This window comes from Oxalobacter paraformigenes (genome assembly GCF_000158475.2).
In the GTDB taxonomy this organism is placed as follows: Bacteria; Pseudomonadota; Gammaproteobacteria; order Burkholderiales; family Burkholderiaceae_D; genus Oxalobacter; species Oxalobacter paraformigenes.
This window is the reverse complement of sequence record NZ_KI392030.1, coordinates 595,912-653,582: the sequence shown is the minus strand read 5'-3', so window position 1 is coordinate 653,582 and position 57,671 is coordinate 595,912. Positions and strand designations below refer to the sequence as shown.

The window sequence follows — 57,671 nt, the reverse complement described above, 5'->3', positions numbered from 1 at the left end:
TGCCATCGACACCTTGCGTTATTATGCAGGATGGACAGACAAGATCATCGGTCAGGTCATTCCCGCCAGAACCGACGCCCTGACCTATACCGTTCGCGAACCGGTCGGTGTCGTCGGTGCCATTGTGCCCTGGAACTTCCCGATCATGATCGGCATATGGAAAATCGCACCGGCCCTCGCCTGCGGGTGCACACTGATCGTCAAACCGGCTGAACTGACGCCCATGACCGCTATCCGTATCGGTGAACTGGCGCTCGAAGCCGGGGTGCCGCCTGGCGTACTGAACATTGTAACCGGCAAGGGCAGTGTTGTCGGGGATGCGATGGTCGCCCATCCCCAGGTCGATAAAATCACTTTTACCGGATCGCCAAAAGTCGGCAGGGGCATTATGCAGGGAGCCGCTGTCAACTTCAAGAAACTGACACTGGAACTTGGCGGCAAATCGGCCAACATCATTTTCGACGATGCCGATCTGGACAGCGCCATTCGTGGATCGGCGTCAGGCATTTTTTTCAATGCGGGACAGGTTTGCTCAGCCGGATCGCGTATTCTGGTTCATAAAAAAATCCATGACGAAGTGGTTGACCGGCTGATTGAACGTGCCCAAAAAATCAGGATTGGCGATACGGCATCTCCTGACACCATCATGGGGCCGCTGGTTTCCAAAAACCAGTTGAATACGGTCATGGACTACATTGATGTCGGCAGGAAAGAAGGCGCTTGCGTTGCCTATGGCGGCAATCGTGTCGGCGACAGGGGTTTTTACGTTGCGCCGACCATTTTTACCGACGTCAAACATGAAATGCGCATTTCCCAGGAAGAAATTTTCGGGCCGGTTGCCAGTGTGATCCCATTCGAGGATGAAGAAGATGCCATCCGGATCGCCAACGGCACCGCTTTCAGTCTGGCGGCCGGAGTCTGGAGCGCGGACGTCACACGCATTCACAAGGTTGCGCAGGAATTGAAAGCCGGCACGGTCTGGGTCAATACCTACGGCTATACCGATGTCCGTCTCCCGTGGGGCGGCACGGGTGAATCCGGTTTCGGGCGCGAACACGGCGAAGCCGCGCTGGAAAACTTTACCGAACCGAAAACCATCTGGCTGTCGCTGCTGAAACGCTAAAACCGCAAGCGTACCCCCCAAAAAAACCTCTCCCTTTTAAGGGAGAGGTTTTTTGCTGTCTGCCATAACCGCGTATCAGGCCGCTACCGCTTCGTCCACTGCTTTGGCCAGTTTCTGTTTCATCTGTTCATATTCATGAGCCAGATGTTGTTCCGCCCATTTCTGGTCGTCGATTTTATGAACGCGAACAGCGCTGTATTTATATTCCGGCGTCTTGGAATAAGGATCCAGATGCTCGACCGTCAATTCGTTACAGGCCCCGATCCACCATTGATACGTCATGTAAACGGCACCCCGATTCGTCCGTTCGCTGACTTGCGCGCGACTGATCACTTTTCCGCGACGGGATTCCACCCAGACCAGCTGTTGATCCCGGATGCCCAGTTCTTCAGCATCTTTCATATTCATCTGGACATAACCGGGTTCATCCGCCAGCGTCTGCAAGGCCGAACAATTGCCTGTCATGGAACGGCAGGAATAATGACCGACTTCACGAACGGTGGACAGAATCAGCGGGAATTCGCTGTCGATCTGATCCAGAGGCGGTTTCCAGTCCGCCGCGATCAACCTGGCTTTGCCGTTCGGGGTGTTGAATTTGTTCCCCTTGTACATCCATTGCGCGCCGGGATCGTCTTCCGTCAGACAAGGCCAGGGAACATAACCCAGCCCGGCCATCTTTTCGTAAGTGGCACCATAATACAGCGGACACAACTGGCGCATTTCATCCCAGATTTCCTGCGTATTGTTGTACTTCATCGGGTATCCCATGGCGGTCGCCATCAGACTGTGGATTTCCCAGTCGGGCTTGACATCGCCCTTCGGTTCGACAGCCTTGTAGAAACGCTGGAAACCACGGTCGGCTGCCGAATAGACTCCTTCATGTTCGCCCCAGGACGTTGCGGGGAAAATAACGTCCGCCTGCATGGCCGTCTTGGTCATGAAAATGTCCTGAACGATGACCAGATCGAGCTTTTCATACGCCTCGCGAACCGCCGACAGATCCGGTTCCGTCTGCAAGGGATCTTCTCCGAAAATATAAACCGCCTTCAGCTTTCCTTCCTGGACATTGTGTCCGACTTCGGTAATGGGAATCCCTTTTTTGGCCGGAAGCGATTCGACACCCCAGGCTTTCTCGAACTTGGCACGAATTTCCGGATCCTCGACAGACTGGTAACCCGGAAATTGTCCCGGTATTGCTCCCATGTCACAAGAACCCTGAACGTTGTTCTGCCCGCGAACCGGGCCGACACCAACGTTCGGCCGTCCCAAATTTCCGGTAATGACGGCAATATTCGACAACCCCATGCAGGTTTCGACACCTTGCCCCCATTGGGTCACACCCATTCCCCAAAGAATTGTCGCCGACGGGGAAGCGGCATACATGCGGACAGCTTCCCGAACCAATTGAGGATCCAGACCGGTGATTTCCGCCGTATTTTCCGGCGTGTATTGTGAAACGGTTTCCCACATCTTGTCGAAACCTTCGGAATAATTCTCGACATACTCCTTGTTGTAAAGGTTTTCCTCGATCAGAACATGCAGCATGGCGTTGACTAGCGCCATATTGGAACCGTTTTTCATTTGCAGATGAATATCGGCAATACGCGCGGATTCGATCACCCTCGGATCGCAAACAATGATTTTGGCGCCCTTTTGTTTGGCCTTCAGAATGCGACGCGCCACAATCGGATGGGAATCGGCCGCGTTATAGCCGAAAATCAGAAGACATTTCGTGTCTTCGATTTCAACAATTGAATTACTCATGGCACCGCTGCCTACCGTCTGTTCCAGCGCGGTCACCGACGGGCCATGACAGACACGGGCACAACAGTCGATATTGTTTGTGCCTACTGCTGCGCGCGCGAATTTCTGGGCAACATAATTGGCTTCATTGCCGGGGCCACGAGCGCAACCGCTGACGAAAATCGAATCCGGGCCGTACTTTGCCTTGATCTCCATGAGTTTCGAGCTGGCGAAACGGATCGCTTCGTCCCATGAAACGGGCGTGAAACTTTCGCCACGCTTGTAACGGACCATAGGCTGCGTCAACCGGGGAGTCAGCAAGCGGGTATCATTCAGGAATTCCCAGCCATAATAGCCTTTCAGACACAACTCGCCCTGATTGGTAACACCGTTGGCGCCTTCGGCCTTGACGATTTTATTGTTTTCCACCGTAAAGCTGATTTTGCAGCCCGAAGCGCAATAAGGACAAACGACTAGTGCTTTTTTCATAATTCCTCCCAAAACCCGAATCCGACAGCCGGATTGTTTCGCGTCAACAGAATGCATCCGGCGGCAGGCTGAACGCGGATTTTTCACGTTTTTCGTTAATTTTTTCTTCCAGCGTCCCGGTATCGACAATATGCAGCGCCTTTGTCGGACAAACCGAAACGCATTGCGGTCCTCCAGGGACATCAATGCAAAAATCGCATTTCTGTGCGACCCGAACTGTTTTCCGTACCGTCAAAGGCCCCAGTTCGACCTGTTTGACCGGCTTGCTCACGATCTGCATGGCGCCGAACGGACACGCCAGCACGCAAGTCTGGCACCCGATACAGCGTTCACGGATCAACTGGACAGTATTGTCGCGATAGACAAGCGCGTTCGTAGGACATACATTAACACAAGGCGCATTTTCGCACTGGCGACACTGAACGGGTGCAGTGAGTTTCAAACCTTTGACCAACCGCAGTCTCGGCCTGAAATTTTCAGGGGTAAGGTCATTTTCCGCACCGGTCGGGTGCGCCAAAACGCACGCCACTTCACAAGTACGGCATCCAATACATTTATCTGGTTCTGCAATTACAAACCGGTTCATTCTTCTGTCTCCTGCCTGTCCAGTCCATTCTGGAAAGATTCATAAATTAAGGGCGAACCCGTTTCCTGCCTGCTCCGCCAAAGAAAAAAAGAACATCCATGGGAACAATATATAGGAAATTCCGGATTTCTGCCGCCCGCTTGCATTTTGCCAGTTTGCAATTATATTCCATGCCCCTTCATTTCTGTGCGGAACCTTTCATATTTTGATGTTAATATCTATATCCTAACCGAAGTGTTCCCGCAAAAACGCCAGCGGTAAGGTGAGCGGGGCATGAGCAACCCCATATATCTGGCAGACTGACACAACCATGACAACGGAAAATAGTAAAGAAACAGCGAAAAAAACCTGTCCCATCACAGATATTCTTGAAAGCCTGCGCAAGCAACTCCACACGGAAGGCCAGTTACCGGCAAAAATCCGGCCTGCTGTCGCCCGTGTCGCACGCATTGTCACTGAAATAACGCTCGGCAGAGGCAGTGTCGCCAATCTGGAAGAGCTGTCGAAAGCGATTTCCGAACTTGGCGCGATTGCGCCATCCATAGCGAATCCTGTTGCCGCTTCCTTAAAGAAAGATCGTGAAGAATGGGAAAACCATATTGCCGGCAACCTCTGTTCCGCCGGCACCTGTTTTCTTCCCCGTTCCGCGCCATGCCAGGTAGCCTGCCCTGCACATATCGACATTCCCAGCATGATGGCGCGTGTCGGACATGGCGATTATTCGGAATCACTTTCCATTCTGGCGGCCGATACCCCTCTTCCGGATTCCTGTGGCCTTATCTGTCCTGCCCCTTGCGAAGACGAATGCGTGCAAAACGCCGTCAGCGGTGCCGCCGTTTTCATCCGTCCGATGAAACACGTCGCAGCCCGTTGTGCCGACATCAAACCCGATCTGGAAAAAGCCGAGCCAACCGGCAAAAAAATCGCCATTGTCGGTTGCGGCCCCGCCGGCCTTACCGCCGCTTATTATCTGGCGCAAAAAGGCCATGAAGTCGAAATATTCGATGAACGCGAACATGCCGGCGGCATCATGCGTTATGGCATTCCGAATTACCGCCTGCCCGAATATAAACTGAACGCTGAAATCGATGTGGTCAAACAACTGGGCGTCAAAATCCATCTCGGTTACACGGTACGGCAGGCAAGAGAATTTCTGGACAAGGGATACGATGCAACACTGCTGGCAATCGGTTTGCAGAATTCCAAGCGCCTTGGCGTTCCGGGCGACGATCAGGATTTCGTGATCGGTGGCATGGATTTCCTGTCGGCCGTCCGCTCCGGAAAAAATCCGCGAGTCGGGCCTCACGTGATCGTTATCGGTGGCGGCAATGCCGCTATCGACGTCGCCATGACGGCTTTCCGCCAGGGAGCGACCAAAGTCCAGATGTGGTACCGTCGCAACCGCAAACAGATGCCGGCCAATCCGCATGAAGTTGAACTGGCCCTGGCTGAAGGCGTCGAACTGGTCGAATTCTGGGCCCCTACCCGCATTCATCCGGACAAACAGATTGAATTTGAACGTTCCCGTTACGCTCCGGACGCCAAAACGACGCCGCCGGTTACTGTCCGGGCCGACCATATTTTTGCCGGTATCGGCCAGGAAGCTGATCTCAGCTGGCTGGAAGGCACGAAAATCGAAACGGAATGGGGCAATATCGTTTGCGATCCTGTCACGCTGCAAACAGGCGAGCCCGGCATTTTCGCCGGCGGCGACATTGCGCACGGCGCCAGTACGGTTGTTGCCGCAATCGGTTCCGGAAAACGGGCAGCAGAATCCATCCACTCATGGTTGATGGGCGTACCGGCCGATTATGAATCGCTGGAACCGAAACGCCGCGATGAAGTGCCTTTCCTGTCTTCCACACCGGAACACCGTACCTCGCCCAAGCGCGCGCATATCGAGGAAAACGATCCTTCAACCCGCAAATTTTCCCACGATTTCATGCAAAAAGACTGGGATGAGAAAGTGGCTGCGGTGGAAGCGGAACGCTGTTTGCGCTGCGATATCTGCATCGGTTGCGGGCTTTGCGAACTGGCGTGTATCGAAGTCGGGGCCGAGGCGCTGAAGATGGTCGAAACCAAAGGCGGCCGCATGGTTTTCAAGGATTTCACGACTCCTGCTGAAAAATGTATCGGTTGCGGCGCCTGTACGTCGGTCTGCCCGACCGGCGCGATCATTGTGGAAGACCGGGACGGTTATCGGGTAACCGAAATTACCGGAACCGTGGTGCGCAAACAGGCACTGGAAATCTGCTCCTGTTGCGGCGAAACATTCTCCGCTTCGGCAAAACAGTTGCAGCAAACGCGTGACGAACTGGGCAAAATGACCCGCGAGGGCATCCTGTGTCCGGCATGCGCCAGAGCGCGTTCAGCCGAATCCATGAAAGAAATGCAGTGGATGGCGCAACTTTTCTGACGATCTGAAAACGCCGTATCTTTTCAGGTGGCCTGGCGGTTCAATATCCAGTCAACCACCTGATTTTCCTTGTTCAGATCAAGCCACTGAACGGACGGGGGCAAGACTGGCGGCCGTTCCCCGTCTGATGCAACCGCTTCGATATGGCTATTTTCGGGATACATGGGGTCTTTCCCCAGCGACGGCCTGAAAACCTCGATCCGTGGAATAGCGGCATTCCGGAATCCTTCAACCAGTATCAGATCAGCCGGCATCATGCGCGATATGAGTTCCTCAAGCGTCGGTTCCCTCTCGTTTCTCAATTCATGAGCCAGCATGAAACGGTAAGGTGATGCCAACATCACTTCCGCCGCTCCTGCCCTCCGGATCCGGGCGCTGTCTTTCCCGGGCGGTTCCAGTTCGACATCGTGGTGACTGCTTTTAATCACATTCACCCGCAGTCCCATCAGATACAGCAGCGGCAGTACTTTTTCCAGCAAAGTGGTCTTTCCGCTGCCAGACCAGCCGGACAATCCTATCAGGGGATAACGTGGCCTGTAGTTTTCCATATGACAATCATTTATCGACAATCCGCTTTTAAAAAGTGAAATAAAAAATTTATCGGGCAATATCCAGATACTGCCAGTCCGACTGAAGAATGGGATGTTTCTTGAAACCCATTACCCAAGGCCGGACGAGCCAGTTCCGGGTACGCGACACATGAACCGACCAGGCCGTATCCGCTTCCATCTGGCGATTCATTTGTACATAAAGCCGGTTCCGTTCCTCGCCGGGAGGCAGTTTAACCGCCTGTCTGTACAGTTTGTCAAATGCCTTGGAACGGTAACAGGCATGATTGCCCTGCCCTGCGTTTGGACCATACAGCAATTGCATGAAATTTTCCCCTTCCGGATAATCGGCATGCCAGGCTCCGCCCCACATCATCAACCGGCAACCTGCCGCATCTTTCAGATTGTCGGCGAAATTGCCCACATCGAATTCGACCCTGATGCCGATCCGGTCCAGCCCCCGTTTCCAGATTTCGGAAACGACTCGCGAACTGGCGTTGGCCTCGGTTCTTATCCTCAAAACGAGAGGGCTGCCGTCCGGCATCGTCCGGTATCCGTCGGATTGCCGCCTGTAGCCGAAATGATCCAGAAGGCGTGAGGCCAGCTCCGGTTCATAGGCTATGCTGCTCCTGTAGGCAGGTTCGTGCCCGGCAACGCCCGGTGGAATCATCATTTGCGCCTTGCTTGCCTGCCCGTTTCGCAGCAACTCGATTTCCGCCTGCGTGTTGTACGACATGGCTATCGCTCTTCGCAAGGCGATTTTCTCGTTGCTGTAACCACCGGTCACCGGGTCTTTCAGGTTGAAAATGGTGTAAGTGATCTCCGGCTCAACCATGGTGTACTGCCGGATTCCCTGAGCAATGTATTCCTCTTTCAGCTTCCCGTTTTCCAGCGCGACGGGCGCAGCCAGTTGCGGCAGCTTGTCAAAATCGATTTTGCCCTCCTGAAAGGAAAGCCAGCGCGATTGCTCTTCCTCGATAATCGCAATTTCCACCCGGCCTATTTGGGGCATCTTCTTGCCTTTCATGTCGCGCACCAGTTGCTCGTCCCACGCCTCGCCATCCGCTTGGAAATCCCAGACGAATCCCCGGTAATACGGGTTGGCTTCGAGAACGATTTTGCTGCGTGGAACGTATTCCTTCAGCATGTACGGCCCCGTGCCGACAGGATGGAAAGTACTTTTGTTGCCGTAAGCGTCGATAGCTTCCCTGGATACCGCCGCCAGCGCCCCATAGGCCAGAATGTAAAGAAAATTCGAATCCGGCGCATTCAGCCTGATCCGCAGGGTATATCTGTCGATCGCCTGCAAGCCGGAAACCGTGGCGTCATAGTCGAACTGGCCCGTTTTTTTCGCCTTTTCAACCAGATCATCAAGGCCGGTAATTTTTCCCCTTACGAAACTGGCTGAGGGAGAACGGTTTGCCGGATCGACCAGACGCTTGATGGAATAAACGTAATCGGCTGCCGTCAGCTCCCTTTTTTCATGGCCGAAAACGGAATCAGGCGCGAAAAAGATGTTTTTCTTCAGATGAAAGGTATAAGTTCTTCCATCAGAACTGATTTCCGGCATGGATTCCGCGGTATTCGGAATCAGTCTGGCTGGACGCGCCAGATAATCGTATGTCAACAGCGTTTCGAATATCGCGTCTGCTACCCAGCCCGAATAGTAATTTTGTGTCCTCACCATGTCGAATCCGTCATCTGCTGCTTCGAAGACGCTGTGAATCACTTTATGCGGATCGGCGGCAAGCGAAACGCCGCATATGGGCAGGCACACTGACAAAACGAGCGCGCCCGTGAGTTTTCCAAAAATCCGCAACGACATGCGTTCCTTTTTCCGCTTTTGCATGGGTCTGGTTCTATTTTCAATGGTCGCAAGCCGCTTCACTCATGCGGCTTTTTAGACAAGGGCAACGAAACTGTCTGCGTATTTATTTTAAGCATTATAATTTTATGTTTACGCAATTTTTCAAAAAAATTCGATGAAGGTCTTTCGCGGATTCTTGTATGATCCTCCACATGGCCCATGTGCACTGACAATCGGCAATTTCGATGGCGTCCACAAGGGACACATGGTATTGCTTGCCAAACTGCGGGAAGCGGCAGACCGTCTTCATTTGCCGGCCGCCGTGCTGACATTCAATCCGCACCCAAGGCAGTATTTCGCCCTGAAAACCGGAACTTTATCAAGCGCTCCCGCCACCATTACCCCGTTGCGTGAAAAAGTCCAGGCACTGGCGCAATGTTGCGTCGATCAGGTTACGATTGCCCGGTTCAACAATACGGTTTCCAGCCTGTCTCCGGAAGAATTCATAGAAGAAATCCTTGTAAAGGCCTTGAACGTCAGATGGCTCATCATCGGCGAAAAATTCCGTTTCGGAAAAGGACGGACCGGCACGACTGATGAGCTGAAAGAAGCGGGCAAAAGATTCGGTTTTCATGTTGAAGTGTTGCCTGCCGTAATGGATGAAAACGGACGCATTTCCTCGTCCTGTATCCGGCAGGCGCTGGAACAGAGCGATTTTGAAAAAGTATCCGGCCTTCTGGGAAAACCCTATGCCATTTCCGGACATATCGTGCACGGCGATAAAATCGGACGCGATCTGGGTTTTCCGACAGCCAATCTGCCGATACGGCATTACAATCCGATCCTGTCGGGTGTTTTCATCACCCGGGTTCACGGTCTGGAGGAAAAACCGTTGCCGTCGGTCTCCATGATCGGAACACGTCCTACTATCGAAAGCGACCGTCATATCATGCTGGAAACGCACATACTCGATTTCGGCCGCACTTGTTACGGCTCCCTTGTTCAGGTCGAATTTTTGAAGAAATTGCGGGATAATCAAAAATTTCCCGATCTGAACGCATTGAAAAAGGCTATCCAAAACGACGTCGATACAGCCAGATCGTTTTTCGCGAAACAGAAAACATCCGCGTAAAAGTTAACTGAAATGCGAACGGAAACGGTAAAATCTGTCGTTTAATCCGTTGCAAACCTGAGTGTGATAAAAAATGTCTAACAAACCATCCGACCAGTCCGGTAAAAAACAGCAGGACAAAAACAAACCGGGCAAGGAATATCCGGTCAATATGCCCGATACCTCTTTTCCGATGCGCGGCAATCTTGCCAAACGGGAACCCGAATGGATCAAAGAGTGGCAGGACAAAAAGATTTATCAACGGATTCGCAAGGCGGCAAAAGGCCGCCCGCAATTCATTCTGCATGACGGCCCCCCTTATGCCAATGGCGATATTCACATTGGACACGCCGTCAATAAAATTCTGAAAGATATCGTTATCAAGTCGCGCGGTCTTGCCGGTTTCGATGCGCCGTATGTCCCCGGCTGGGATTGCCACGGCATGCCGATTGAAATCCAGATCGAAAAAATGTATGGAAAAAATTTGTCGGCAACCGAAGTCCAGGCAAAAGCCCGCGCCTACGCAAAAGAACAGGTCGAACGGCAGAAAAAGGATTTCATTCGTCTGGGCGTTCTGGGCGACTGGGACAACCCGTATCTGACGATGAATCATCAAAACGAAGCCAACGAGATCCGCGCGCTGGCCCGTCTGATTGAAAAAGGCTATGTGTTCCGTGGCTTAAAACCGGTCAACTGGTGTTTCGATTGTGGCTCGGCACTGGCTGAAGCGGAAGTGGAATATCAGGACCGGCGCGATCCGGAGATCGACGTCGGGTTCCCGTTTGCCGAACCCGAAAAAATCGCCGCCGCTTTTGGACTGGACAGCCTGCCACTCTCACAGGGCTATGCCGTCATCTGGACAACAACTCCCTGGACGATTCCGGGCAATCAGGCTTTGAACGTCCACCCCGAATTTGAATATGCGCTGGTTGAAACGGAAAAGGGCCTGTTGATCATTGCCGAAGAACGGGCAAAACTGCCCTCTTCCGAGACAGATCGTACTTTGCTCCAGAAACGGTACGGTCTTGAAACCTGGAAAATTCTGGCAACGACCCAGGGTGCAAAACTCGAAGGCATCCGGTTCAGGCATCCTCTTTACGACGCTCATGAGGGTTACCGCCGCTTCTCGCCGGTTTACTCGGAAGAATACGTTACGCTGGACACCGGCACCGGTATTGTCCATTCAGCTCCGGCCTATGGCGTTGATGACTTCCTGTCGTGCAAGTCCCACGGGATGAAAGACGACGAAATCCTGAATCCGGTCATGGGCAACGGCCACTATGTATCCTCCTTGCCTCTGTTCGGCGGCATGATGATCTGGGACGCTTCCAAACTGATCTGCAATACCCTGCGGGAAGCCGGAACGCTCCTGAATCTCGATATGATGACCCACAGTTACATGCATTGCTGGCGTCATAAAACCCCGATTGTCTACAGAGCCACCTCGCAATGGTTTGCGGGCATGGATGTCAAGCCGAACGATACGGATATGACGCTCCGCGAAACCGCCTTGAAAGGTGTGGAACAGACGACGTTCTATCCGGACTGGGGCAAAGCCCGATTGCAGGGCATGATTGCCAACCGTCCTGACTGGACCCTGTCTCGCCAGCGGCAATGGGGCGTTCCAATGGCCTTTTTCGTTCACCGCGAAACGGGAGAACTGCATCCGAAAACGCTTGAGTTGCTGGAAGAAATCGCAAAGCGCGTGGAAAAAGAGGGCATCGAAGCCTGGCAGACGCTTGACCCGAAAGAATTGTTGGGCGACGAGGCTGGCCAGTATGAAAAAAACCGCGATACGCTGGATGTCTGGTTCGATTCCGGCGCAACACATCTGACCGTTTTGCGCGGTTCGCATGCCAGAGAGTTGCGTTTCCCCGCCGACTTGTATCTGGAAGGGTCTGATCAGCACAGAGGCTGGTTTCATTCGTCGCTTCTGACGTCTTCCATGCTGGATGGTTGTCCGCCATATAAAATGCTGCTGACCCACGGTTTTGTCGTGGATGGCGAAGGCAGGAAAATGTCGAAATCAATGGGCAATGTCATCGCTCCCCAGAAAGTGTTCGATACGCTGGGAGCGGACATTTTGCGCCTTTGGGTAGCCTCGACCGATTATTCGGGAGAACTTTCCATCTCGGATGAAATTTTAAAACGCGTCACCGAATCATACCGTCGTATCCGCAATACCCTGCGCTTTCTCCTGTCGAACACGGCCGATTTCGATGCCACCCGGGATGCTGTGGCGATAGACGAGCTATTGGAAGTGGATCGCTACGCCCTTGCGTCCATGAAGTCGCTTCAGACGGAAATCATGGCGCACTACGACAAATTCGAATTCCATCCTGTTGTGGCAAAACTGCAAACTTATTGCTCGGAAGAATTGGGAAGTCTTTACCTCGATATATTGAAAGACCGGCTTTACACTTCAGGAGAAGTCTCCCGCGCCCGCCGGTCTGCCCAGACAGCCCTGTGGCATATCACGCATGCCCTGCTTCGCCTGATGGCGCCAATTCTGTCGTTCACTTCGGAAGAAGCCTGGAAAGCTTTTGCTTCTCCCGAGGAATTTGAAGCCAGTGGAGAAACGCTTTTCACGCTGACTGCTTATTCTTTACCGGAGATCAAGGACGAAAACGCCCTGCTCGATAAATTTGGCAAGCTGAAAGAAATTCGTGCTGATGTGATGAAACGGCTGGAAGAAGTCCGGATATCGGGACAAATCGGCTCGTCCTTGCAAGCCGAAATCGAAATTCGCGCATCGGGCGCAAAGTTCGATCTGTTAAAGAGTCTGGACGACGATTTGAAATTCCTGATGATCACATCGCGTGCCGACGTTATCCGGGTTCCGGATGTTGCATCGGAATCCATTACCGTCAAACCTTCACAATATCAGAAATGTGAACGCTGCTGGCATTATCGCAGCGATGTCGGTTCGGATCCGAAACATCCGCAAATATGCGCACGCTGTGCCGCCAATCTGTTCGGCAAAGGGGAAAAACGCGAGTTCGTATAATCGGGTTTTATTTTCAGCCGCCGGCAGCCTTCCGTGAATCCGGCGGTATTCATAGATATTGATATGGCAACCAGAAACCTTTACTACAAAAACAAGACCGGCATATTGCCGTGGCTGGGCCTTGCCATTCTGATCGTCCTTTTCGATCAACTCAGCAAAATCTGGATTACCCACACCCTGAGCTACGGGCAAGCCATAAAACTGACTTCATTTTTCAATCTGCTTCTTGTCTACAATGAAGGCGCCGCTTTCAGTTTTCTGGCATCTCAAGCGGGCTGGCAGCGTTATTTTTTCACGGTCATCAGTGTTGTTGCCGTTATATTTATCGTTTATCTGTTGAAGCGGCATTCCCATCAGAAGCTCTTCTGTCTGTCTCTGGCGTTGATTTTGGGAGGAGCGATCGGAAACCTGATCGACCGATCGCTTTACGGTCACGTTATCGATTTTCTGGATGTTCACGCTTTCGGATGGCACTGGCCTACCTTCAATATCGCGGATTGCGGCATTACAATCGGCGCCGTTCTGTTTATCATAGACGAACTGAAACGTGTCAGGAAAAACTGAGCTTGTTTCAGACTGTATCTACCACTCTGGAGAAAACATGGATTTGTCCGGCAAGAAAATTTTACTGGGTTTGACCGGGGGCATCGCCTGTTACAAATCGGCTGAATTCGCACGTGCCATGATCCGCGAAGGCGCTTCGGTTCAGGTCGTCATGACGGACAGCGCGCAAAAATTCATCACGCCGGTCACCATGCAGGCACTGACAGGACACACCGTCTTTACGGATTCATGGGACGACCGTCTGGAAAACAACATGCCTCATATCGACCTGACCCGTCAGGCTGACCTTGTCGTCATCGCTCCCTGTTCTGCCAACTTCATGAGCAAACTGGCCAATGGACTGTGCGACGATCTGTTATCGACTTTGTGCCTGGCAAGACCGTCGCATATTCCGTTTCTGGTTGCCCCCGCCATGAACGCGGAAATGTGGAAAAAACCGGCAACGCAGCGAAATGTCGGCCAGCTCAAAGCGGATGGAGTCCAGGTCATAGGCCCCGCATCCGGTTATCAGGCTTGCGGTGAAACAGGCGAGGGCCGCATGCTGGAACCGGCCCAGATGCTGGAAGAAGTCATCGCGGCATTGCAGCCCAACTATCTGGAAAACCGGCGCGTACTGATTACAGCCGGCCCGACGTTCGAGCCGATTGACCCCGTGCGCGGTATTACCAACCGTTCTTCCGGCAAGATGGGCTATGCTATCGCCCGTGCCGCGCGTGAAGCCGGTGCATCCGTCACCCTTATTTCAGGCCCAACGGCTTTGGAAACGCCATACGGCGTCCAGCGTATTGATGTGATGACCGCCATCCAGATGCGCGACGCCGTCATGTCCCATATCAGCAAGCAGGACATCTTCATTTCGGTCGCCGCGGTTGCTGACTGGCGAGTCGCCAATGCCAGCGAACAGAAAATCAAGAAAAACGGGAATGGCAAAACCCCGGTCCTTGAATTTGCCGAGAATCCGGATATTCTTGCGTCCATCGCCGCCTTGCCCGATCCCCCTTATTGCGTCGGTTTCGCCGCCGAATCCGAAAAACTGAAACAGCATGCCGAAGAAAAGCGCCAGAAAAAAGGCATCCCTCTTCTGGTCGGCAACATCGGACACGAAACTTTCGGCAAAGATGACAATACCCTTGTCCTGTTCGATGAAACCGGCAGTCTCGAATTGCCGCATGGCAGCAAGCAGAACCTGGCCCGCCAGCTGATTGAACAAATCGCAAAACGTCTTTAAGAAGCTCTCATGAAAACGATTGATATCAAAATACTGGATCCAAGAATGAAGGAATATCTTCCTTCATATGCGACAGGCGGCAGTGCAGGGCTGGACTTGCGGGCTTGTATTACAGAACCGGTAACGTTTGCTCCCGGTACCACGCAACTGGTTCCCACCGGTCTGGCAATACACATTGCCGATCCGGGTTATGCCGCCCTCATTCTTCCGCGCAGCGGCCTCGGTCACAAACACGGCATTGTTCTCGGCAACCTCGTGGGCCTGATTGATTCGGACTATCAGGGACAATTGATGGTATCGACATGGAACCGGGGAATCGAACCGTTTACTCTAAATCCGCTGGAAAGACTGGCACAACTGGTTATCGTTCCCGTTCTTCAGGTTGGATTCCGTGTTGTCGATGAATTCGGGGAGAGTTCCCGTGGAACGGGCGGTTTCGGCAGTACGGGAAAAATCTGACAGGAAAAAGGTATTGAAAGCATGATCAAACGTTTGCAATCGCTAAAACGCTCTATCCGGAATTACCGGATACTGCCCAGGCTTGTCTGCCTCTGTTGCGCCGCACTCGTCTCGGCCTGCGCGACCGATACAGCCTGGGTGGATAATGAAGAAGCCGTTATCGAAACGGCTGGCCCTGCAAAACTCAAGCAAATTGTTGCCATGCAGGACAGGCTCGACAAGGTAGGCGGAAAACTGCTGATTGACAATGCAGACCTTTGCCGCAAACAGTTCCGGAATCTGCTGGGTTTCAGCGTCGCCAACAAGTATACCTATTCGACGGACATGGCTTCTCTTGCCGCCCAGACTTACGGTCTGGACGACAGGCTTCAGATCATGAATGTCATCCCGGGCAGCGGTGCCCAGCGTGCAGGACTGCAACGCGGCGATATTCTGCTTCGCATCGAAAACCGGCCGGTACCGCAAGGAATCCATGCCGAGCGCGACACCGTCGCAATGCTCTCCCCGATGATTTCGAAAAACAAATCCCTGAACCTGACCGTTCTGCGCAACAACGCCCGAAAAAACGTAAGCGTTCCCCTGACTCCGGCCTGTGGCTTCCGTATTGAGCTGGGACAGACCGGAAATGTCAATACCTATTCCGACGGCAGCCGTATTCTGGTGACTCAGGGCATGATGCTTTTTGCCAAATCGGATGAAAATCTGGCGTATGTTATTTCCAAGGAAATGGCGCACAATGTTCTCGGCCACGCAAAAACCCTCCAAAACACCCGCGCTGCCACAACGCTGATCGATAACCTGCTTCATACCCCCCCGCGATCGATCGCCGGCACGACAGGACTGAAACCGATGCCGAAAAAATTCGACATCGATGCCGATACCCTGAGCCTGGCTATGGCTTTAAGAGGCGGTTATGAAATCGACGATGCGACCCGTTTCTGGAAACGGCTGGCCTATCGCTTTCCCGCCACCAACGCCAGAAATTACACCGCCCTGCATCCCGCCACATCGGCACGTCTTGAAGCCATGCCGCAATCGATTACGCGCATCAAGGCGATCGACAAGCGGAGAAAAGCGCTGGCAAAACCAAAATAAACCAACCTGCCGCCGTCTGGCAATCGGAACCGGAAACCAGGTAAACCGCTCCGGGACAATTTCTCTTTGACCGGCAAATGGAAACGTTAAACCGAAAAAAGGAGCAAGAACATTAGCTCTCCACTTATCTTCACGCTGCTTGCCGTGTTCTGTATCGGCGCTACCAGCGTAACGCTGGCTGCCGCATTGTCGTTTTCCGTTCTGGCACGAATGATCGAGTTGATGATCAGCCTGTCGGTCGGCATGATGCTCTCGACTTCCCTGCTGCATGCGCTCCCGGAAGCATTTGAAATGCAGGCAAAACCGGAACACCTTTTTCTGACGCTCCTGATCGGATTATTGGCTTTTTTCCTGCTTGAGAAATTTTCCATCCTGCGGCATTCCCATCATCACGAAGGGGACGGCCATCATCATGAAAAAGGCTTTGACAGGCATGAAGCCGGTTCCGCCGGATGGATGATTCTGATCGGACATGGATTTCACTCCATTACCGACGGCATTCTTATTTCGGCTGCCTTTCTGACCAATCCATATCTGGGTCTGATTACCAGTCTGGCCATTCTGGCCCATGAAATTCCCCAGCAGGTCGGTGATTTCATTGTCATGTTAAATGCCGGCTTTTCCCGCAAACGCGCTTTCTTTTACAGTCTGAGCAATACGGTCACATCCATGAGCGGCGCACTGATCGGGTACTATACGCTGGGACGCGCGCAGGAACTGATCCCATATGTCCTGACCCTGGCATCAGCCGGTTTCATATACATTGCCTTAAGCGATCTGATGCCGCAAATGCAGCGCCGAAGCACAATTCGCGAGACCATCCCGCAAATCGTTCTGGTTGCAGCAGGCATTGCGATCATTTTCGCCATTACCCACAGTCTGCACCATTCACACTGATCCTGCCTACACGGTTTTTTCTGAACCGCTAACGTTCCGTCAGCAGCAGCTTGATCGCAAGCCCGACAAATACCGTACCGGCAAGGCGGTTGATCCAGCGCTGAACGCTGGCCGAACGGTTCAGCCACTCTCCCAGCGAACCGGCTGCCAGTGCAATGGCGCCAAACACCAGAATGGCGGAAAGGATGAAAACAAAGCCCAGTTCCAGCATCTGCAAGGCTAGCGAACCCCTTGCGGGACTGGCGAATTGCGGGAGGAAGGCCAGAAAAAAAATGCTGACCTTGGGATTGGTGATATTCATGAAAATCCCGCGTCTGTATAACTGGCCGTTTTTCAGGACAGGATTGCCCGTTCCTTCAATCGTCATGGCGCCACTTCGGAAAGCACCCCACGCAAGATAGAGCAGATAAGCCGCACCGGCCACTTTCAGCAAAGTGAATGCCAGCGCAGACGTTTTGAAAATGACGGCAACCCCCAGCGCAACGGCTGACGTATGAAAAAGCAGCCCGGTACACAGACCCATCACCACGAGAAGCCCTGCCTTTCTTCCCTGCAAGGCCGATTGCGTCAACACGAATATATTGTCGGGTCCCGGCGCAATGGCCAGAATCAGGCAAGCGACAAAATAAGTGCCCAGGATATCCAGTGGAATCATTTTAAAAACGGAAATGGGATATTAAAGAAAAAAGAATACCTGAATGCAACGACCATTAAAATCGGTTTCCTGTTTTCCGGATGTTTTTCTGTACAAAAACGTAAAAAGATTTTCATGCCAGCACATGGGTCGTTGACGTCAAGTTATTGATACGTCTATAATTTCGTTCTTTCCGTGCGTTCAGGAAAATAACAGAAGGCTGTGTCCGCCTTTTAATTCAGGCGGAACCACCCATTTGAACGAATAAACATTACAGGAAATTACCATGAAAACCTTTTCCGCAAAGGACAGTGAAGTCCAGCGTGACTGGTTTGTGATTGACGCAACCGACAAGGTTCTCGGACGTGTCGCCAGCGAAGTGGCACGCCGTCTCCGTGGCAAGCACAAACCGGAATTTACCCCTCATGTCGATACCGGCGATTACATTATCGTTGTCAATGCCAGCAAGCTGCGTGTTACCGGCAACAAGATGACCGACAAGAAATATTATCGTCACAGCGGTTTCCCGGGCGGCATTTATGAAACGTCTTTTGAAAAAATGCAGCAGCGGTTTCCCGGCCGCGCACTTGAAAAAGCCGTCAAGGGTATGCTCCCGAAGGGACCTTTGGGTTATGCCATGATCAAAAAGCTGAAAGTGTATGCGGATGAAACTCATCCACACAGCGCCCAACAGCCCAAGCCACTTGAAATCTAAGGAGCAGACATGATCGGTAACTACAATTACGGAACCGGCCGTCGCAAAAGCGCTGTGGCTCGCGTTTTTCTTAAAGCGGGTTCAGGAAAAATCACTGTCAACGGCAAGCCGGCCAACGAATATTTCTCCCGCGAAACTGGCCTGATGGTCATTCGCCAGCCTCTCGAACTGACCGACAATGTCGAACGTTTCGATATCATGGTCAATGTATCCGGCGGCGGTGAATCCGGTCAGGCAGGCGCGGTTCGTCACGGCATTACCCGTGCGCTGATCGATTACGACATCGGACTGAAACCGGCCTTGTCCAAAGCCGGCTTCGTCACCCGCGACGCCCGTGAAGTCGAACGGAAAAAAGTCGGCCTTCGCAAGGCACGCCGCGCAAAACAGTTCTCCAAACGTTAATTCGTGCCACACGGTATCCTTGTGGTGCCGTTTGTCTTTTTCAGAGTCGTCTGGCTTTTGTCAGGCGACTTTTTTCTATCGTTTATACAGGCAAAACCATCGCAATCCCGCTAAAATAAAAAGCTTAATTACATTTTTCTTCATGAGGCAAGAATGATCAAAGTCGGCATTGTGGGCGGCACGGGTTACACCGGCGTCGAACTGTTACGCATCCTTTCCACCCATCCTGAGGTAAAGCTGACCGCCATCACGGCGCGTAGCGACGCGGGCCTGCCTGTCGCGGACATGTTTCCCTCCCTGCGGGGAATCGTCGATCTGGCTTTTACTTCTCCGGAAGAAACAGATCTGACCGGCTGCGATGTCGTCTTTTTCGCCACCCCTCATGGCGTCGCTATGTCGCATGCCCGTAAATTGCTGGCGGCTGGTGTCAGAATCATTGATCTCGCGGCCGATTTCAGGCTGAAAGACACAGCGGAATTCGAGAAATGGTACGGCATGCCTCATGCGTGTCCAGACATATTGCAAGAGGCAGTTTATGGGCTGGTCGAAGTCAACCGCGAAGCAATCAGAAAAGCCCGGGTGATCGGGCTTCCGGGATGTTATCCCACTTCTGTCCAGCTGGGGCTTGCCCCATTGCTGGGCCACGGAAAACCGCTGGTTAACGAATCCATGCTGATCGCCGATTGCAAATCGGGCGTTTCAGGAGCGGGCCGAAGAGCGTCGGTGGGTTCGCTGTTTGCCGAATCGTCCGACAATTTCCACGCTTATGGCGTCAAAGGCCACCGCCATCTTCCCGAGATCGTTCAGGGCCTGAAAGCCATAACCGGCAATACCCGCGAAATCGGTCTGACGTTCGTTCCGCATCTGACTCCCATGATTCGCGGCATCCATTCGACACTGTATGCAACCCTGAGACCGGAAGCGTCCGGAATCGATTTCCAGTCGCTTTACGAGGACTATTACCGCAACGATCCGTTCGTCGACGTGCTCCCGGCCGGTTCCCATCCGGAAACGAGGTCTGTGCGTGCCTCCAATTATCTGCGCATTGCCGTTCACCGGCCCGGAAACGGCAACACGCTGGTCATTCTGGTTGTCGAAGACAATCTGGTCAAAGGCGCCGCCGGTCAGGGCGTCCAGTGCTTGAATCTGATGTGTGGACTGGATGAAACAACAGGCCTGAAACAGGTCCCGGTATTGCCATGACGCATGACAAACAGAAATTCCGGTTCATGTTTATAATGAACCTATCTTTTAAATTCCGGAGTAAACAATGAGTGACAACCCAGAAATGCCAGCCCCGATCAACTTTACCGACAATGCCGTCAAAAAAGTCGCCGAACTGATCGCTGAAGAAGGCAATCCCAATTTGAAGTTGCGTGTATTCGTGCAGGGAGGCGGATGCGCAGGTTTCCAGTATGGTTTCACCTTCGACGAAAACATCAATGAAGACGATACCACCATGATGAAAGACGGGATACAGTTACTGATCGATCCCATGAGCTATCAGTATCTGGTCGGAGCCGAAATCGATTACAAGGAAGATATCAACGGCGCCCAGTTCGTCATCAAAAATCCGAATGTTACGACAACCTGCGGTTGTGGTTCTTCATTCGCTCCCTGATTTTGTTTCCCTGGAAAAAGGACGCATTTCTGCGTCCTTTTTTTATCTGTCTTTCCGCAAGAACCGTCAGGCCGCATCTCCCGCACAGCTGGCAGACTTTTTGGACTTCTGCTATACTTGACTAAAATAATCAACTAATAGGCATTCAGACAAAATCCCATGCGACTGACGACAAAAGGACGTTTCGCTGTCATGGCTATGATTGATCTGGCCCGACATCAAAAGAACGGTCCGGTTTCCCTTGCCGGCATCAGTGAACGACAGGATATCTCCGTCGCCTATCTGGAACAACTGTTTTCCAAACTACGTCGCGGAAATCTGGTCAAATCGGTACGCGGCCCCGGAGGCGGTTACCTGTTGTCCGGAAATGCAGGCGATATTACCATAGCCGACATCGTTTTTGCCGTCGATGAACCGCTGGATGTAACACGATGCGGTGGAAACGGCAATTGTGCAAAAGGAAGCGTCAAGTGCGTCACTCATAATTTATGGGCAAGCCTGAATGAAAGAATTATCGATTATCTGGAGTCCGTACTTTTGTCGGATCTTTCTGAAATGGATTCGGCCCTTTTATCAAACGGACAAAACTCCAAAAAACTTGCCTTTTCTGCAAAACCGGCGAAATAAAAGGATACAAACAGCATGAACAATCCGGCACAAGTTACCCAATGCAGCATATTGAAAGAATCCAGTCGCGACGCCTCTTATCCCGTTTATATGGATTATTCGGCGACAACACCGGTCGATCCGCGCGTTGCGGAAAAAATGATTCCCTATTTGTGCGAGAAATTCGGCAATCCGGCTTCCAACAGTCACCTGTACGGATGGGAAGCGGAAAAAGCCGTTGAAGAGGCCCGTTCCCATGTCGCCGCGCTGATCAATGCAGACGCCCGTGAAATCGTCTGGACGTCGGGCGCGACCGAAGCGAACAATCTGGCTTTAAAAGGCGCCGCACGGTTTTACAAGACAAAAGGCAAACACATCATCACGGTCAAAACGGAACACAAATCCGTGCTGGATACTTTCAGGGAACTGGAACGCGACGGTTTTGAAGCGACTTATCTCGATCCACAGGAAAACGGTCTGATCACAGTCAGACAGCTTGAAAAAGCGATCCGTCCGGATACGATTCTGGTCTCCGTCATGATGGTCAACAACGAAATCGGCGTTATCCAGCCAATAGACGAAATCGCCGAACTGTGCCGTGGCAAAGGCATCATTTTTCATTGCGACGCCGCACAGGCAGCCGGAAAAATGGATATCGACCTGCAAAAAACGAAGGTCGATCTGATGACCCTGACGGCTCACAAGATATGCGGGCCCAAAGGTGTCGGAGCGCTTTTCGTCCGCCGCCGTCCGCGTGTCCGGCTGGAAGCACAGATGCACGGTGGCGGTCATGAGCGCGGCATGAGATCAGGCACGCTGCCGACTCATCAGATCGTGGGCATGGGTGAAGCTTACCGGATCGCCCGGGAAGAAATGAAAGAAGAAATAGCCCGGATGAAAGTGTTGAGCAAACGGCTTGCAGACGGGTTGAGCCAGATTGAAGCGGTTGTTTTCAATGGCGATATGGAACATCGCATCCCGCACAACCTGAACGTCAGCTTCAATTACGTCGAGGGAGAATCGCTGATGATGGCAATGAAAGGACTGGCCGTTTCTTCCGGTTCCGCCTGTACTTCCGCCAGTCTGGAACCGTCTTATGTACTCCGTGCGCTGGGACGCAGCGATGAACTGGCCCACAGTTCGATCCGGTTTACCATCGGGCGCTTTACAACGGAAGAAGAAGTGGATTTTGCCATCGACCTCGTAAAAACCCAGGTCGCCAAACTGCGCGAGCTGTCGCCGCTATGGGAAATGTACAAGGACGGCATTGACCTCAATACGATTCAATGGGCAGCGCACTGAGACGATCACGGGAGAACGGAAAATGACTTATTCAAACAAGGTACTGGATCACTACGAAAACCCGCGCAATGTCGGCAGCTTCGACAAGGATGACGATTCCGTCGGAACCGGTATGGTCGGCGCGCCCGCCTGTGGCGACGTCATGCGCTTGCAAATCAAGGTCAACGCAGACGGCCTGATCGAAGACGCCCGTTTCAAGACTTACGGTTGCGGCTCGGCGATCGCATCCAGCTCGCTCGTTACCGAATGGGTGAAAGGCAAGACACTGGACGAAGCGCTGAAAATCAAGAATTCTGAAATAGCGGACGAACTGGCGCTTCCTCCCGTCAAAATACACTGTTCCATTCTGGCGGAAGATGCCATCAAGGCAGCGGTTGACGATTACCAGAAACGGCAGGAAAAAAAGAATCAGGCAGAATAAGGACAGAACAGGAGAAAAAATGGCTATTACCCTGACTGAAAAGGCGGCAAATCACATTAGCCGTTTTCTGGAACGGCGCGGCAAAGGCATTGGCTTGCGTTTCGGCGTCCAGACAACCGGCTGTTCAGGCATGTCCTACAAGCTGGAATACGTCGATGAACCTGATGCAGACGATATTGTTTATGAATCCAACGGCGTCAAAATTTTCGTCGATCCCAAGAGTCTGCCGTATCTTGACGGGACGGAACTCGACTTTGCCCGCGAAGGTCTGAATGAGGGATTCAAATTCAACAATCCGAACGTCAAGGATACCTGTGGCTGTGGCAACAGCTTCAAGGTCTGATTTTCGCAACAGTGTGATACATGCCCAATCATTTCGAGTTTTTCAATCTGCCCGTACAGTTCGCTATTGATGGGAACTTGCTCGATAACGCCTACCGGGAAATACAGAATCTGGTCCATCCGGATCGTTTTGTCACGGCAACAGAAGCCGAGAAACGGACAGCCATGCAATGGGCGACCATGGCAAACGACGCCTATCAGATTCTCAAAAATCCCCTCAGGCGCAGTGCGTATCTTTGCGAGCTGAACGGATACGATGTACAGAAAGAAACGCATGTTTCGATGGAACCTGCCTTCCTGATGCAACAAATGGAATGGCGCGAGTCGCTTGAAAACGCAAAGGCGACAAAAAACGGGGCCCTGCTGGAAAAACTCGATCAGAAACAACAAAATCTGCGCCGTGAGCAATTGCAAATGATTGAAAATCTTCTGAACCGTCGCCAGTTCCAGACGGCCATTCCGGAAATACGGAAAATGATGTTTCTGGAAAAATTCGGTGAAGAAATCCGTCAGGCTTTTGACGAACTCGACTCGACAAACTGAATATGGCACTCCTTCAAATCGCAGAACCGGGCATGTCCGTCGCTCCCCACCAGTTCCGTCTGGCTGTCGGCATTGATCTCGGCACGACCCATTCGCTGGTGGCCACCGTTCGCAACAGCATTCCCGAAGTACTGGAAGATGAACAACGCCGGGCATTGTTGCCCTCAGTTGTCCGGTATTTTCCGGATGGACGCACTGAAGTCGGCTATTTGGCCCGGAAAGCGCAGAACAAAGACCCCAAAAACACCATCGCTTCAGCCAAGCGCCTGATGGGACGGTGCTTGAAGGATGTGACCAACCGGGAAAGCATGCCCTACCAGTTTCTGGACAACCCCGGTATGGTCAGGATCGAAACAGTTGCCGGCACCAAAAGTCCTGTCGAAGTATCGGCAGAAATACTGGGCGCCCTGAAACAGCGCGTCGAAGAAGCATTCGATGAACCGCTCGCTGGCGCCGTCATTACCGTTCCCGCCTATTTCGATGATGCCCAGCGGCAAGCCACGAAAGATGCCGCAAAACTGGCGGGAATTCACGTATTGCGACTTCTTAGCGAACCGACGGCAGCGGCTATCGCTTACGGACTTGACAATGCGCCGGAAGGCGTCTATGCCGCCTACGATCTGGGTGGAGGTACATTCGATATTTCTATTTTGAAACTGAACAAGGGAGTATTCGAGGTTCTGGCTACCGGCGGCGATTCCGAACTGGGCGGAGACGATTTCGATCATCGCATTTTCTGCTGGATTATCGAAGAAGCCCGTTTAAAACCGCTTTCAGCCGAAGACACCCAGCTCCTGATGACAAAAGCCCGGGAAGCAAAGGAACGTCTCTCCGTTCGCGCCCGTGTCACGATCAACGCTCTGCTCTCGTCAGGCGAAAAAATCAATCTGGAACTGACAGCCAGAGCATTTGAGCAAATGACGCACCATCTTGTCTGCAAAACCATGCAACAAGTCAAAAAAACGATGCGCGACGCTGGCCTCGCTGTCGGCGATATTACCGGTGTTATCCTGATCGGGGGAGCCACACGGATGCCTCACGTTCGACGACAGATCCAGAAACTGTTTGGAAAAAAACCGCATGCCACCCTGGATCCCGAAAAAGTCGTCGCCCTCGGCGCCGCCACACAAGCCAATTTGCTGGCAGGCAATCGTGCACCGGGAGACGACTGGCTGTTACTTGATGTTATTCCCCTTTCACTCGGCATCGAAACCATGGGAGGACTGGTTGAGAAAATCATTCCGCGCAACTCGACCATTCCCTGTACTTACGCCCAGGAATTCACCACTTTCAAGGATGGACAGACTGCACTTGCCGTGCACGTTTTGCAGGGGGAACGCGAGCTGGTCAGCGATTGCCGTTCGCTGGCCCGTTTCGAATTGCGCGGCATTCCTCCCATGGCAGCTGGCATTCCCCGGATCCGCATTACTTTTCAGGTCGATGCGGACGGTTTGCTGTCGGTTTCGGCCAGGGAAATTCATTCCGGGACCGAAGCGTCAGTTGCCGTCAAACCTTCTTATGGTCTGACCGACACGGAAATCGCGAAAATGCTGGAAGAATCAGGCAAAAGTGCCGAAACCGATATGCAGCAACGCGCCCTGAGAGAAGAACAGGTTGAGGCGGAAAGGACCATACGCGCGACGGAAGCGGCACTCGGGACGGATGGCGACCTCCTGAATGAAACCGAACGGACTGCCATCGAAGCGCTGGTGGACGTAACGCGCAAACTGCTGAAAGACGATTCAGCCTCCGCCATTCATGCCGCTATAGAAGCACTGTCCAAAGGCACGGAAACCTTTGCCGCCCGGAGAATGAATCGCAGCATCAAAAAAGCGTTAGCCGGCAAATCTGTCAAAGATGTTATCTGATACTTGGAACTTATATGCCAAAAATTACTGTACTGCCTCACACCGTTCTCTGCCCTGATGGAGCCAGTTTTGAAGCGCCGTCAGGTCAATCGATTTGCGATGCGCTGCTGGACAACCACATCGGGATAGAACATGCCTGCGGAAAGTGCGGTGCCTGCAGCACCTGTCACGTCATCGTCAGAAAAGGCTTCGATTCGCTCCCGGAAATGAGCGAAAAAGAAGAAGACATGCTTGATCGGGCATGGGGACTTGAAGCGGATTCCCGGCTGTCATGCCAGGCCAGAATCGGCAGCGACGATCTGACAGTCGAAATACCGAAATACTCCATCAACCTTGTCAGCGAAAACCGCTGACATCCCAACCGGCATACCCATCATGAAATGGTCCGATACTCAAAGAATCGCGGAAGAACTGTTCGACCGCTATCCCGATACCGACCCTCTAAGCATCCGGTTCACGGATTTGCACGACTGGATTTGCAAGCTTGACGGTTTCGACGACGATCCGAACCGCTCGAACGAGAAAATTCTTGAAGCCATCCTGATGGCCTGGATCAGGGAAGCGGAAGATTGAACAAGCTGTTGAAAGCGCCCGGTCAACGCCGGTTCTGTTTCATGATTTTCTGTTGCTCGCGCTGCCAGTCGCGCTCTTTTTCGGTTTCCCGCTTGTCGTACTGTTTCTTTCCCTTGGCCAAGCCGATTTCGCACTTGATGCGGCCTTTTGAAAAGTGCAGATTGAGCGGCACCAGTGTATAACCGGCCCGTTCCACTTTTCCGATGAGCTTGCCGATTTCGGAAGCGTGCATCAACAGTTTCCGGTCTCTGACAGGATCCGGCCGGATATGCGTCGAAGCGGTAGGCAATGGGCTGATGTGTGCGCCAAACAGGAAAATCTCCCCTGACTTGACAATGACATACGCCTCTTTAAGCTGCACTCTTCCCGCACGGATGGACTTGACTTCCCATCCTTCCAAGGCCATCCCCGCTTCAAACCGCTCTTCGATAAAATAATCGTGAAAAGCTTTTTTATTGTCGGCAATAGTCATAACCTGACAGACATCCTTGTATAAAATAGCGATTTTATCAAAACCCATAACACCCGATGACGATCGTCCACAAATCCGTAGTGCTCAGCTACAGTGCGGAACAGATGTATGCGCTGGTAGAAAACATTGAAGCTTATCCTTCATTTCTCCCGTGGTGCGACAGTGTCGATGTTCAAAGAGACAATGTCAACCATACGGCCGTTGCAACGATCTCCATCAATTTCTGCGGCATCCGGCAAAGTTTCAGCACCTGCAATGTCAATGTGGCGCCGGTTTCCATTCAGATGCGACTTGTCCGCGGCCCTTTCCGCAAACTGGATGGCCGCTGGATTTTTACCGCACTAAACGACCGGCAATGCCGTGTTGAATTGCATCTGGCTTATGAATTTTCACATTTCTTTCTGGAAAAACTGATCGGTCCGGTTTTCGATATTGTGACCAGCAGTCTCGTCGATTCCTTCTGTGAACGGGCGAAAAAAGTATATGGATAATACCGGATTCTCTTCAAAACGGCTGATCCCCGTCCAAATCTGTTATGCAGAGCCTGAAAATCAGGTACTTCTGGATATTGAAGTTCCTGAAAACACCCGGCTTGTCGATGCCATCCTCCAAAGCGGTATAACGGAAAAACTCCCGCATGCTCCCAAGGAAGGCGAAGTCGGTATTTTTGGAAAGAAAAGACCACTCGACACCCCCTTGAAAGCACACGACCGGATTGAAATTTATCGGCCCCTGAAAATAGAGCCACAGGAAGCCCGGCGTCTTCGTGTCCGGCAGCCTACCGGAAACTGAGACCTCAATTCAGCAAAGGCTTCAGATAAGGCCAGACGTTATCCAACAATACAGGCTGTGCCTGAACGGTCGGGTGGATTCGATCGGCCTGAAACAGTTCGGCCTTGTCTGCCACGTTTTTCAGAAAAAAAGGAACCAGCGTCACCTTGTCCTTTTTGGAAACGGTTCGATAAACATTGGAAAAATCACGCGTATAGCTCGATCCGTAATTGGGCGGTATCTCCATTCCCAGCAAAAGAACGTTTCCTTTTTCTTTCTTTATGCTGTCAATCATATCGGACAGATTGGCCTGGATCGTCTTCACCGGAAATCCCCGCAACCCATCATTACCGCCCAATTCAATAATCACGACAGAAGGAACATACCGCTTCAGCAATGCGGGCAAGCGCGCTTTTCCGCCCGCTGTCGTCTCACCGCTGAGACTCGCATTGACGACCTTGACGTCCGGATAACTTTTTTTCAAACGTTCATCAAGCAACCGGACCCATCCCGTATTTCTTTCCAGACCGTATTCCGCAGATAAACTGTCTCCCAATACCAACACCGTTTTTGGAGCCGAATAAACACGATTCCCGATAAAAAGACATAATAAAAGCGGTACGACAAAAACATGCCGCAAACGAAAACCGGACCGCCGTCCTTTGAAAACACTTGTCACTCTCATGTCAAACACTCCTTTCTCCCATCCGGCTATTGAAGTTCTCCATCTTGGCAAAACCGTTTCCGATACGACCGGGAAACTGACCATACTGCACGATATCCATTTCAGCATTCGCCAAAATGAAACCGTCGCCATTATCGGGGCCTCCGGCTCGGGAAAAACGACACTTCTGAGCCTGCTCGCCGGGCTGGATACGCCCACGGAAGGCACCGTAAAACTGGGCGGCATCGACATCTTTTCACTGAACGAAGATGAAAGAGCACGACTGCGTAAAGAAAAACTGGGGTTCGTCTTCCAGTCCTTCCAGTTACTGCCTCATTTGACGGCGATAGAAAATGTCATGCTGCCACTTGAACTGCAGGAAGCATCCGATGCCTTTGGCCGTGCAAGAGTTCTTTTGACTCGCGTCGGAATGGCCACCCGTCTCAATCATTATCCAAAATATCTTTCGGGAGGAGAACAGCAACGTGTTGCATTGGCGCGCGCCTTTATTACCGAACCGCCCCTTCTGTTTGCCGATGAACCCACAGGGAACCTGGACATCCAAACCGGAAACGGTGTCATTGATCTGATGTTCGATTTGCACCGCGAACACCGGCTGACACTGGTTCTGGTCACCCACGATCCTGAAATAGCCGCCCGATGCCATCGCATCATTGAACTTCGGGGCGGAAAACTGGCAAACGAACGAACACTCAACAATTAACGCCAGTATTCCGGGGTATCGTCCTGTATTGTTTGTGTCGTTTTTTCCGGCTGTTTTACAGGTTCGATTACCCTGTTTCTCCCGGAATCATGTGCCAGACTGGTCAAACGCCGTTTCGACCTTGCTTTTTCAGCCAGTTCCCGTTTCTTTTCCGCGGGCAACTTCTGATATTCCTGCCATTTCTCTGTTTTTTTGTCCTGATTGAGCTTTTTAAACCCCAAAAAGTTCTGTCGCGCCATGCGACGCTGCTCGGGCGTCAGATTCAGCCAGTCACGGATGTGATTCTGGAGCCGCTGTTTTTCTTCAGGAGACATGGCTTCCATCTTCTTTGCCACTTCCAGCCACTTCCTTTTTTGCGGTGTGCTGAATTTGCCCCATTCCTTTTCAAGAGGAGCCAGCGATTCTTTTTGGGATGCAGTCAGGTTGCCCCAGGAATTCCCGGAAGAGATCGTTTCCCTGGCGTCTTCCATTCCCAAAAACACGTTCAGATTATCCAGCGGCAAGACCGTATAAACCGCCCCGAAAGCGATCAGAACCATAACGACAACGACCGCTATCCATAAAGAGACCGATTTTTTTTTCGGATAGTTCGACCGGTTCATCCACTAGACTCCGGTTCCTGACCTGTCAATAACGTAAGCCTTGAAACCACTGTCGGCATAAGCGGACGGGGGCAATTCATCAGAAAGCACGGCAATGTCGATATCGGCAATTTCCCTGATTTGACGCTGCTGTTCATGATGGAAGATGCCGGCCATCCCGACAACCAGCACCAAAATGGGAAAACCCAGTCCCAATTTGCCCATCCAGGAAGTATTGTCGGAAAAATAACCGGATGTCCCGGCAAAGACCTGTTGAAAAACTTTCCGGTAAAGGGGCGCCGTTTTCTTTTTCCTGCTGACTGCCACCAAACGCGCCCGTTCAAGCCGTTGAGTGATATGCTCCGGCATGTCTTCCAGCTTTTCGTTCAAGGCATGACGCACCTTGTAAGCGAAATTTTCTTCCTTCATATTCATAACTCGATCCCTCTTGCCTTTAAAGCCTTTGCAAGCGCATGCGTCGCACGCGAACAATGCGTCTTGACACTCCCGACAGAACAATTCATTGCTTCCGCCGTCTCGGCAACATCCATATCATTCCAGTAACGCATGAGAAACGCTTCCCGTTGACGGATTGGCAATTTTTCGATTTCTTCTTCAATAATTGACAGGATTTCCGTTCTTTCCAGTTTGTCCGCAGACGATTCCACTACTTCGTTAGTTTCATCCCCTTGATAGACTTCAAGAATATCGAAATCATCACCCTCCTGGCTGACCGACATACTTGAAAAAAGACTGACCCAGGTATTTCTGACTTTTTCGCGACGGAAAAAATCGCTGATGGTATTCTGTAAAATTCGCTGGAACAGCATCGGCAACTCCGATGCCGGCTTGTCTCCGTATTTTTCTGCCAGCTTGATCATCGCATCCTGAACGATATCAAGTGCCGACTCGTCCTTGCGAACCGCATAGACAGCCTGTTTAAATGCCCTTTTTTCGACACTTGCAAGAAAGTCAGATAATTCTTTGTCGGTTGCCATGCGAATTGGCAGAAAACCCAGCCATACAGAAATTAAGGAAACACAGCGTGACTGTGTCAAACAGGTGCAAATGCTAGCAAAGAAAGACCTGCTTGTGCAGATAGTAGTGTAAAATTACGCACTTTATACAATTGCTGAAGTATTGTACATTTGTAATTGAGTAGCGCTTGATCAAAATGTTGCAGGCGATTAATTGCTACCCGCCTATTCTACCCCGTGGCGGAAGGTTTTCTCACATGGTGCTCATAATGCCGCCTGTCGTGAAGACATGCTTTGCTATTTTGAAAGCTGTTTGCTCTGACCCGTGCCATAAGCGCGAGAAATTGATGCTTATTTTTAAATTTTCGAAATAAAATAAGAAAATTGTTCTGTCATGCAATTTCAATTTCGTCAGGAAAGAGCATCCGATCAATTTCCAGTGGACCTTGAAAGGAAAGAAGTATGAGTTTAGAAATGACAGGCTCCGACATACTCGTCCGGAGTCTGGCGGAAGAAGGAGTAGAGCACGTTTTCGGTTATCCCGGCGGTTCCGTTCTCTATATTTACGACGCCATTTATAAACAGGATAAATTCAAGCATATTCTCGTCCGTCACGAGCAGGCTGCCGTTCACGCTGCCGATGCGTATGCAAGAAGTTCAGGAAAAGTCGGCGTCGCGCTGGTCACTTCGGGACCGGGTGTAACCAATGCTATTACCGGTCTTGCGACCGCTTACATGGATTCCATTCCGGTTGTTCTGATCAGCGGTCAGGTCGCCACCCATGCCATCGGTTCCGACGCCTTTCAGGAATGTGACGCCGTCGGGATTACCCGGCCGTGCGTCAAGCACAACTTTCTGGTCAAGGATGTCAAAGACCTTGCCGTAACGATCAAAAAAGCTTTCTATATCGCCTCGACCGGCCGTCCTGGCCCCGTTCTGATCGACATTCCGAAGGATGTCAGCATGCAATCCTGCATTTTCGATTATCCGAAAGAAATCGAAATGCGCTCTTACAAGCCGATCGACAAGGGACATACCGGACAGATCCGCAAGGCAGTCCAGATGATGTTGCAGGCAGAGCGTCCGCTCGTTTATGCGGGTGGCGGAGCCATTCTTTCCGATTCATCTGCGGAGCTGAACCAGCTTGTCGATCGTCTCGGAATGCCATGCGTCAATACCCTTCAGGGACTGGGTTCCTATCGCGCATCCAGCGAAAGATACATCGGCATGCCCGGTATGCATGGCATGTATGAAGCCAACCTGGCCATGCAGCATTGTGACGTCCTGATCGCTGTCGGCGCACGTTTCGACGATCGCGTCATCGGCAATCCGGATCATTTTTCGAAAGCGGATCGCAAAATCATTCATATCGACATCGATCCTTCGTCGATATCCAAACGGGTCAAGGTCGATATCCCTATCGTCGGCAATGTCAAGGATGTCCTGCAGGAAATGCTGGCCCAACTTGATGCAGCGCCATCCGGAAGCCTTAATCCGCAAGCGCTTGCGCCCTGGTGGAAACAAATCAATGAGTGGCGTAAAAAAGACTGCCTGAAATACGAGCAGTCCGATCAGGTTATCAAACCCCAGTTCGTTATCGAGAAATTGTGGGAAGTCACCAAAGGCGACGCCTATATCGCTTCCGATGTAGGACAGCACCAGATGTGGGCAGCACAATACTATCCGTTCGACAAACCCCGCCGCTGGCTCAACTCCGGCGGTCTGGGCACTATGGGTGTCGGTTTGCCTTATGCAATGGGCATCCAGATGGCACATCCGGGTGCAACAGTAGCCTGTATTACCGGCGAAGGGTCTATCCAGATGAACATTCAGGAGCTGGCGACCTGCAAACAATACAATCTGACGCCCAAAATCATCATGCTGAACAACGGTGTCCTCGGTATGGTTCGCCAGTGGCAGCGTCTTGATTACGAATCGCGTTATTCCGAAACCTATGTCGCATCTCTTCCGGACTTCAACAAGCTTGCGGAAGCTTACGGTCACGTCGGATTCAAGGTTGAAAAACCATCGGATGTTGAAGGCGCCTTGCGGGAAGCCTTCTCGTTGCAGGACAAACTGGTGTTTTTGAATATCCTGACAGATTCCACCGAAAACGTCTGGCCCATGGTCAAGGCCGGCAAAGGACTGACCGAAATGCTGATGAGCCTGGAGGACAAATAACATGCGACACATTATTTCTGTTCTTTTGGAAAACGAGGCAGGTGCCTTAGCCCGCGTCGTCGGCCTGTTCGCCGCACGCGGCTACAACATCGAAACGCTGAATGTCGCACCGACCGAAGATCCTACCCTGTCGCGCATGACCGTCGTTACCATCGGTTCGGAAGCGGTGATCGAGCAGATTACCAAACATCTGAACCGTCTCATTGAAGTTGTCAAGGTAGTCGATCTGACCGACGGTTATTTTGTCGAACGCGAAATGATGCTGATCAAGATCCGTGCCGTCGGCAAGGAACGTGAGGAAATCAAGCGGACGACAGATATTTTCCGCGGCAGGATCATTGATGTCAGCGATCGGGCCTACACTGTTGAATTAACCGGCGATAAAGCCAAACTGGATGCTTTCATCGAATCAATTGACCGGACTGCCATTTTGGAAACTGTCCGTTCCGGCGGTTCCGGAATCGGACGTGGCGAACGCATCCTGAAAGTTTGACCGGTCGTATTTTTATTATTTGGATTAGGAATCATAATGAATGTTTTTTACGATAAAGACTGTGATCTGTCTTTAATTAAAGGAAAAAAAGTAGCCATCATCGGCTACGGCTCCCAGGGTCATGCGCATGCACTGAATCTCCACGATTCCGGTGTGGATGTAACGGTGGGTCTCCGTAAAGGCGGCAGTTCCTGGGGAAAAGCCGAAAATGCCGGCCTGAAGGTAAAAGAAGTGAAAGATGCCGTCAGGGATGCCGACGTCATCATGATGCTGTTGCCTGATGAAAACATTCCCGAAGTCTATAACGAAAGTGTTGCGCCCGTTGCCAAACAGGGCGCTGTTCTGGCATTCGCGCATGGCTTTAACGTCCACTACGGACAAGTTGTGCCTCGCGCGGATTTCGACGTTATCATGATCGCTCCGAAAGCGCCAGGCCATACCGTCCGCAGCACCTATGTTCAGGGTGGCGGCGTTCCACAACTGATTGCTGTCTATCAGGACAAATCCGGCCAGGCGCGCGATATCGCCCTTTCCTATGCGATGGCCAACGGCGGTGGCCGTGCCGGTATCATCCAGACCACTTTCCGTGAAGAAACCGAAACGGATCTGTTCGGTGAACAGGCTGTTTTATGCGGTGGCGCGGTTGAACTGATCAAGGCCGGGTTCGAGACGCTGGTTGAAGCCGGTTACGCTCCTGAAATGGCTTACTTTGAATGCTGCCACGAACTGAAACTGATCGTCGATCTGATTCAGGAAGGCGGCATTGCCAATATGAATTATTCCATTTCCAACAATGCCGAATACGGCGAATATGTTACCGGCCCGAAAGTCGTTACCGAACAGAGCAAGAATGCCATGCGTCAGGCCCTGAAAGACATTCAGACAGGTGAATACGCCAAGAGCTTCATTCTGGAAAACAAGGCCGGTGCGCCGACCCTGCTGTCCCGCCGTCGCCTGACGGCCGAACATCCAATCGAACAGGTTGGCAACCGCCTGCGTTCGATGATGCCCTGGCTTGCCAAAAACAAACTGGTCGACCAGAGCAAAAACTGATTTTCTTTTATGAAAATCCCTGAAAAAGAGCGCTTATCGCGCTCTTTTTTGCTTCCCGAACAAAAGGCGCATTAAAATGGAGACTTGTACTGGATAAACTTTTAATAATAACTTCGAAACCGATGCGCAAATCTGTATGACGTCCCCATCAAAACGTTCCCCTTCCGTTCAGGCAACGCCTGAAACTGCCCGCCAGACGCCGATGATGCAGCAGTATCTTCGCATCAAGGCGCAGCATCCCGACATGCTGCTTTTGTACCGGATGGGCGATTTCTATGAACTGTTTTTCGATGATGCCGTTACTGCCTCCCGCATCCTTGGCATTACTCTGACCCAGAGAGCGTCGACAGGAAGAAATGTGGCCATGGCGGGTATTCCGTTTCACGCACTGGATCAATATCTCGCCAAACTTATCGCAACTGGTGAATCCGTTGCCATTTGCGAACAGATCGGTGATCCCTCGACCAGTAAGGGCCCGGTAGAACGCAAAGTGGTACGCATCGTCACCCCCGGAACGCTGACAGATTCGAATTTGCTGCCCGAAAAGGTTGACCGTCCTCTTCTGGCTATTGACTGCCGGAAAAACCGGAAACAATTGACCCTGGGCATGACCTGGCTATCCCTGTCCAGCGGCTCTCTGAAACTGCTTGAAGTCGCTGTCGACGAAAAAAATCTGTTAAGCCGGCTCCAGCAGGAAATTGAAAGAATCGGTGCGGCGGAAATATTGATTCCCGACGGTTTCGACAAAAGCTGGCTGGCCGGTTTTGCAGCCCGTGTTGTGACTGTTCCGGAATGGCATTTCGATCGGGAAAACGGTGAAAAGGAACTGCTTGAACAACTTCACGTCATTTCACTTGACGGTTTCGGAGCAAGTGGTCTGAACCCGGCTCTGGGAGCGGTTGGGGCCATACTGAAGTATGCGCATTCGACCCAATCGCAAAATCTCCAGCACATCAAGACGCTGGCTGTCGAATCGGAAGACGATTACATTACGATGGATGCGATGACACGCCGCAACCTGGAGCTGACCGAACCCATCCGTTCCGACAGTGCCCACCACCAGTCTCCCACCCTGCTTTCCGAACTGGATCATTGCAAAACGGCCATGGGTTCGCGTCTTCTCCGTCATTGGCTGCATCATGCCTGCCGGGATCAGACTGTGGCCCGCGCGCGCCATGCAACGATAACGGCATTGCTTGACGCCTGTGTTATGGAAGGTTTGCGCAATACGCTTGCCAGCGTTCCCGACATTGAACGGATCGTATCCCGAATAGCGCTTTATTCCGCGCGTCCCCGCGACCTTGCCGCTCTGCGTTCGGGACTACGGCAATTGCCCGGCCTTCGCTCCTATCTGGATCAGTGTGTTATGGAAGACGGAACATCCCTCTTAGGCGAGATTCACCGGAATCTCGCCATTCCGCCTTCCTGTCTCGATTTACTCGAGCACGCCATTGCTGAAGAACCTTCCGGTATGGTTCGCGACGGCGGCGTCATTGCCCAAGGTTTCAGTCCGGAACTGGATGAATTGAGATCGCTGGCTGAAAATGCCGGGCAATTTCTGGTCGAGCTTGAAACACGCGAAAGAACCCGTACCGGGATTAGCAATTTGCGTGTCGAATACAACCGGGTTCACGGCTTCTATATCGAAGTGACACAGGGACAAATTTCGAAAGTTCCGGATGATTACCGGCGCAGGCAAACCCTTAAGAATACGGAACGCTACATTACACCCGAACTCAAAGCATTTGAAGACAAAGTTCTTTCCGCCCGCGAACGGGCCCTCGCACTTGAAAAAACGCTTTACGAACAATTGCTGCGGGATCTGACCGATTATATCGTCCCTTTACAGCGGATTGCGCAAAATACAGCCCGGCTGGATGTTCTGTCGGCACTGGCTTTCCACGCAGAAAAACAGGGCTGGACAAAACCCGAACTGGCAGAAGAACCGGTGATTCATATCGTACAGGGTCGTCATGCCGTTATCGAAAACAGAATAGAACGCTTTATTGCCAACAACTGCGACTTGTCCGGCAAGAAAAAATTCCTGCTAATTACCGGCCCAAACATGGGCGGCAAATCCACATACATGAGACAGACTGCGCTGATTGTATTACTGGCGTATCTGGGAAGTTTTGTGCCTGCCGACCAGGCTGTAATCGGCCCGATAGACCGTATTTTCACCCGTATAGGCGCTGCCGACGATCTGGCTGGAGGAAGATCCACCTTTATGGTTGAAATGACTGAAGCGGCAGCCATATTAAATGGCGCGACCGAACAATCACTGGTGCTGATGGATGAAATCGGAAGGGGCACGTCCACCTTCGACGGACTGGCGCTGGCCTGGGCCATTGCCTCTCATCTGATCGAAAGCAACCAAAGTTTTACGCTCTTTGCGACCCACTATTTTGAATTGACGCAATTGCCGGAAACGTATCCGACAGCGGCAAATGTCCATCTTTCTGCTGTCGAACACAAAGACAGCATTGTCTTTCTTCATTCCGTGGAGCCGGGGCCGGCATCACAAAGTTATGGCCTTCAGGTCGCGAAACTGGCCGGTGTGCCGAATCCTGTCATACGAATCGCCAGAAAACATCTGGCCGAGCTGGAATCTCATTTCATCCCCGACCGGAATCAGCTCAACCTGTTTTCATATGCGCCACCGGAACCGGAAAACGACATGCGAAACACCCCCGATTCCCCTTATTTGCCGCTTGTCCGGTCAATTGATGAGCTGGATCCCGATTCCCTCTCTCCGAGGGATGCACTCGATGCCTTGTATCGGCTGAAAAAACAATTAAAATCCCTGCAAGAATAAGCGTTTGAATTTGCCGGTTTTCAGGTGCCCTTTTCCGGGTTCACTCTTCATCGATACCGATGCCATGAAAAAATGGATTATCAGTTCAGTATTGTTCCTTGCCCTGTCCGCTTCCGCCAGTGCCGCACTTCAAGGCGTACCGACGGGTTCTTTTTATTTTCTGGCAATGGCACAGCCTGCAGAAAACAACGACACCCGGCTAAAAAAAGCGTTCGCAAAAATCGCGCATGCCAAGCCTGCTTTTGTCGTCCTTAATGGCATTAAAGCGAAGACTGAATCATGCGGAGACGAACTGCTTTTTGAAAGGCAAAACCTTTTCAATACAAGCGAGAAACCCGTTATCCTTTCCCTTTCCGAAGGAGACTGGGTTAACTGCCGAAACAGCAAAGGTGATTCTCTCGCTATCGAAAGACTGATCAGGCTGAAAGAAATCTTTTTTGAAAACGCGCACTCGCTTGGCATGCAAACGCTTGAATTGACCCGACAATCGCTAAGCAACCGTTTCTCAAACTATCCCGAAAACGCTTACTGGCAAAAAAATGCGATTCTTTTCGCCACTTTGCACATGCCAGCCGAAAACAACCACTACATTACGGCGGCCGGAAGAAACGCTGAATTCGAAGACAGAACCATTGCCAACAAAAACTGGCTGGACCGCCTTTTCAGACTGGCCTCACGCCATCGCTATAAAGGAATTGTTCTGTTTAGCGACGGCAATCCTTTTTTTTACAGTGCCCCAAACGGACTCAACCCGACACCGCGAGACGGCTTTTACGAAATCCGGCAAAAGCTGAATGCACTTGTCACCCGCTATCCGGGACGGGTGCTTTTCATTCATGGACAGGGCGCTTCCGCTCCGGCAGAAATTATCTGGAAAGGACGTCTTGGAACACTTGGCCTGCGCCCGGACTGGACGCGTATTGATGTCAATCCGGCTACTCAAACACTTTTCAAGGCAAAACCCGCTTTCAGGAAAACATCAGGCGGCCACCCAAAAACTAGACCGGAGACGAAGTAAACTCATCAACCAGCTTGAGTATCTCGCTCCCCCACATGGCAAGCCGTTTGTTTCCGATACCGGAGATCTGCAGCAGCTCTTCTTCTGTAAGAGGCTTGGCAAGTGCGATTTCGCGTAAAGTGGCGTCCTGAAAAATTACGTAAGCGGGCATGTTCTGCTGCCGTGCAATTTCCATACGCCACCATTTAAGCCGCTCAAACAATTTTTGCTCCCGCTGAGGCAAAACAGGTTGTGAAGCCGCCTGAAGCAATCTCGTCTTACGCCTTCTGTCCGGCTTGAGATAAGGCCGCAATAACACGGTCAACTCGCCTTTCAGGACAGGCCTGGCCTTTTCCGTCAGTTTCAACGCATTGTATTCTTCGTTATCCACAAAAACATATTGTGCCGCAATCGCCTGTCTCAAGACAGAACGCCATTCCGCTTCACTCTGTTCTGCACCGATACCGAAGGTAGAAAGACGATTGTGGTTCCATTGCAAGACCCGCTCCGAACTGATGCCTCTCAAAACGTTGATGACATGGACAGCACCAAAGCGCTGTCCCACCCGATAGACCGTAGAAAGCAGTTTTTGCATATCCTTCGTCCCGTCTTTGGCAACCGGCGGCGACAGGCAGGTATCGCAGTTTCCGCATGGAGAAGACGATTCGCCGAAATATTCCAGCAAACGGACGCGTCTGCATGTCAGCGATTCGCAAAAGCCAAGCAGCGCGTCCAGCTTGCCGATCTGGATTTTCCGGTGTTCAAAATCCGCATCGGATTCATCAATCATGCGTCGCTGCTGCACAACGTCCTGCAAACCATACGCCATCCATGCCGTTGCCGGATTTCCGTCACGGCCTGCGCGCCCCGTTTCCTGATAATACCCTTCCATGCTCTTTGGCAAATCCAGATGTGCGACAAACCGGACATCCGGTTTGTCTATTCCCATTCCGAAGGCAATGGTCGCCACCATGACAATGCCATCTTCCCTTAAAAACCGCGCCTGATTTTCAGTCCGTACAGCATGCCCGAGACCGGCATGATAAGGCAGAGCCGATATTCCCTGTTCCGTCAAAAAAGAAACCGTTTCTTCCACTTTTCTACGTGACAGACAGTACACGATACCGGCATCGCCACGATGGCCGGATAAAATGAAATCCAGAAGCTGCCGGCGGGGATTTTCCTTTTCGACAATACAGTAACGGATATTGGGGCGGTCAAACGAAGAGATGAACTGCCGGGAATCGTCAAGTTTAAGACGGCTGACGATTTCATCCCGGGTATGCCTGTCAGCCGTTGCCGTCAGGGCTATACGTGGCACATCGGGAAAATGTTCATGCAGAATCGACAGCTGGATATACTCCGGGCGGAAATCATGGCCCCACTGGGAAACGCAATGCGCCTCATCAATAGCAAACAGGGCGATCTTTGCCTTTTGCAACCAGTTCAGGCATCGCGAAGTCACCAGCCTTTCCGGTGCGATATAAACCAGATCGAGTTCATTTTCAAGAACCGCCCGTTCCACTCTAAAAGCCTCTTCATAAGACTGGGTGGAATTCAGATAAGCGGCGCGAACCCCGGCTGTCTCCAGCGCATCGACCTGATCCTGCATCAATGCAATCAGTGGGGAAACGACAATACCCACGCCGTCACGGATTAAGGCCGGTATCTGATAACAGAGCGATTTGCCGCCTCCGGTCGGCATGAGTATAAGGGCATCATGACCTGAAGCGACATGTTCGATAATCTCTTCCTGCTGTCCCCGGAAAACAGGATAGCCGAAAACCGTCTGCAATATCTCAAGTGCCCGGGATTGAATTGCCGGATTCGGTTTTTTACTGTTCATGTCGGATTATAGAAAACGCAACGCTACGTTTTATTCTACTCCGCCCATACAACCCAGCCATAGTGAGCGCTGACCAGCACAAAGATTCCGAAAGCGATCCGGTACCAGGCAAACGGGATAAAATTATGCGAACTGATATAGCGCAGAAGCCAGCGCACGCATAAAAAGGCAGAGACAAAGGCGGAGATAGTACCGATGGTAAAGAGAGGGACATCTGCTGCCGAGAGAAGGGCCCTTTCCTTGAAAACAGAATAAACCGCTGCGCCGAACAGGGTCGGCATAGCCAGAAAAAACGAAAATTCGGTGGCCGCTTTCCGCGAAAGACCGAAAAGCATGCCTCCGATAATAGTTGCCCCGGATCGGCTTGTTCCCGGAATAAGGGCAAAAGCCTGTGCACAGCCGACCTTGAATGCGTCCATCAGGGTCATGTCGTCCACGGACTCGACCCGTGCAACCGGATTTTTTTCATTTCGTCGCTCCACAAAAATGATCAGCAAACCACCGGCGATAAAAGCGGCGGCAACCGGTACCGGATAAAAAAGGAAATCCTGGATCTTGCGGCTGAACAGAACACCGAGAATCGCCGCAGGCAGAAAAGCCACGATCAGATTGACGACAAATTTCCGGTCTTTGGCGTTCGTAAACATTCCCCTGATTACGCTGGCTATTTTTTGACGATATACCCAGACAACCGACAGCATGGCCCCCGCCTGGATGGCAATCGAAAAAACCTTGACGTTGTCCCCGGTAAAATCCAGCAGACTGCCTGCCAGAATAAGATGTCCGGTTGAAGAAATAGGCAGAAATTCCGTACAACCCTCAACAATACCCATGATGAGGGCTTTCAACGCTAAAATAAAATCCATGAAAACGAATCAAAGAGTGAAATGTTCAAAGCAAAACCGCCCTGTAAGCCGGCCGATTATGCATCCGCCTGAAAGGCAGGATCAACTGCCCGCAATCATACTCGAAAAATTCTCTAGCGATAAATAATATTTATTTCTGAAAGCCGCACAAAACATGCTTTGCAAAAACTTGTTTTCGCCCCCTGCTTTTTACCCCTTTTACTTTTTATTGTCGTATCCGTTTTACCAACACAACGGTATCAACAGGTAAAACATCCGTTTTTTAAAATGGACTCAACAACAGATTTCACTTTATTTCATTTGTAACAAGTTGTTCAATCCTGTGCATCGCTAATCAAAAAACACTAAATTCATATCATGCTTTCCGCAAGGTTAATCGCTATACTTGCGAACACAAATCAAACGGTGGAACAGTCTGGATGGTTTTTTATTCATCGGCGACTTGAACAAAAAGTTAAAAGCGGCAAGAACAGGTTATAAACATGCTCGAGAAAATAAAAACGCTTAAAAATCCAAAAGTATGGATCCCTGTATCGGCTATTATCGTTTTGCTTGTCGCCTCCCTTTCCGTCTGGTTCGCTACCCGCGATGACGACATCATCTATATGACGGAAAAAGTCAGAACCGGCAACATCAGTCAGGTTGTTGAAGCGACTGGCGAAGTCGCAGCCGTCAATCTGGTCAGCGTCGGTGCGCAGGTATCCGGCCAGATCAAAAAACTGTATGTCGTTTTGGGTCAGGAAGTCAAACAGGGCGAGATGATTGCCGAAATTGACTCGCAGACCCAGGAAAACACCCTGAATACAGACAGGGCAAAACTGGACAATTACAAGGCCCAGCTTGAAGCGCGGAAAATCATTCTGAATATTTCCCGAAAACAGTACGAACGCGAGCTCGTCCTGATCAAAACGAATTCGACATCACAACAGAATCTTGAAAACGCCCGCGACGCCTATGCCACCGCACGCGCCAACGTCAACGAAATGGAATCCCTGATCCGGCAGACGCAGATCGCCATCAACACCGATGAAACCAATTTGGGATATACCAAAATCAGGGCACCGCTGAACGGTACCATTGTGTCCGTCCCGGTAGAAGAAGGCCAGACCGTCAACGCCAACCAGACCACTCCGACGATCGTTCAGATCGCCAATCTGAACGATATGGAAATCGACATTGAAATCTCCGAAGGCGATATTACCAAGGTAAAACCGGGGATGGATGTGGACTACACCATTCTTTCGGAACCGAACACGGTTTTCCATGCCAAACTGGATTCGATTGATCCGGGACTGACCACACTGACAGACGGCAGCTATGACAAAAGCGGTTCATCCGGTTCTTCAGGCAGTTCATCCAGCACAGCGGCTGTTTATTATTACGGTCGCGCTTATGTGGACAATCCGGACGGGAAACTCCGCATCGGGATGATGACCCAGAATACCATCCATGTCTCTTCCGCCGAAAACGTCCTGATCGTACCGAGTATTACTGTTACCTCACGTCAGGGAAAACACGCCGTCCGCGTACTGACCGACAAAAACAAGGTGGAAAGACGCAATGTCGAAGTCGGCATTTCCGATGGAGTTTTCACGGAAATCAGGTCGGGACTCTCTGAAGGTGAACTGGTCATTTCATCCGAAGTCAGCAAGGGAGAACAGGTCGGAGAAACGTCCAGAATGCGCAGACCGAGGATTTAAGCCATGAATATCATCGAATTGCGTGGAATCAACAAAGTTTATGGAACCGGCGACAATCAGGTCCGCGTTCTGAAAGACGTGAATCTGGATATCGAAGCAGGCGACTTTGTCGCCATTATCGGCCAGTCCGGTTCCGGGAAATCCACCCTGATGAATATTCTCGGCTGTCTGGACACCGCAAGTTCAGGCAATTACAAAATTGCCGGCGAAAACGTAGCGGGCATGACACCCGATCAGCTCGCTACCTTGCGCAGCCAGTATCTCGGCTTCATCTTTCAGCGCTACAACCTGCTTTCGACCCTGAACGCCGAAGAAAATGTCGAACTGCCTGCCATTTATTCGGGATTGAAACATCAGGAACGCCAGACAAGAGCGGAAGCGCTGCTCTCCAATCTCGACCTTGGCAACCGCATAGACCATTTGCCGTCCGAACTGTCAGGCGGTCAACAACAGCGTGTCAGTATCGCGCGTGCCTTAATGAATGGCGGCGACATCATTCTCGCCGATGAACCAACCGGCGCACTTGACTCCAAAAGCGGCGAGAATGTCATGGCCATTCTCAAGACACTCAACGATCAGGGGCATACCATTATTCTGGTGACGCATGACAAAAACGTCGCCAACTACGCCAACCGCATCATCGAAATCAAGGATGGCGTCATTATTTCGGACGAACGGAAAAAACCGAACAAAAACAGCGCACAGGACTATCATCCGAAAGACGACAACCGCAATTCGTTTGCGTATCTCAAGGACCAGTTCACCGAAGCGTTCAAAATGTCCATCCAGGCAATCAAGGCTCACAAAATGCGCTCTGTCCTGACCATGCTCGGTATTATCATCGGTATCGCATCGGTTGTTTCCGTCGTCGCTCTCGGAAAAGGTTCCCAGGAAAAAATCCTTGCCGACATCAATTCGATGGGAACCAATACGATCGTCATCATGCCGGGTCACGGTTTCGGTGACCGGAATTCCAGCAAATACAAAACCCTGACGGTACACGATTCGGATTTGCTGGCCCGGCAAAGTTACGTGGACAGCGCCACGCCGGCAGTCAGTTCGTCAGGAACCCTGACATGGCAAAACATATCGGTTACCGCGCAATTGCAAGGCGTAGGCGAACAATACTTCGATGTAAAAGGACTTAAATCTGAAGAAGGCCGTTTCTTCAACCGTGAAGACGTCAAAAAGGGAAGCGCTGTTGTCGTTATCGACCAGAATACCAAAAACAAGCTGTTTCCGAACGGGGGCGACATTGTCGGCAGCACCATCATCTTCAACCGGCAGCCATTGAAAATCATCGGCATCTCGGAAAAACAGAACGCCAACTTCGGGCCGTCCGATACCTTGACCATGTGGTCTCCATACACTGCTGTCATGAACCGCATCACGGGCGACCGGAACATTTCTTCCATCACCGTTAAGGTAAAAGACGATGTCAGCATGACTGCAGCGGAAAAGAATATTATCCGTTTTCTCACCGTCAAGCACGGCAAGGAAGACTTTTTCACCGTCAATACAGACAGCATCCGCCAGACAATTGAAAGCACGACAGGAACCATGCGCCTGCTGATTTCCTGTATCGCCCTGATTTCGCTGGTGGTAGGGGGAATCGGCGTCATGAATATCATGCTTGTTTCAGTGACTGAACGGACACGCGAAATCGGCATACGGATGGCCGTCGGCGCCCGAAGAAGCAGCGTCTTGCAACAATTCCTGATTGAGGCTGTCCTGATCTGCATTATCGGCGGTTTCATCGGTGTTCTGTTCGCTTTTGGAATCGGACTTTTTTTCAGCCTGTTCGTCAAGACCTTTACCCTGTCGTATTCGGCCGCATCCATTTTTCTTGCTCTGGCCTGTTCAACCCTGATAGGCGTCATTTTCGGTTACATACCGGCCCGTAACGCCTCTCGCCTCAATCCGGTGGATGCCTTATGCGATTGATTTCCTGCGCTCTCTTGTGCCTGGCCATTGCGGGCTGCGCCACACAGACTGCTGTCATTCCCGATACCGGACTGATCGCGCCGCAAACCATCGCAGCCGATTATCGTGTCGATTACGAATGGTGGAAGGCTTATGGCAATCCGAATCTGAATCGTACCGTCGAACTGGCGCTGGCCAATAACACGGATCTGAAAAGAAGCGCCATCACAGTCAACAGAGCGCTTTACGAAGCCAACCTGCTCGGCGAAAATCTGGTACCCGAATTTTCCGGTTCCGGCGGCGCGTCCACAACGACCAATACCAAGGCCGGGGAAACTGTTCACAACTATGCGACACAACTCGGTGTCAGTTACGAACTGGATTTGTGGCGCAAGCTGAGCAGTGCCGCGTCAGCACAGGAATGGGAATACAAGGCGACACAGCAGGATCTGGAAACCGTGAGACTGGCTCTGATCAATAACGTTGTTGACAGCTATTTTCACCTGGTTTATCTCAACCAGGCTATCCGGATTACCGAACAGAACATCGATTTTTATACCCGGCTCCTGCAAATCATCAACAATAAATACCTTGCCGGCAAAGTGGATGCGCTCGAACCGCTAACAGCAGAAAAGTCATTGCTGTCTTCACAAAACAGCCTGATGAATCTGGAGACGAACCGCAAAACGATCGAGCAAACCCTGCGCAATCTGCTGAACCTGAAACCCGAAGACAAGCTGGACATTATATTTGAGGATATCCTTTCGGTTCCGCTGACAAACGTGGATTTGAATGTGCCTGTCGCGGCTCTTGGCCTCCGTCCGGATGTAAAGGCCGCAGAATACCGGATCCAGTCGGCGTTTCTTGATTGGGAATCAGTCAAGGCCAGTGTCTATCCAAGCATTTCCATAGGAAGCACCCTGAGTCTCTCCTCGGACAAGTCCAGTACCCTGTTTAATGTACCCTTCCTTGCCGGCGCCGTACAGATCAATCTGCCGTTCCTCCAATGGAACAAGATAAGGTGGAACATCAGGATATCCGAAGCAGACTTCGAAAATGCAAAACTGAACCTGACCTCTGCTGTCAACACGGCTTTGAACGAAGTGGACACTTACTACTACTCTTACCGGAAATCGCTTTCATTGCTTGAAAATATTAACCGCAAATATGACACCGATGCCAAAATCAGTCTCTATAACCAGATGCGTTATGAAGCTGGCGCTGACGAGCTGAAAGACTGGCTGGATGCGAGATGTACGGAAAACCAGACGCTTCTCTCCCTGCTGGAAGCCAAATACAACACCATCAATTATGAAAATGCCATTTACAAGGCACTGGGCGCAAAACTGGACGGCACTTCTTCTGGAAAAAATCTTCCTGACTAACGGTACCGGAAAGCCACATCCGCTATTGCGCGAGAATAAAAAAGAAAGGAAGTTTGTTCCAATCGATACAAACAGCCGCGCCTGTCAGACAGCATTTGCTAAAATGTTTCGTGTTCATAAACCGTTTTAAAAGTCAGGTCCTCCATGCGTAACGCGCGTGCAAACATGATTGAAAACCAGATCCGTGCTGGCGGCGTTCATCTTCAGAGTGTTTTCGATACTCTCGATGCCGTCAGACGTGAGGATTTCGTACCGGTTTCCTGCCGCCATTACGCTTATGCCGAGATGGAAATACCCTTGCCATACGGGCAGAACATGTTGACGCCGTTGACCGAAGCGCTTGTTTTGCAGGGAATCGCCTTAACCGGAACCGACACCGTACTGGAAATTGGAGCTGGATCGGGTTATATGGCTGCTCTTATGGCTCATAATGCCCGGCACGTTACAACGGTCGAACTTGAACCCGCACTCAAAGAATTGGCGGAAAGCAATCTGGCCCGTTACGGTATCCGAAATGCCCGGGTTTTATGCGAAAACGGTTTTTCCATTGCACGGTACGCTCCTGACCGGCTCTTCGATGTTATTGTTTTTTCCGGTGCCGTTTCAGCCATTCCCGAAATTTTCAAGGACCGGCTGGCCATTCATGGAAGGATGGCCGTTTTTTACAAACGGGACTCGTTCGTTCAGGCTCTTTTATTACAAAAAAACTCAGCAGTTGATCTGAATATCAAGATATTATTTGAAACATCCGTAAAACCTCTGAAAGAGCAGCTTTATCGTTCTCACTTTTGTTTTTGAACAGGCTTGTAATCTTTGTCCGATTTAATCTGGAGTAAGCATGCACTATCGCTCTGTCATAGCCATTATTGCCGGTTATTTTTTTACAGCCCATGTATTTGCCGCTGATCTCATGCAAACCTACATGGAAGCGCTTGCAAACGATCCCCAGTATGCCAGCGCGAGAGCGGCATTGATGGCTGGACAAGAAAAAAGTACCCAGGGGCTGTCCAGATTGTTGCCCAATCTGAACGCTTCCGGCAGTTACGGCCGCAATGACCTTGAAAATCTGGACTATACGGAGAACAAATACACTATTGCGTTAACCCAGCCGATATTCAATTGGGCGAACTTCCAGAATTATGCCAACAGCAAGCTGGAAGTTTCCATCAGCGAAGCGCAATTCGCACAGGCACAACAGGATCTGATGATGCGGGTAGCCCAAGCTTACTTCGATGTTCTGACTGCGCAGGATGTACTGACTTTCGCCCAATCCCAGAAAGCGGCTGTCGCCCAGCAGCTTGAACTGGCCAGGCGCAGTTTTGAAGTCGGAACCGTGACCATTACCGATACGCACGAAGCTGAAGCCCGTTACAATCTGGCTGAATCGGATGAAATCGCCGCACTTAACGATCTGGAAGTCAGACGCACGGCGCTGGAGCAGATCATCGGGCATCCCCCTGGCCTCCTCGATCCCCTGAAAAAAGGAGTCCAGCTGAGTGCACCGGAACCGAATATCATGACAAGCTGGGTCAGTTCTGCCGAAAACCAGAATTATCAGGTCGTTCAGTATCGGCTTTCACGGGAAATGGCCAGACGGAATATTGAAATCAACAAGGCCGGGCATTATCCGACTGTCGATCTGGTCGCGTCCTACAACCATACCGACCACGACCAGTACCTGATCGACACCAATAATGGAGTGCAAAGTTTCAATACCTCGAAAATGGTCGGCGTGCAGTGGAACATTCCGATTTTTTCGGGTTTTGGCGTAACCAGCCGAGTCAGGGAATCGGTCGCGCTGGAAGACAAGGCCCGCAGCGATCTGGAAGCGTCAAGGAGAAGCGCCGCGCAACTGGCCCGCCAGTCTTATCTCGGCGTCAACAGCGGACTGTCACAGGTCAAAGCGCTTGAAGCGGCTGAACGTGCCAGCCTTTCTTCGCTTGAATCCAACAAACTGGGTTATGAAGTAGGTGTCCGGATCAATATCGACGTATTGAATGCGGAACAACAGGTGTTCATGACACGGCGCGATCTGACCCAGGCACGCAACAACACCATTATCAATGGATTGAGACTGAAACAGGCTGCCGGAACACTGAATGAAGATGACCTGAAACGGGTCAATATGCTTTTGCAGAAATAAGTATCTTGTCACCTCTTTCAGGATTTCGTATAATTTCAAATTCCTTGGAATGTTCGGTACGTTAAAATATTTCAGGCAATGGTGGACGTAGCTCAGTTGGTAGAGTCCAGGATTGTGATTCCTGTTGTCGTGGGTTCGAGCCCCATCGTCCACCCCAGAACATAAAAAAGCCCGGATGAATTATCCGGGCTTTTTCTGTAACCCGAATTCATGCTCCCGACCAGAACATCAGGTCTTCTTTCGTCAATGCCGGATGGGTGATTTCCTCCAAACGGCCTGACTGGATGAAGCAAATAGGTTAATCCAGATCGCCGGCGGGTTCATCTTCCACCGGAATTTTGGGTGAGTTGATCAATACTCCCGCAATGGCAGCACGTCCTGTTCGCCACCCGAGAGTTGCGAAGGGGACACATCCCGCAAATGGCCGATATGGGCATGGCATTGCGCTTCCAGCACAAACACCGATCAGCACGGTGAGAAGCGCCCATGCCAGAATAGCGGTAACGATGACGATCACACCCAGCCCAAGTCAGGCGAAAATCGACTTCATCACTCGACAACCTCACCCATCTCCTTTTCCGGGGATCTGTCAGGCACAGTTCCGCATCAGCCAGATATCCCGACACTGACCGTAACTACACCAAAAGAAAACAGCGCGGTGGTGCATCACCTCATTGCGGGTGAACGAGTAATTTTTCGTTTTGAGAATTTCAGAATGCGCGCATGCAATCTGAACATAAGCGTAATTCTTTGGAATTTCTGCACAGGCCAGCGCTATTTCGCCCAAAAACATGCGGTTCCACTGTTCCAATCCCTCCTGAAAGAAGTAACGGCTATCTTTACGCCAAACGCTTTGGAAACTTCTTTGAAGCAAGGCCGATTTTGGCAAAAGCATCATACTGGCAGCTGATTGAAAAACGGCGCTTGCATCCAAGAACGTGCCTCCGTAACGCCTTATTGGCCGATAAGCTTCCCCAAAAACCGGGTATCACCATAAAACCGGCTTCAGCCGAAACCGACACGAATAATTCTTTCCATAGCCATCAGGATTCGACACATTCCTTTTTCAATAAGGGTGAAAAGCTTATCTATTTCCGAATATTTTCGTCTTTTATATGGATTTGTAAAAAGGGCCCAGTTTCCGTGGTACCAACCTGTTTTGCAACGTAACGTACTCAGGCAGGCCTTTTTGGTAAGGAGGGTAATTTTCGCCCTGCATCAAGGGATACAAATATCTTTTACACTCTTCCGTAACACCGTACCCATCTTCACGGATAAAACTCCTGGGCATGAACTTTTCAACATTGGCCACGTCTTTCAGATCGGCCACTCCGATTTTGTAACGATAAGGCTCATCAGAGAGCCGCTCTATTGTCGGCATAACAGCATTTCTGCCTTCAAGAGCCAGTTCGACTGCAGCCGCCCCCAATTCATATGCCTGTTCCACATCAATGGCAGAGGCAATATGACGTGCCGAACGTTGCAAGTAGTTGGCAACAGCCCAATGAAAAGGATAAGCGAATTTTTCATGAATCATATTGGCAACGACAGGAGCCGCACCGCCAAGATGGGCGTGGCCGAAGGCGTCTCTGGCACCCTGATCGGCCAGAAATTTTCCGTCCGGATAACGGCATCCTTCCGACACAACGACCGTACAATACCCGAACCGGGTCACGTTCTCTTCAACTTTCGCCAGAAAACGTTTTTCATCAAAGGCGACTTCAGGAAACAGGACCACAACGGGGATACCGTAATCTTCCGCAAGACCCCCTGCCGCGGCAATCCATCCTGCATGGCGTCCCATGACTTCCAGAACAAACACACGCGTGGATGTCCTGCACATCGACCTGACATCAAAGGATGCCTCAATCGTCGAAACGGCAATGTATTTCGCAACCGAACCAAATCCCGGGCAACAGTCCGTCAGCGGGAGATCATTATCGATGGTTTTCGGAACATGAATCGCTTGAATGGGATATCCCATCAATGACGAGAACCGGGAAATCTTGTAACAGGTGTCTGCTGAATCGCCTCCGCCATTGTAAAAAAAATAACCGATATCATGCGCCCTGAATATTTCCAGAAGACGCTCGAATTCACGCCGATCCTTCTCCGGATCGGCCAGCTTGTACCGGCATGAGCCGAAAGCGCCGCCCGGGGTATACCGCAAAGCGGCGATATCTTCCCGGGTTTCCCGGTTCGTATCGACCAGTTCCTCGGTAAGCGCACCAACGATACCGTTTCTGCCGGCAAACACATTGCCGATCCGGTCAGAATGCTTCCTGGCCGTTTCAATCACACCGCAGGCTGACGCATTAATCACGGCCGTCACTCCACCGGATTGCGCATAAAAAGCATTTTTTACGTTCATGACAGACCTTTCCCTCAATTAAAGCGAAATATAATCTTTCTCATTCTGGCATAAAAGAAGATAAATGATGAACAATCCGACCTGTTGTCATCAGAATACCCCGATATTTCAGCTTTATGGATCAGAATGGAAATGAACCCTGAAAAATGATTTAAAATTTTTCTTTTTCCTGCAATGACCTTCCTTGAGCGGGGAAGTACTTTCCAACTTTCAATCCTAATGAATTCGGGCAGACGACACTTAAAAAAAATCACGATACCGACCAAAAATGGCGTCAGCGCCAGCCAGGTTTCATTGCCGGATGGCCCCTGGAAAACATATGAGGATTTCCTGTCAGAACGTTTTCCGGTTTTTACAAAAGAGGAATGGAGTGAACGGATGGCTGAAGGGGAAGTACTGGATTCCACAGGTAAGCCTGTTTTACCGTGCAATTCCTATCGCGGAAATCAAAAACTCTACTACTATCGTTACCTTCCCAACGAATGGAAAAACCCTTTCCAGGAAACGGTACTGTACCAGGATGAATGGCTTGTCGTTGCCGACAAACCCCATTTTCTCCCTGTTACGCCTTCCGGCAAATACGTCAGGGAAACTCTTTTAGTCCGTCTCAAACAGAAACTGGGAATCGATAGTTTAACGCCTGTCCACAGGATTGACCGCGAAACAGCCGGACTGGTACTTTTTTCAACGAAACCGGAAGGCCGCAATTTGTACCAGCGTCTTTTCAGAGAAAACCTCGTCTCCAAACATTACGAAGCGATCGCTCCCTATCGTGATGATCTTTCGTTTCCCTTAAGATACAAAAGCAGACTCGTGCAAGGCGACTCCTTCATGCGCATGCAAACTGTTTCAGGCAAACCTAATGCCGAAACAGAAATCAGGCTGTTACAGCAACTGGGGGAATGGGGACATTACCGTCTCAAGCCGGTCACCGGTCGAAAACATCAACTTCGTGTCCAGATGTGTTCCCTCGGCATTCCTATCCTGAACGACCGGATCTATCCGGACCATTTTCCCGAAGCAGTAACGCAAGAAATGCAAACAGAAGAATACAGACATCCTTTGCAACTGGTTGCCAAATCCATCAGTTTTATCGATCCCGTTACAGGCGAAACCCGATTTTTCGAAAGCCGGCATTCGCTCGATCCTAAAAGTGTCCCGGTGAAGACCGACTGAACCCATACCCTTTTACCGATGAAAAAAAAAGCTCTTTCCCAAATTGAAAATCTTCCAGACGTTACCCTTACAGAATTCAAAGGCGTTTTATTCCTTCATTTGGGCACAGACTGGATACAAGGTGCCATGCGTCTGGGCAAACCTAATGAAATCGTACTGGATTATGTCCAGCAAATGATGATCTGGATGCTTTTCAACGATAAACCTTCCCACATTGTGCAACTAGGCCTGGGGAGCGCCGCATTGACCAAATTCAGCTATCACCATTTTGCAGACGCCAAAGTAACTGCCATTGAACTGAATCCGGAAGTAATCAATGTGTGCAGAAGTACTTTTCATCTACCGGAAGACGACGACCGCCTGTCAGTTCTTCAAGCTGACGCCATGGAATATATCGACTCGAAAAAACATAAAAATGAAATCGATGTTTTACAAGTCGATCTCTACGATGAAAAAGCGGCGGCACCCGTTTTCGATTCAAAGGAATTTTATCAAAGCTGTGCTGACGCCCTGAAACCGGATGGGATGATGACAGTCAACATTTTCGGTGCCGCCTCAAATAGTTCAAGAAGCATAGCCAAGATGGAGGGATGCTTTGATGGGGTGATATGGCTTCCTGAAGTTGATGGAGGAAACGTTGTTGTTCTTGCTTTCAAGAGATCACCTGTGGTTGATTTCGAAGAGCTGTATCGCCGGGCAAAAATCATCCAGAGACAGACCAGGTTAAAATCGGGATTGTGGATAGAGTATTTGAAGGGTTGGATGAGAGGGGAGTGAAGATGGCGTGAAGGCGCGTTGGTTATGGGAAAGCGTGCCGTCCCCTCAAAGATCAGGAACGCCTGAGAAAGCCATAAAAGAAAAAGCCCCTGACCAGGGGTCAGGGGCTTTCGGGATATTTGCCTGACGATAACCTACTTTCACACTGGTTTCAGCACTATCATCGGCGCAATGTCGTTTCACGGTCCTGTTCGGGATGGGAAGGGGTGGTTCCAACTTGCTATGGTCATCAGGCATAACTTGTCGGTTGTTCGTTAACAACGAGCAACCCAATCTGGAATCGAGCAAAAAGTTTTGTGCAGATCATGTCTTCTGGCAACAACTCTTCTTAACCTGTCAAGGTTATAGAGACAAGCCTCACGAGCAATTAGTACTGGTTAGCTTAACGCATTACTGCGCTTCCACACCCAGCCTATCAACGTCCTGGTCTCGAACGACTCTTCAGGGAGCTTTAAGCTCCGGGAAGTCTTATCTTGAGGCAAGTTTCCCGCTTAGATGCTTTCAGCGGTTATCTTTCCCGAACTTAGCTACCCGGCAATGCCACTGGCGTGACAACCGGTACACCAGAGGTTCGTCCACTCCGGTCCTCTCGTACTAGGAGCAGCCCCTCTCAAACTTCCAACGCCCACGGCAGATAGGGACCAAACTGTCTCACGACGTTTTAAACCCAGCTCACGTACCACTTTAAATGGCGAACAGCCATACCCTTGGGACCGACTACAGCCCCAGGATGTGATGAGCCGACATCGAGGTGCCAAACTCCCCCGTCGATATGAACTCTTGGGAGGAATCAGCCTGTTATCCCCAGAGTACCTTTTATCCGTTGAGCGATGGCCCTTCCATACAGAACCACCGGATCACTATGTCCTACTTTCGTACCTGCTCGACTTGTCGGTCTCGCAGTTAAGCACGCTTATGCCATTGCACTATTAGCACGATGTCCGACCGTGCCTAGCGTACCTTCGAACTCCTCCGTTACGCTTTTGGAGGAGACCGCCCCAGTCAAACTGCCTACCATACACTGTCCCCAACCCGGATAACGGGCCAAGGTTAGAACCTCAAACAAACCAGGGTGGTATTTCAAGGTCGGCTCCACGCAAACTAGCGTTCACGCTTCAAAGCCTCCCACCTATCCTACACAGATTGGTTCAAAGTCCAATGTAAAGCTACAGTAAAGGTTCATGGGGTCTTTCCGTCTAGCCGCGGGTAGATTGCATCATCACAACCATTTCAACTTCGCTGAGTCTCGGGAGGAGACAGTGTGGCCATCGTTACGCCATTCGTGCAGGTCGGAACTTACCCGACAAGGAATTTCGCTACCTTAGGACCGTTATAGTTACGGCCGCCGTTTACTGGGACTTCAATCAAGAGCTCTCACCCCATCATTTAATCTTCCAGCACCGGGCAGGCGTCACACCCTATACGTCCACTTTCGTGTTTGCAGAGTGCTGTGTTTTTATTAAACAGTCGCAGCCACCATTTTATTGCAACCCCTTCACCCTCCTGGCGCAGGCCAGTCAAGTTACAAGGGCGTACCTTATCCCGAAGTTACGGTACCAATTTGCCGAGTTCCTTCTCCCGAGTTCTCTCAAGCGCCTTAGAATACTCATCTCGCCCACCTGTGTCGGTTTGCGGTACGGTCTCGTTAGACTGAAGCTTAGAGGCTTTTCTTGGAACCACTTCCAATCGCTTCGCGGCTCTAGGCCACTCGTCTCGATCCCTTGGATTACGCTGCCGGATTTGCCTGGCAGCCTCCTTCGAATCAAGAACCGGGACTTCCAACACCCGGACGACTTTCCGCGATCCGTCCCCCCATCGCATCTAACGACGGTGCAGGAATATTAACCTGCTTCCCATCAGCTACGCATCTCTGCCTCGCCTTAGGGGCCGACTCACCCTGCTCCGATGAACGTTGAACAGGAAACCTTGGGCTTACGGCGTGGGGGCTTTTCACCCCCATTATCGCTACTCATGTCAGCATTCGCACTTCTGATACCTCCAGCATGCTTCTCAACACACCTTCTCAGGCTTACAGAACGCTCTCCTACCATATCCCCTAGAGGATATCCGCAGCTTCGGTGACTGGCTTAGCCCCGTTACATCTTCCGCGCAGGACGACTCGATCAGTGAGCTATTACGCTTTCTTTAAAGGATGGCTGCTTCTAAGCCAACCTCCTGACTGTTTTAGCCTTCCCACTTCGTTTTCCACTTAGCCAATCTTTGGGACCTTAGCTGGCGGTCTGGGTTGTTTCCCTCTTGACGTCGGACGTTAGCACCCGGCGTCTGTCTCCCAAGCTCGCACTCACTAGTATTCGGAGTTTGCAATGGTTTGGTAAGTCGCGATGACCCCCTAGCCATAACAGTGCTCTACCCCTAGTGGTGATACTTGAGGCACTACCTAAATAGCTTTCGGAGAGAACCAGCTATCTCCAAGTTTGTTTAGCCTTTCACCCCTACCCACAGCTCATCCCCTAACTTTTCAACGTTAGTGGGTTCGGACCTCCAGTGCGTGTTACCGCACCTTCATCCTGGCCATGAGTAGATCACTTGGTTTCGGGTCTACACCCAGCGACTGTCGCCCTGTTCGGACTCGATTTCTCTTCGGCTCCCCTATTCGGTTAACCTCGCCACTGAATGTAAGTCGCTGACCCATTATACAAAAGGTACGCAGTCACCCATGCAAGCACGGGCTCCTACTGTTTGTATGCACACGGTTTCAGGTTCTATTTCACTCCCCTCCCGGGGTTCTTTTCGCCTTTCCCTCACGGTACTGGTTCACTATCGGTCGATTACGAGTATTTAGCCTTGGAGGATGGTCCCCCCATCTTCAGACAGGATTTCTCGTGTCCCGCCCTACTTGTCGCAAGCCCAGTCCTGTAAGATGGATTTCGTGTACGGGACTATCACCCTGTTTCGTCATCCTTTCCAGAATGTTCCACTATCTCATCTCACTATCTCTTGCAGGCTCTTCCCATTTCGCTCGCCACTACTTTGGGAATCTCGGTTGATTTCTTTTCCTGTAGTTACTTAGATGTTTCAGTTCACTACGTTCGCTTCAATAACCTATGGATTCAGTTATTGATGACCCTAAGGTCGGGTTTCCCCATTCGGAAATCTGCGGATCAATGTTTGTTTGCCAACTCCCCGCAGCTTATCGCAAGCTTCTACGTCCTTCATCGCCTGTAATCGCCAAGGCATCCACCCTGTGCACTTAGTCGCTTGTCTCTATAACTTTGACTTCTCTTGCGAGAATCCGGTTATACAGTTGAGTTTACGTTGCCGTATCCAAAGCAATCGCTTTTATTTCTTGAGATCACTTCTTATACTTCTGATTACAATCACTACCCATCCAATAATCTTCGGCTTCTTTTTCAGATTATTGGTTTTACTTCTTGCTTTTTTCCAGATTGTTAAAGAACTTTTGTTACTTCGGCCTCTAAAAGACCAAATCAAAACGCTCTCTTCAAGCGCTTGGATTTGGCTTTTTTGGTGGAGGTTGACGGGATCGAACCGACGACCCCCTGCTTGCAAAGCAGGTGCTCTCCCAGCTGAGCTAAACCCCCATTTCACATGGTGGGTCTGGTTGGTCTCGAACCAACGACCCCCGCGTTATCAACACGGTGCTCTAACCAACTGAGCTACAGACCCTTTTGGATCAGTATCCCAGCTTTCCGCCTATACCGTCCTAATGTCCTTTATAAACAACAGATGATAAGTGTGAACGCTTGTCTTGAGGATTCTCTAGAAAGGAGGTGATCCAGCCGCACCTTCCGATACGGCTACCTTGTTACGACTTCACCCCAGTCACGAATCCTACCGTGGTAAGCGCCCTCCTTGCGGTTAAGCTACCTACTTCTGGTAAAACCCGCTCCCATGGTGTGACGGGCGGTGTGTACAAGACCCGGGAACGTATTCACCGCGACATGCTGATCCGCGATTACTAGCGATTCCAACTTCATGGAGTCGAGTTGCAGACTCCAATCCGGACTACGATGCACTTTCTGGGATTAGCTCCCCCTCGCGGGTTGGCAACCCTCTGTATGCACCATTGTATGACGTGTGAAGCCCTACCCATAAGGGCCATGAGGACTTGACGTCATCCCCACCTTCCTCCGGTTTGTCACCGGCAGTTTCATTAGAGTGCCCTTTCGTAGCAACTAATGACAAGGGTTGCGCTCGTTGCGGGACTTAACCCAACATCTCACGACACGAGCTGACGACAGCCATGCAGCACCTGTGTTCAGGTTCTCTTTCGAGCACCCCCGAATCTCTTCAGGGTTCCTGACATGTCAAGGGTAGGTAAGGTTTTTCGCGTTGCATCGAATTAATCCACATCATCCACCGCTTGTGCGGGTCCCCGTCAATTCCTTTGAGTTTTAATCTTGCGACCGTACTCCCCAGGCGGTCGACTTCACGCGTTAGCTGCGTTACTAAGTCAATTAAGACCCAACAACTAGTCGACATCGTTTAGGGCGTGGACTACCAGGGTATCTAATCCTGTTTGCTCCCCACGCTTTCGTGCATGAGCGTCAGTGTTATCCCAGGGGGCTGCCTTCGCCATCGGTATTCCTCCACATATCTACGCATTTCACTGCTACACGTGGAATTCTACCCCCCTCTGACACACTCTAGCCGTGCAGTCACAAATGCAATTCCCAGGTTAAGCCCGGGCATTTCACATCTGTCTTACACAACCGCCTGCGCACGCTTTACGCCCAGTAATTCCGATTAACGCTCGCACCCTACGTATTACCGCGGCTGCTGGCACGTAGTTAGCCGGTGCTTATTCTTCAGGTACCGTCATGAAACCAGGGTATTAGCCCAGTCCTTTTCTTCCCTGACAAAAGAGCTTTACAACCCGAAGGCCTTCTTCACTCACGCGGCATTGCTGGATCAGGGTTCCCCCCATTGTCCAAAATTCCCCACTGCTGCCTCCCGTAGGAGTCTGGGCCGTGTCTCAGTCCCAGTGTGGCTGATCGTCCTCTCAGACCAGCTACTGATCATCGCCTTGGTAGGCCTTTACCCCACCAACTAGCTAATCAGCTATCGGCCGCTCCACGAGCGTGAGGCCCGAAGGTCCCCCACTTTCATCCGTAGATCGTATGCGGTATTAGCCAATCTTTCGACTGGTTGTCCCCCACTCCTGGGTACGTTCCGATATATTACTCACCCGTTCGCCACTCGCCATCAGGGTTGCCCCCATGCTGCCGTTCGACTTGCATGTGTAAAGCATGCCGCCAGCGTTCAATCTGAGCCAGGATCAAACTCTTCAGTTCAATCTCTGTTTCGATTGCAATACATTTCTGTATCAATCTGTCCTCAAAATACTGACAAGGTTCTTCTTTCGAAGTCCTTACTTTCTCTTGCGAACGTTTGTTTCTTTTTTACCTCTCAACAAACGTCCACACTTATCATCTGTTCTTTTTTAAAGATCGCTTCGTCTTACCACCCCTCCACTCTCCGATAAAGCGTTTTGTTTATCATCAGCAGAGAAACGAAATTATGTACCTCTTTTTATCACCTGTCAAGCCTTTTTTTGATTTATTTTACAAAACCTCCAAAAAACCTGACCTCTCCTCTCCTCTAACAGCTACCTACAAACCACCGTAAAGCAGAGAAACAAAATTATCTACCCCTATCACTCAACATGTCAAGA

50 protein-coding genes, 3 tRNA genes, 3 rRNA genes and 1 pseudogene (1 of these 57 running past the window's edge) are annotated in these 57,671 nt (G+C 51.1%); 37 read left to right on the top strand and 20 right to left on the bottom strand.

Translation table 11 applies throughout. The annotated features are described in order from the left end of the window. Positions 1 to 1,123, top strand: partial view of an aldehyde dehydrogenase family protein gene (locus OFAG_RS03135; RefSeq protein ID WP_020994785.1) — the 3' portion only. The gene continues 332 nt to the left of window position 1, outside the view; only the last 1,123 of its 1,455 coding nucleotides appear in the window; its start codon lies beyond the left edge, outside the window; its stop codon occupies positions 1,121 to 1,123. Positions 1,124 to 1,198: 75 nt separating this feature from the next. Here the strand turns inward: OFAG_RS03135 and fdhF are convergent, their stop codons facing one another. The 3 genes and pseudogenes from fdhF to OFAG_RS14520 all read right to left on the bottom strand — a co-directional run. Beyond that, entirely contained in the window at positions 1,199 to 3,355 is a 2,157-nt protein-coding gene (gene fdhF / locus OFAG_RS03130; protein WP_005878946.1) for a formate dehydrogenase subunit alpha, read from the bottom strand. A 43-nt stretch (positions 3,356 to 3,398) separates the two neighbouring features. Then, on the bottom strand, positions 3,399 to 3,797 hold the full coding sequence (locus OFAG_RS03125; RefSeq protein WP_222707673.1) for a 4Fe-4S dicluster domain-containing protein: 399 nt from the start codon (positions 3,795 to 3,797) through the stop codon (positions 3,399 to 3,401). Positions 3,798 to 3,875: 78 nt separating this feature from the next. Then, positions 3,876 to 3,941 (bottom strand): annotated as a pseudogene (locus OFAG_RS14520) (4Fe-4S binding protein); the annotation flags it as partial. A gap of 310 nt (positions 3,942 to 4,251) precedes the next feature. On the opposite strand from OFAG_RS14520, the gene OFAG_RS03120 reads away from it, so the two are divergent. Beyond that, the gene (locus OFAG_RS03120) at positions 4,252 to 6,357 is read left to right on the top strand and encodes an FAD-dependent oxidoreductase (RefSeq protein ID WP_005878943.1); all 2,106 of its coding nucleotides are present in this window, start codon (positions 4,252 to 4,254) and stop codon (positions 6,355 to 6,357) included. Positions 6,358 to 6,380: 23 nt separating this feature from the next. Here OFAG_RS03120 and mobB read toward each other — a convergent pair whose 3' ends face one another. Both mobB and OFAG_RS03110 read right to left on the bottom strand, forming a co-directional pair. After that, the gene (mobB, locus tag OFAG_RS03115) at positions 6,381 to 6,905 is read right to left on the bottom strand and encodes a molybdopterin-guanine dinucleotide biosynthesis protein B (protein ID WP_005878941.1); all 525 of its coding nucleotides are present in this window, start codon (positions 6,903 to 6,905) and stop codon (positions 6,381 to 6,383) included. 49 nt (positions 6,906 to 6,954) lie between these two features. Continuing rightward, the gene (locus OFAG_RS03110; protein ID WP_005878939.1) at positions 6,955 to 8,730 is read right to left on the bottom strand and encodes an ABC transporter substrate-binding protein; all 1,776 of its coding nucleotides are present in this window, start codon (positions 8,728 to 8,730) and stop codon (positions 6,955 to 6,957) included. A gap of 157 nt (positions 8,731 to 8,887) precedes the next feature. On the opposite strand from OFAG_RS03110, the gene OFAG_RS03105 reads away from it, so the two are divergent. The 7 genes from OFAG_RS03105 to OFAG_RS03075 all read left to right on the top strand — a co-directional run bounded on the left by OFAG_RS03105 (position 8,888) and on the right by OFAG_RS03075 (position 17,073). Continuing rightward, positions 8,888 to 9,844, top strand: coding sequence for a bifunctional riboflavin kinase/FAD synthetase (locus OFAG_RS03105; protein WP_005878937.1), 957 nt, complete (start codon positions 8,888 to 8,890; stop codon positions 9,842 to 9,844). A 73-nt stretch (positions 9,845 to 9,917) separates the two neighbouring features. After that, positions 9,918 to 12,830 (top strand): isoleucine--tRNA ligase, encoded by a 2,913-nt coding sequence (ileS, locus tag OFAG_RS03100; protein WP_005878935.1) that lies wholly within the window; start codon positions 9,918 to 9,920, stop codon positions 12,828 to 12,830. Between the two features lie 63 nt (positions 12,831 to 12,893). Next, a complete protein-coding gene (gene lspA / locus OFAG_RS03095) occupies positions 12,894 to 13,394 on the top strand; it encodes a signal peptidase II (protein ID WP_040719469.1) in 501 nt (166 codons plus the stop codon). 37 nt (positions 13,395 to 13,431) lie between these two features. Further along, positions 13,432 to 14,622, top strand: coding sequence for a bifunctional phosphopantothenoylcysteine decarboxylase/phosphopantothenate--cysteine ligase CoaBC (gene coaBC / locus OFAG_RS03090; protein WP_005878930.1), 1,191 nt, complete (start codon positions 13,432 to 13,434; stop codon positions 14,620 to 14,622). 9 nt (positions 14,623 to 14,631) lie between these two features. Then, on the top strand, positions 14,632 to 15,081 hold the full coding sequence (gene dut / locus OFAG_RS03085; RefSeq protein WP_005878928.1) for a dUTP diphosphatase: 450 nt from the start codon (positions 14,632 to 14,634) through the stop codon (positions 15,079 to 15,081). A gap of 21 nt (positions 15,082 to 15,102) precedes the next feature. Next, the gene (locus OFAG_RS03080) at positions 15,103 to 16,176 is read left to right on the top strand and encodes a M48 family metallopeptidase (RefSeq protein ID WP_005878926.1); all 1,074 of its coding nucleotides are present in this window, start codon (positions 15,103 to 15,105) and stop codon (positions 16,174 to 16,176) included. Between the two features lie 144 nt (positions 16,177 to 16,320). Beyond that, a complete protein-coding gene (locus tag OFAG_RS03075; RefSeq protein WP_005878925.1) occupies positions 16,321 to 17,073 on the top strand; it encodes a ZIP family metal transporter in 753 nt (250 codons plus the stop codon). 28 nt (positions 17,074 to 17,101) lie between these two features. On the opposite strand, the gene OFAG_RS03070 is transcribed toward OFAG_RS03075, so the two are convergent. Next, positions 17,102 to 17,728 (bottom strand): LysE family translocator, encoded by a 627-nt coding sequence (locus tag OFAG_RS03070; protein WP_005878924.1) that lies wholly within the window; start codon positions 17,726 to 17,728, stop codon positions 17,102 to 17,104. A 265-nt stretch (positions 17,729 to 17,993) separates the two neighbouring features. On the opposite strand from OFAG_RS03070, the gene rplM reads away from it, so the two are divergent. The 12 genes from rplM (at position 17,994) to iscX (ending at position 26,100) form a co-directional block, all read left to right on the top strand. Further along, complete coding sequence (rplM, locus tag OFAG_RS03065) at positions 17,994 to 18,422, top strand: 50S ribosomal protein L13 (protein ID WP_005878923.1); 429 nt, start codon at positions 17,994 to 17,996, stop codon at positions 18,420 to 18,422. A 9-nt stretch (positions 18,423 to 18,431) separates the two neighbouring features. Next, entirely contained in the window at positions 18,432 to 18,824 is a 393-nt protein-coding gene (gene rpsI, locus OFAG_RS03060) for a 30S ribosomal protein S9 (RefSeq protein WP_005878921.1), read from the top strand. A gap of 153 nt (positions 18,825 to 18,977) precedes the next feature. Next, positions 18,978 to 20,027, top strand: a complete 1,050-nt coding sequence (argC, locus tag OFAG_RS03055) for an N-acetyl-gamma-glutamyl-phosphate reductase (RefSeq protein ID WP_005878920.1) — start codon at positions 18,978 to 18,980, stop codon at positions 20,025 to 20,027. A 67-nt stretch (positions 20,028 to 20,094) separates the two neighbouring features. Next, positions 20,095 to 20,445: an iron-sulfur cluster insertion protein ErpA gene (gene erpA, locus OFAG_RS03050; RefSeq protein ID WP_005878916.1), complete on the top strand. Its 351-nt coding sequence runs from the start codon at positions 20,095 to 20,097 to the stop codon at positions 20,443 to 20,445. A gap of 159 nt (positions 20,446 to 20,604) precedes the next feature. Further along, on the top strand, positions 20,605 to 21,072 hold the full coding sequence (locus OFAG_RS03045; RefSeq protein WP_005878914.1) for an Rrf2 family transcriptional regulator: 468 nt from the start codon (positions 20,605 to 20,607) through the stop codon (positions 21,070 to 21,072). Positions 21,073 to 21,087: 15 nt separating this feature from the next. Next, positions 21,088 to 22,353, top strand: a complete 1,266-nt coding sequence (locus OFAG_RS03040; protein WP_005878913.1) for an IscS subfamily cysteine desulfurase — start codon at positions 21,088 to 21,090, stop codon at positions 22,351 to 22,353. Positions 22,354 to 22,375: 22 nt separating this feature from the next. Then, positions 22,376 to 22,774 carry a Fe-S cluster assembly scaffold IscU gene (gene iscU, locus OFAG_RS03035; protein WP_005878912.1) on the top strand — a complete coding sequence of 133 codons (399 nt, stop codon included), beginning with the start codon at positions 22,376 to 22,378 and terminating at the stop codon, positions 22,772 to 22,774. A 19-nt stretch (positions 22,775 to 22,793) separates the two neighbouring features. Continuing rightward, entirely contained in the window at positions 22,794 to 23,117 is a 324-nt protein-coding gene (gene iscA, locus OFAG_RS03030) for an iron-sulfur cluster assembly protein IscA (protein WP_005878911.1), read from the top strand. 20 nt (positions 23,118 to 23,137) lie between these two features. Then, on the top strand, positions 23,138 to 23,659 hold the full coding sequence (gene hscB, locus OFAG_RS03025) for a Fe-S protein assembly co-chaperone HscB (protein ID WP_005878910.1): 522 nt from the start codon (positions 23,138 to 23,140) through the stop codon (positions 23,657 to 23,659). Between the two features lie 2 nt (positions 23,660 to 23,661). After that, positions 23,662 to 25,527 (top strand): Fe-S protein assembly chaperone HscA, encoded by a 1,866-nt coding sequence (gene hscA, locus OFAG_RS03020; RefSeq protein ID WP_005878909.1) that lies wholly within the window; start codon positions 23,662 to 23,664, stop codon positions 25,525 to 25,527. 14 nt (positions 25,528 to 25,541) lie between these two features. Further along, entirely contained in the window at positions 25,542 to 25,880 is a 339-nt protein-coding gene (fdx, locus tag OFAG_RS03015) for an ISC system 2Fe-2S type ferredoxin (protein WP_005878908.1), read from the top strand. A gap of 22 nt (positions 25,881 to 25,902) precedes the next feature. Then, the gene (iscX, locus tag OFAG_RS03010; protein ID WP_005878906.1) at positions 25,903 to 26,100 is read left to right on the top strand and encodes a Fe-S cluster assembly protein IscX; all 198 of its coding nucleotides are present in this window, start codon (positions 25,903 to 25,905) and stop codon (positions 26,098 to 26,100) included. 22 nt (positions 26,101 to 26,122) lie between these two features. On the opposite strand, the gene smpB is transcribed toward iscX, so the two are convergent. After that, positions 26,123 to 26,572, bottom strand: a complete 450-nt coding sequence (smpB, locus tag OFAG_RS03005) for an SsrA-binding protein SmpB (RefSeq protein ID WP_005878905.1) — start codon at positions 26,570 to 26,572, stop codon at positions 26,123 to 26,125. A 56-nt stretch (positions 26,573 to 26,628) separates the two neighbouring features. Between smpB and OFAG_RS03000 the strand changes: the two genes are divergently transcribed. Further along, entirely contained in the window at positions 26,629 to 27,063 is a 435-nt protein-coding gene (locus tag OFAG_RS03000; protein WP_005878904.1) for a type II toxin-antitoxin system RatA family toxin, read from the top strand. Next, positions 27,056 to 27,364, top strand: a complete 309-nt coding sequence (locus OFAG_RS02995) for an RnfH family protein (protein ID WP_005878903.1) — start codon at positions 27,056 to 27,058, stop codon at positions 27,362 to 27,364. The genes OFAG_RS03000 and OFAG_RS02995 overlap by 8 nt, the downstream gene beginning before the upstream one ends. Positions 27,365 to 27,368: 4 nt before the next feature. Here OFAG_RS02995 and OFAG_RS02990 read toward each other — a convergent pair whose 3' ends face one another. Next, entirely contained in the window at positions 27,369 to 27,908 is a 540-nt protein-coding gene (locus OFAG_RS02990) for an arylesterase (protein WP_315970639.1), read from the bottom strand. A gap of 118 nt (positions 27,909 to 28,026) precedes the next feature. On the opposite strand from OFAG_RS02990, the gene OFAG_RS02985 reads away from it, so the two are divergent. Continuing rightward, positions 28,027 to 28,731: an ABC transporter ATP-binding protein gene (locus tag OFAG_RS02985; protein WP_005878902.1), complete on the top strand. Its 705-nt coding sequence runs from the start codon at positions 28,027 to 28,029 to the stop codon at positions 28,729 to 28,731. On the opposite strand, the gene OFAG_RS02980 is transcribed toward OFAG_RS02985, so the two are convergent. Genes OFAG_RS02980 through OFAG_RS02970 form a run of 3 tightly spaced genes read right to left on the bottom strand, consistent with a single transcriptional unit; the run spans position 28,728 to position 30,310 of the window. Further along, on the bottom strand, positions 28,728 to 29,333 hold the full coding sequence (locus OFAG_RS02980) for a DUF3106 domain-containing protein (RefSeq protein WP_005878900.1): 606 nt from the start codon (positions 29,331 to 29,333) through the stop codon (positions 28,728 to 28,730). The genes OFAG_RS02985 and OFAG_RS02980 overlap by 4 nt on opposite strands. A 3-nt stretch (positions 29,334 to 29,336) precedes the next feature. Continuing rightward, positions 29,337 to 29,747 carry a DUF3619 family protein gene (locus tag OFAG_RS02975; protein ID WP_005878899.1) on the bottom strand — a complete coding sequence of 137 codons (411 nt, stop codon included), beginning with the start codon at positions 29,745 to 29,747 and terminating at the stop codon, positions 29,337 to 29,339. Beyond that, positions 29,744 to 30,310, bottom strand: coding sequence for an RNA polymerase sigma factor (locus tag OFAG_RS02970; RefSeq protein WP_005878898.1), 567 nt, complete (start codon positions 30,308 to 30,310; stop codon positions 29,744 to 29,746). The genes OFAG_RS02975 and OFAG_RS02970 overlap by 4 nt, the downstream gene beginning before the upstream one ends. Positions 30,311 to 30,751: 441 nt before the next feature. Here OFAG_RS02970 and OFAG_RS02965 point away from each other — a divergent pair, with 441 nt between their 5' ends. From OFAG_RS02965 to OFAG_RS02945, 5 genes are all read left to right on the top strand, one after another. Continuing rightward, positions 30,752 to 32,470 (top strand): acetolactate synthase 3 catalytic subunit, encoded by a 1,719-nt coding sequence (locus tag OFAG_RS02965; protein ID WP_005878897.1) that lies wholly within the window; start codon positions 30,752 to 30,754, stop codon positions 32,468 to 32,470. A 1-nt stretch (position 32,471) separates the two neighbouring features. Continuing rightward, a complete protein-coding gene (gene ilvN, locus OFAG_RS02960) occupies positions 32,472 to 32,963 on the top strand; it encodes an acetolactate synthase small subunit (protein WP_005878896.1) in 492 nt (163 codons plus the stop codon). Positions 32,964 to 32,999: 36 nt separating this feature from the next. Further along, positions 33,000 to 34,016 carry a ketol-acid reductoisomerase gene (gene ilvC / locus OFAG_RS02955; protein ID WP_005878895.1) on the top strand — a complete coding sequence of 339 codons (1,017 nt, stop codon included), beginning with the start codon at positions 33,000 to 33,002 and terminating at the stop codon, positions 34,014 to 34,016. Positions 34,017 to 34,152: 136 nt separating this feature from the next. Further along, positions 34,153 to 36,831, top strand: coding sequence for a DNA mismatch repair protein MutS (gene mutS, locus OFAG_RS02950; protein ID WP_005878893.1), 2,679 nt, complete (start codon positions 34,153 to 34,155; stop codon positions 36,829 to 36,831). A gap of 64 nt (positions 36,832 to 36,895) precedes the next feature. Then, positions 36,896 to 37,849, top strand: a complete 954-nt coding sequence (locus OFAG_RS02945; RefSeq protein WP_020994781.1) for a hypothetical protein — start codon at positions 36,896 to 36,898, stop codon at positions 37,847 to 37,849. Here OFAG_RS02945 and recQ read toward each other — a convergent pair. Both recQ and OFAG_RS02935 read right to left on the bottom strand, forming a co-directional pair. Beyond that, a complete protein-coding gene (gene recQ / locus OFAG_RS02940; protein WP_005878890.1) occupies positions 37,830 to 39,674 on the bottom strand; it encodes a DNA helicase RecQ in 1,845 nt (614 codons plus the stop codon). The genes OFAG_RS02945 and recQ overlap by 20 nt on opposite strands. Before the next feature lie 35 nt (positions 39,675 to 39,709). After that, a complete protein-coding gene (locus OFAG_RS02935) occupies positions 39,710 to 40,540 on the bottom strand; it encodes an undecaprenyl-diphosphate phosphatase (RefSeq protein ID WP_005878888.1) in 831 nt (276 codons plus the stop codon). A gap of 482 nt (positions 40,541 to 41,022) precedes the next feature. Between OFAG_RS02935 and OFAG_RS02930 the strand changes: the two genes are divergently transcribed. The 6 genes from OFAG_RS02930 (at position 41,023) to OFAG_RS02905 (ending at position 47,848) form a co-directional block, all read left to right on the top strand. Next, positions 41,023 to 42,240 carry an efflux RND transporter periplasmic adaptor subunit gene (locus OFAG_RS02930; protein ID WP_005878886.1) on the top strand — a complete coding sequence of 406 codons (1,218 nt, stop codon included), beginning with the start codon at positions 41,023 to 41,025 and terminating at the stop codon, positions 42,238 to 42,240. A 3-nt stretch (positions 42,241 to 42,243) separates the two neighbouring features. Next, on the top strand, positions 42,244 to 44,184 hold the full coding sequence (locus tag OFAG_RS02925) for a MacB family efflux pump subunit (RefSeq protein ID WP_005878884.1): 1,941 nt from the start codon (positions 42,244 to 42,246) through the stop codon (positions 44,182 to 44,184). Beyond that, on the top strand, positions 44,175 to 45,548 hold the full coding sequence (locus tag OFAG_RS02920) for a TolC family protein (RefSeq protein WP_005878882.1): 1,374 nt from the start codon (positions 44,175 to 44,177) through the stop codon (positions 45,546 to 45,548). Before OFAG_RS02925 ends, OFAG_RS02920 begins: the two co-directional genes overlap by 10 nt. Positions 45,549 to 45,692: 144 nt before the next feature. After that, positions 45,693 to 46,346, top strand: coding sequence for a protein-L-isoaspartate O-methyltransferase family protein (locus OFAG_RS02915; RefSeq protein WP_005878880.1), 654 nt, complete (start codon positions 45,693 to 45,695; stop codon positions 46,344 to 46,346). Between the two features lie 40 nt (positions 46,347 to 46,386). Beyond that, positions 46,387 to 47,691: a TolC family outer membrane protein gene (locus OFAG_RS02910; protein WP_005878878.1), complete on the top strand. Its 1,305-nt coding sequence runs from the start codon at positions 46,387 to 46,389 to the stop codon at positions 47,689 to 47,691. A gap of 81 nt (positions 47,692 to 47,772) precedes the next feature. Beyond that, positions 47,773 to 47,848: transfer RNA gene (locus OFAG_RS02905), tRNA-His, on the top strand. Positions 47,849 to 48,280: 432 nt separating this feature from the next. Here OFAG_RS02905 and OFAG_RS02900 read toward each other — a convergent pair. Then, positions 48,281 to 48,625 carry a hypothetical protein gene (locus OFAG_RS02900; protein WP_147617729.1) on the bottom strand — a complete coding sequence of 115 codons (345 nt, stop codon included), beginning with the start codon at positions 48,623 to 48,625 and terminating at the stop codon, positions 48,281 to 48,283. A 177-nt stretch (positions 48,626 to 48,802) separates the two neighbouring features. Next, positions 48,803 to 50,062 (bottom strand): 6-phosphofructokinase, encoded by a 1,260-nt coding sequence (locus tag OFAG_RS02895; protein ID WP_005878876.1) that lies wholly within the window; start codon positions 50,060 to 50,062, stop codon positions 48,803 to 48,805. 219 nt (positions 50,063 to 50,281) lie between these two features. Between OFAG_RS02895 and OFAG_RS02890 the strand changes: the two genes are divergently transcribed. Further along, positions 50,282 to 51,238 (top strand): pseudouridine synthase, encoded by a 957-nt coding sequence (locus OFAG_RS02890; RefSeq protein WP_005878874.1) that lies wholly within the window; start codon positions 50,282 to 50,284, stop codon positions 51,236 to 51,238. Between the two features lie 18 nt (positions 51,239 to 51,256). After that, positions 51,257 to 52,015, top strand: coding sequence for a spermine/spermidine synthase domain-containing protein (locus OFAG_RS02885; protein ID WP_020994778.1), 759 nt, complete (start codon positions 51,257 to 51,259; stop codon positions 52,013 to 52,015). A 121-nt stretch (positions 52,016 to 52,136) separates the two neighbouring features. On the opposite strand, the gene rrf is transcribed toward OFAG_RS02885, so the two are convergent. From rrf to OFAG_RS02860, 5 genes are all read right to left on the bottom strand, one after another. Beyond that, positions 52,137 to 52,249: ribosomal RNA gene (rrf, locus tag OFAG_RS02880) — 5S ribosomal RNA — on the bottom strand. A 112-nt stretch (positions 52,250 to 52,361) separates the two neighbouring features. Continuing rightward, a 23S ribosomal RNA gene (locus OFAG_RS02875) occupies positions 52,362 to 55,240 on the bottom strand. Positions 55,241 to 55,502: 262 nt separating this feature from the next. After that, positions 55,503 to 55,578, bottom strand: a tRNA-Ala gene (locus OFAG_RS02870). Positions 55,579 to 55,586: 8 nt separating this feature from the next. Then, a tRNA-Ile gene (locus tag OFAG_RS02865) sits at positions 55,587 to 55,663 on the bottom strand. A gap of 97 nt (positions 55,664 to 55,760) precedes the next feature. Continuing rightward, positions 55,761 to 57,291: ribosomal RNA gene (locus OFAG_RS02860) — 16S ribosomal RNA — on the bottom strand. Together the 16S, 23S and 5S rRNA genes with 2 tRNA genes alongside form the textbook arrangement of a ribosomal RNA operon. Positions 57,292 to 57,671 lie beyond the last annotated feature (380 nt).

Bases quoted from the DNA above. Each gene is read 5' to 3' on its own strand.
- OFAG_RS02915 (WP_005878880.1), top strand. From the start codon at position 45,693: ATGCGTAACGCGCGTGCAAACATGATTGAAAACCAGATCCGTGCTGGC.
- ilvN (WP_005878896.1), top strand. From the start codon at position 32,472: ATGCGACACATTATTTCTGTTCTTTTGGAAAACGAGGCAGGTGCCTTA.
- mutS (WP_005878893.1), top strand. From the start codon at position 34,153: ATGACGTCCCCATCAAAACGTTCCCCTTCCGTTCAGGCAACGCCTGAA.
- OFAG_RS02910 (WP_005878878.1), top strand. From the start codon at position 46,387: ATGCACTATCGCTCTGTCATAGCCATTATTGCCGGTTATTTTTTTACA.
- OFAG_RS02930 (WP_005878886.1), top strand. From the start codon at position 41,023: ATGCTCGAGAAAATAAAAACGCTTAAAAATCCAAAAGTATGGATCCCT.
- OFAG_RS03105 (WP_005878937.1), top strand. From the start codon at position 8,888: ATGAAGGTCTTTCGCGGATTCTTGTATGATCCTCCACATGGCCCATGT.
- iscX (WP_005878906.1), top strand. From the start codon at position 25,903: ATGAAATGGTCCGATACTCAAAGAATCGCGGAAGAACTGTTCGACCGC.
- OFAG_RS02970 (WP_005878898.1), bottom strand. From the start codon at position 30,310: ATGGCAACCGACAAAGAATTATCTGACTTTCTTGCAAGTGTCGAAAAA.
- smpB (WP_005878905.1), bottom strand. From the start codon at position 26,572: ATGACTATTGCCGACAATAAAAAAGCTTTTCACGATTATTTTATCGAA.
- OFAG_RS02965 (WP_005878897.1), top strand. From the start codon at position 30,752: ATGAGTTTAGAAATGACAGGCTCCGACATACTCGTCCGGAGTCTGGCG.
- ileS (WP_005878935.1), top strand. From the start codon at position 9,918: ATGTCTAACAAACCATCCGACCAGTCCGGTAAAAAACAGCAGGACAAA.
- iscA (WP_005878911.1), top strand. From the start codon at position 22,794: ATGGCTATTACCCTGACTGAAAAGGCGGCAAATCACATTAGCCGTTTT.
- OFAG_RS03070 (WP_005878924.1), bottom strand. From the start codon at position 17,728: ATGATTCCACTGGATATCCTGGGCACTTATTTTGTCGCTTGCCTGATT.
- OFAG_RS02925 (WP_005878884.1), top strand. From the start codon at position 42,244: ATGAATATCATCGAATTGCGTGGAATCAACAAAGTTTATGGAACCGGC.
- hscB (WP_005878910.1), top strand. From the start codon at position 23,138: ATGCCCAATCATTTCGAGTTTTTCAATCTGCCCGTACAGTTCGCTATT.
- fdx (WP_005878908.1), top strand. From the start codon at position 25,542: ATGCCAAAAATTACTGTACTGCCTCACACCGTTCTCTGCCCTGATGGA.
- ilvC (WP_005878895.1), top strand. From the start codon at position 33,000: ATGAATGTTTTTTACGATAAAGACTGTGATCTGTCTTTAATTAAAGGA.
- dut (WP_005878928.1), top strand. From the start codon at position 14,632: ATGAAAACGATTGATATCAAAATACTGGATCCAAGAATGAAGGAATAT.
- OFAG_RS02920 (WP_005878882.1), top strand. From the start codon at position 44,175: ATGCGATTGATTTCCTGCGCTCTCTTGTGCCTGGCCATTGCGGGCTGC.
- hscA (WP_005878909.1), top strand. From the start codon at position 23,662: ATGGCACTCCTTCAAATCGCAGAACCGGGCATGTCCGTCGCTCCCCAC.
- OFAG_RS03040 (WP_005878913.1), top strand. From the start codon at position 21,088: ATGAACAATCCGGCACAAGTTACCCAATGCAGCATATTGAAAGAATCC.
- erpA (WP_005878916.1), top strand. From the start codon at position 20,095: ATGAGTGACAACCCAGAAATGCCAGCCCCGATCAACTTTACCGACAAT.
- OFAG_RS02975 (WP_005878899.1), bottom strand. From the start codon at position 29,747: ATGAATATGAAGGAAGAAAATTTCGCTTACAAGGTGCGTCATGCCTTG.
- OFAG_RS02995 (WP_005878903.1), top strand. From the start codon at position 27,056: ATGGATAATACCGGATTCTCTTCAAAACGGCTGATCCCCGTCCAAATC.
- fdhF (WP_005878946.1), bottom strand. From the start codon at position 3,355: ATGAAAAAAGCACTAGTCGTTTGTCCTTATTGCGCTTCGGGCTGCAAA.
- recQ (WP_005878890.1), bottom strand. From the start codon at position 39,674: ATGAACAGTAAAAAACCGAATCCGGCAATTCAATCCCGGGCACTTGAG.
- OFAG_RS03080 (WP_005878926.1), top strand. From the start codon at position 15,103: ATGATCAAACGTTTGCAATCGCTAAAACGCTCTATCCGGAATTACCGG.
- OFAG_RS03045 (WP_005878914.1), top strand. From the start codon at position 20,605: ATGCGACTGACGACAAAAGGACGTTTCGCTGTCATGGCTATGATTGAT.
- OFAG_RS02980 (WP_005878900.1), bottom strand. From the start codon at position 29,333: ATGAACCGGTCGAACTATCCGAAAAAAAAATCGGTCTCTTTATGGATA.
- OFAG_RS03120 (WP_005878943.1), top strand. From the start codon at position 4,252: ATGACAACGGAAAATAGTAAAGAAACAGCGAAAAAAACCTGTCCCATC.
- coaBC (WP_005878930.1), top strand. From the start codon at position 13,432: ATGGATTTGTCCGGCAAGAAAATTTTACTGGGTTTGACCGGGGGCATC.
- OFAG_RS02945 (WP_020994781.1), top strand. From the start codon at position 36,896: ATGAAAAAATGGATTATCAGTTCAGTATTGTTCCTTGCCCTGTCCGCT.
- rplM (WP_005878923.1), top strand. From the start codon at position 17,994: ATGAAAACCTTTTCCGCAAAGGACAGTGAAGTCCAGCGTGACTGGTTT.
- OFAG_RS02885 (WP_020994778.1), top strand. From the start codon at position 51,257: ATGAAAAAAAAAGCTCTTTCCCAAATTGAAAATCTTCCAGACGTTACC.
- OFAG_RS02890 (WP_005878874.1), top strand. From the start codon at position 50,282: ATGAATTCGGGCAGACGACACTTAAAAAAAATCACGATACCGACCAAA.
- OFAG_RS03000 (WP_005878904.1), top strand. From the start codon at position 26,629: ATGACGATCGTCCACAAATCCGTAGTGCTCAGCTACAGTGCGGAACAG.
- iscU (WP_005878912.1), top strand. From the start codon at position 22,376: ATGACTTATTCAAACAAGGTACTGGATCACTACGAAAACCCGCGCAAT.
- OFAG_RS02985 (WP_005878902.1), top strand. From the start codon at position 28,027: ATGTCAAACACTCCTTTCTCCCATCCGGCTATTGAAGTTCTCCATCTT.
- OFAG_RS02935 (WP_005878888.1), bottom strand. From the start codon at position 40,540: ATGGATTTTATTTTAGCGTTGAAAGCCCTCATCATGGGTATTGTTGAG.
- OFAG_RS03110 (WP_005878939.1), bottom strand. From the start codon at position 8,730: ATGTCGTTGCGGATTTTTGGAAAACTCACGGGCGCGCTCGTTTTGTCA.
- lspA (WP_040719469.1), top strand. From the start codon at position 12,894: ATGGCAACCAGAAACCTTTACTACAAAAACAAGACCGGCATATTGCCG.
- argC (WP_005878920.1), top strand. From the start codon at position 18,978: ATGATCAAAGTCGGCATTGTGGGCGGCACGGGTTACACCGGCGTCGAA.
- OFAG_RS02895 (WP_005878876.1), bottom strand. From the start codon at position 50,062: ATGAACGTAAAAAATGCTTTTTATGCGCAATCCGGTGGAGTGACGGCC.
- rpsI (WP_005878921.1), top strand. From the start codon at position 18,432: ATGATCGGTAACTACAATTACGGAACCGGCCGTCGCAAAAGCGCTGTG.
- mobB (WP_005878941.1), bottom strand. From the start codon at position 6,905: ATGGAAAACTACAGGCCACGTTATCCCCTGATAGGATTGTCCGGCTGG.